Annotated in this window: 58 protein-coding genes (2 of these 58 only partly in view); 26 read left to right on the top strand and 32 right to left on the bottom strand. The window is 49.4% G+C overall.

Annotation, left to right across the window (positions count from 1 at the left end):
* Nucleotides 1-313, bottom strand: partial view of a tetratricopeptide repeat protein gene (locus B2X65_RS09420; RefSeq protein ID WP_290612210.1) — the 5' end (the start) only. 533 nt of this gene lie to the left of the window's left edge; 313 of the gene's 846 nt are visible here — the first part of the coding sequence; its start codon is at nt 311-313; its stop codon lies off the left edge, out of view.
* 302 nt (nt 314-615) lie between these two features.
* Here B2X65_RS09420 and B2X65_RS09415 point away from each other — a divergent pair, with 302 nt between their 5' ends.
* From B2X65_RS09415 to B2X65_RS09400, 4 genes are all read left to right on the top strand, one after another.
* Nucleotides 616-2,355, top strand: coding sequence for an acetolactate synthase 3 large subunit (locus tag B2X65_RS09415; protein WP_290612208.1), 1,740 nt, complete (start codon nt 616-618; stop codon nt 2,353-2,355).
* A gap of 1 nt (nt 2,356) precedes the next feature.
* Nucleotides 2,357-2,848, top strand: a complete 492-nt coding sequence (gene ilvN / locus B2X65_RS09410) for an acetolactate synthase small subunit (protein ID WP_290612207.1) — start codon at nt 2,357-2,359, stop codon at nt 2,846-2,848.
* A gap of 125 nt (nt 2,849-2,973) precedes the next feature.
* Entirely contained in the window at nt 2,974-4,413 is a 1,440-nt protein-coding gene (locus B2X65_RS09405) for a hypothetical protein (protein WP_290612206.1), read from the top strand.
* A 90-nt stretch (nt 4,414-4,503) separates the two neighbouring features.
* Nucleotides 4,504-5,280: a substrate-binding periplasmic protein gene (locus tag B2X65_RS09400; RefSeq protein ID WP_290612205.1), complete on the top strand. Its 777-nt coding sequence runs from the start codon at nt 4,504-4,506 to the stop codon at nt 5,278-5,280.
* Here the strand turns inward: B2X65_RS09400 and B2X65_RS09395 are convergent.
* A complete protein-coding gene (locus tag B2X65_RS09395) occupies nt 5,277-6,521 on the bottom strand; it encodes an NRAMP family divalent metal transporter (protein ID WP_290612204.1) in 1,245 nt (414 codons plus the stop codon). The two genes, B2X65_RS09400 and B2X65_RS09395, sit on opposite strands and share 4 nt — an antisense overlap.
* Nucleotides 6,522-6,578: 57 nt before the next feature.
* On the opposite strand from B2X65_RS09395, the gene B2X65_RS09390 reads away from it, so the two are divergent.
* The 3 genes from B2X65_RS09390 (at nt 6,579) to B2X65_RS09380 (ending at nt 9,154) form a co-directional block, all read left to right on the top strand.
* Entirely contained in the window at nt 6,579-6,887 is a 309-nt protein-coding gene (locus B2X65_RS09390; protein ID WP_290612203.1) for a hypothetical protein, read from the top strand.
* Between the two features lie 2 nt (nt 6,888-6,889).
* A complete protein-coding gene (locus B2X65_RS09385) occupies nt 6,890-7,138 on the top strand; it encodes a GNAT family N-acetyltransferase (RefSeq protein WP_290612201.1) in 249 nt (82 codons plus the stop codon).
* 87 nt (nt 7,139-7,225) lie between these two features.
* Nucleotides 7,226-9,154, top strand: a complete 1,929-nt coding sequence (locus tag B2X65_RS09380; RefSeq protein WP_290612199.1) for a S9 family peptidase — start codon at nt 7,226-7,228, stop codon at nt 9,152-9,154.
* Between the two features lie 76 nt (nt 9,155-9,230).
* On the opposite strand, the gene B2X65_RS09375 is transcribed toward B2X65_RS09380, so the two are convergent.
* Nucleotides 9,231-9,602, bottom strand: a complete 372-nt coding sequence (locus B2X65_RS09375; RefSeq protein WP_290612198.1) for a hypothetical protein — start codon at nt 9,600-9,602, stop codon at nt 9,231-9,233.
* 204 nt (nt 9,603-9,806) lie between these two features.
* Here B2X65_RS09375 and B2X65_RS09370 point away from each other — a divergent pair, with 204 nt between their 5' ends.
* From B2X65_RS09370 to B2X65_RS09350, 5 genes are all read left to right on the top strand, one after another.
* Complete coding sequence (locus tag B2X65_RS09370) at nt 9,807-11,120, top strand: APC family permease (protein WP_290612196.1); 1,314 nt, start codon at nt 9,807-9,809, stop codon at nt 11,118-11,120.
* Between the two features lie 75 nt (nt 11,121-11,195).
* Nucleotides 11,196-11,768 carry a diguanylate cyclase gene (locus B2X65_RS09365; protein ID WP_290612194.1) on the top strand — a complete coding sequence of 191 codons (573 nt, stop codon included), beginning with the start codon at nt 11,196-11,198 and terminating at the stop codon, nt 11,766-11,768.
* Nucleotides 11,765-12,871, top strand: a complete 1,107-nt coding sequence (locus B2X65_RS09360; RefSeq protein ID WP_290612192.1) for a beta-ketoacyl-ACP synthase III — start codon at nt 11,765-11,767, stop codon at nt 12,869-12,871. The genes B2X65_RS09365 and B2X65_RS09360 overlap by 4 nt, the downstream gene beginning before the upstream one ends.
* Complete coding sequence (locus B2X65_RS09355) at nt 12,872-13,558, top strand: iron-containing redox enzyme family protein (protein ID WP_290612190.1); 687 nt, start codon at nt 12,872-12,874, stop codon at nt 13,556-13,558.
* Complete coding sequence (locus B2X65_RS09350; RefSeq protein WP_290612188.1) at nt 13,548-14,429, top strand: DUF6999 family protein; 882 nt, start codon at nt 13,548-13,550, stop codon at nt 14,427-14,429. The genes B2X65_RS09355 and B2X65_RS09350 overlap by 11 nt, the downstream gene beginning before the upstream one ends.
* Here the strand turns inward: B2X65_RS09350 and yjjX are convergent.
* The 4 genes from yjjX to B2X65_RS09330 form a co-directional block, all read right to left on the bottom strand.
* Nucleotides 14,426-14,938 carry an inosine/xanthosine triphosphatase gene (gene yjjX / locus B2X65_RS09345; protein ID WP_290612186.1) on the bottom strand — a complete coding sequence of 171 codons (513 nt, stop codon included), beginning with the start codon at nt 14,936-14,938 and terminating at the stop codon, nt 14,426-14,428. The genes B2X65_RS09350 and yjjX overlap by 4 nt on opposite strands.
* Nucleotides 14,939-15,014: 76 nt before the next feature.
* On the bottom strand, nt 15,015-15,641 hold the full coding sequence (locus B2X65_RS09340) for a hypothetical protein (RefSeq protein WP_290612177.1): 627 nt from the start codon (nt 15,639-15,641) through the stop codon (nt 15,015-15,017).
* A 74-nt stretch (nt 15,642-15,715) separates the two neighbouring features.
* Nucleotides 15,716-16,321 carry a hypothetical protein gene (locus B2X65_RS09335; RefSeq protein WP_290612175.1) on the bottom strand — a complete coding sequence of 202 codons (606 nt, stop codon included), beginning with the start codon at nt 16,319-16,321 and terminating at the stop codon, nt 15,716-15,718.
* 33 nt (nt 16,322-16,354) lie between these two features.
* Nucleotides 16,355-16,948 carry a hypothetical protein gene (locus tag B2X65_RS09330; RefSeq protein ID WP_290612173.1) on the bottom strand — a complete coding sequence of 198 codons (594 nt, stop codon included), beginning with the start codon at nt 16,946-16,948 and terminating at the stop codon, nt 16,355-16,357.
* 104 nt (nt 16,949-17,052) lie between these two features.
* On the opposite strand from B2X65_RS09330, the gene B2X65_RS09325 reads away from it, so the two are divergent.
* Both B2X65_RS09325 and B2X65_RS09320 read left to right on the top strand, forming a co-directional pair.
* Nucleotides 17,053-17,478 carry a hypothetical protein gene (locus tag B2X65_RS09325; RefSeq protein ID WP_290612172.1) on the top strand — a complete coding sequence of 142 codons (426 nt, stop codon included), beginning with the start codon at nt 17,053-17,055 and terminating at the stop codon, nt 17,476-17,478.
* 2 nt (nt 17,479-17,480) lie between these two features.
* Nucleotides 17,481-17,654, top strand: coding sequence for a hypothetical protein (locus B2X65_RS09320; RefSeq protein ID WP_290612170.1), 174 nt, complete (start codon nt 17,481-17,483; stop codon nt 17,652-17,654).
* Here the strand turns inward: B2X65_RS09320 and B2X65_RS09315 are convergent.
* The 5 genes from B2X65_RS09315 to ilvG form a co-directional block, all read right to left on the bottom strand.
* Nucleotides 17,604-17,849 (bottom strand): ribosome alternative rescue factor ArfA, encoded by a 246-nt coding sequence (locus B2X65_RS09315; RefSeq protein ID WP_290612169.1) that lies wholly within the window; start codon nt 17,847-17,849, stop codon nt 17,604-17,606. The genes B2X65_RS09320 and B2X65_RS09315 overlap by 51 nt on opposite strands.
* A gap of 66 nt (nt 17,850-17,915) precedes the next feature.
* On the bottom strand, nt 17,916-19,484 hold the full coding sequence (gene ilvA, locus B2X65_RS09310) for a threonine ammonia-lyase, biosynthetic (protein WP_290612168.1): 1,569 nt from the start codon (nt 19,482-19,484) through the stop codon (nt 17,916-17,918).
* 336 nt (nt 19,485-19,820) lie between these two features.
* Nucleotides 19,821-21,671, bottom strand: a complete 1,851-nt coding sequence (gene ilvD / locus B2X65_RS09305) for a dihydroxy-acid dehydratase (RefSeq protein WP_290612166.1) — start codon at nt 21,669-21,671, stop codon at nt 19,821-19,823.
* 37 nt (nt 21,672-21,708) lie between these two features.
* On the bottom strand, nt 21,709-21,963 hold the full coding sequence (gene ilvM / locus B2X65_RS09300; protein WP_290612165.1) for an acetolactate synthase 2 small subunit: 255 nt from the start codon (nt 21,961-21,963) through the stop codon (nt 21,709-21,711).
* Nucleotides 21,963-23,612 (bottom strand): acetolactate synthase 2 catalytic subunit, encoded by a 1,650-nt coding sequence (ilvG, locus tag B2X65_RS09295; protein ID WP_290612164.1) that lies wholly within the window; start codon nt 23,610-23,612, stop codon nt 21,963-21,965. Before ilvG ends, ilvM begins: the two co-directional genes overlap by 1 nt.
* A gap of 535 nt (nt 23,613-24,147) precedes the next feature.
* Here ilvG and B2X65_RS09290 point away from each other — a divergent pair.
* A complete protein-coding gene (locus B2X65_RS09290) occupies nt 24,148-24,390 on the top strand; it encodes a DUF1289 domain-containing protein (protein ID WP_290612163.1) in 243 nt (80 codons plus the stop codon).
* A gap of 168 nt (nt 24,391-24,558) precedes the next feature.
* Here the strand turns inward: B2X65_RS09290 and B2X65_RS09285 are convergent, their stop codons facing one another.
* From B2X65_RS09285 to cysG, 10 genes are all read right to left on the bottom strand, one after another.
* On the bottom strand, nt 24,559-24,801 hold the full coding sequence (locus B2X65_RS09285; RefSeq protein WP_290612162.1) for a GlsB/YeaQ/YmgE family stress response membrane protein: 243 nt from the start codon (nt 24,799-24,801) through the stop codon (nt 24,559-24,561).
* A 156-nt stretch (nt 24,802-24,957) separates the two neighbouring features.
* Entirely contained in the window at nt 24,958-25,635 is a 678-nt protein-coding gene (locus tag B2X65_RS09280; RefSeq protein WP_290612160.1) for a GNA1162 family protein, read from the bottom strand.
* A gap of 1 nt (nt 25,636) precedes the next feature.
* Nucleotides 25,637-25,993, bottom strand: a complete 357-nt coding sequence (locus tag B2X65_RS09275) for a DUF4810 domain-containing protein (protein WP_290612159.1) — start codon at nt 25,991-25,993, stop codon at nt 25,637-25,639.
* Nucleotides 25,990-26,313 (bottom strand): hypothetical protein, encoded by a 324-nt coding sequence (locus tag B2X65_RS09270; protein ID WP_290612157.1) that lies wholly within the window; start codon nt 26,311-26,313, stop codon nt 25,990-25,992. Before B2X65_RS09270 ends, B2X65_RS09275 begins: the two co-directional genes overlap by 4 nt.
* Before the next feature lie 2 nt (nt 26,314-26,315).
* Complete coding sequence (locus B2X65_RS09265; RefSeq protein WP_290612155.1) at nt 26,316-27,263, bottom strand: CsgG/HfaB family protein; 948 nt, start codon at nt 27,261-27,263, stop codon at nt 26,316-26,318.
* Between the two features lie 267 nt (nt 27,264-27,530).
* Nucleotides 27,531-29,390, bottom strand: a complete 1,860-nt coding sequence (locus tag B2X65_RS09260) for a DUF4105 domain-containing protein (RefSeq protein ID WP_290612154.1) — start codon at nt 29,388-29,390, stop codon at nt 27,531-27,533.
* A gap of 51 nt (nt 29,391-29,441) precedes the next feature.
* Nucleotides 29,442-29,927: a DUF3015 family protein gene (locus B2X65_RS09255; RefSeq protein WP_290612152.1), complete on the bottom strand. Its 486-nt coding sequence runs from the start codon at nt 29,925-29,927 to the stop codon at nt 29,442-29,444.
* A 129-nt stretch (nt 29,928-30,056) separates the two neighbouring features.
* Entirely contained in the window at nt 30,057-30,752 is a 696-nt protein-coding gene (rsuA, locus tag B2X65_RS09250; protein WP_290612151.1) for a 16S rRNA pseudouridine(516) synthase RsuA, read from the bottom strand.
* A 50-nt stretch (nt 30,753-30,802) separates the two neighbouring features.
* Complete coding sequence (gene cysQ, locus B2X65_RS09245) at nt 30,803-31,576, bottom strand: 3'(2'),5'-bisphosphate nucleotidase CysQ (RefSeq protein WP_290612150.1); 774 nt, start codon at nt 31,574-31,576, stop codon at nt 30,803-30,805.
* Between the two features lie 68 nt (nt 31,577-31,644).
* On the bottom strand, nt 31,645-33,066 hold the full coding sequence (cysG, locus tag B2X65_RS09240) for a siroheme synthase CysG (RefSeq protein ID WP_290612148.1): 1,422 nt from the start codon (nt 33,064-33,066) through the stop codon (nt 31,645-31,647).
* Between the two features lie 269 nt (nt 33,067-33,335).
* Between cysG and B2X65_RS09235 the strand changes: the two genes are divergently transcribed.
* From B2X65_RS09235 to B2X65_RS09210, 6 genes are all read left to right on the top strand, one after another.
* Nucleotides 33,336-33,542 carry a hypothetical protein gene (locus B2X65_RS09235; protein WP_290612147.1) on the top strand — a complete coding sequence of 69 codons (207 nt, stop codon included), beginning with the start codon at nt 33,336-33,338 and terminating at the stop codon, nt 33,540-33,542.
* A 6-nt stretch (nt 33,543-33,548) separates the two neighbouring features.
* Nucleotides 33,549-35,288, top strand: a complete 1,740-nt coding sequence (locus B2X65_RS09230) for a tetratricopeptide repeat-containing diguanylate cyclase (RefSeq protein WP_290612145.1) — start codon at nt 33,549-33,551, stop codon at nt 35,286-35,288.
* Nucleotides 35,278-36,093, top strand: coding sequence for an SAM-dependent methyltransferase (locus B2X65_RS09225; RefSeq protein WP_290612144.1), 816 nt, complete (start codon nt 35,278-35,280; stop codon nt 36,091-36,093). The genes B2X65_RS09230 and B2X65_RS09225 overlap by 11 nt, the downstream gene beginning before the upstream one ends.
* Nucleotides 36,094-36,168: 75 nt before the next feature.
* Nucleotides 36,169-36,726 (top strand): RNA polymerase sigma factor, encoded by a 558-nt coding sequence (locus B2X65_RS09220; protein ID WP_290612142.1) that lies wholly within the window; start codon nt 36,169-36,171, stop codon nt 36,724-36,726.
* Nucleotides 36,723-37,103 carry a hypothetical protein gene (locus B2X65_RS09215; protein WP_290612141.1) on the top strand — a complete coding sequence of 127 codons (381 nt, stop codon included), beginning with the start codon at nt 36,723-36,725 and terminating at the stop codon, nt 37,101-37,103. Before B2X65_RS09220 ends, B2X65_RS09215 begins: the two co-directional genes overlap by 4 nt.
* Entirely contained in the window at nt 37,100-37,963 is an 864-nt protein-coding gene (locus tag B2X65_RS09210) for a PDZ domain-containing protein (RefSeq protein ID WP_290612139.1), read from the top strand. The genes B2X65_RS09215 and B2X65_RS09210 overlap by 4 nt, the downstream gene beginning before the upstream one ends.
* A gap of 99 nt (nt 37,964-38,062) precedes the next feature.
* On the opposite strand, the gene ahpF is transcribed toward B2X65_RS09210, so the two are convergent.
* The 6 genes from ahpF to B2X65_RS09180 all read right to left on the bottom strand — a co-directional run bounded on the left by ahpF (nt 38,063) and on the right by B2X65_RS09180 (nt 46,337).
* Entirely contained in the window at nt 38,063-39,607 is a 1,545-nt protein-coding gene (ahpF, locus tag B2X65_RS09205; protein ID WP_290612138.1) for an alkyl hydroperoxide reductase subunit F, read from the bottom strand.
* A 214-nt stretch (nt 39,608-39,821) separates the two neighbouring features.
* Nucleotides 39,822-40,388, bottom strand: coding sequence for an alkyl hydroperoxide reductase subunit C (gene ahpC / locus B2X65_RS09200; protein WP_290612137.1), 567 nt, complete (start codon nt 40,386-40,388; stop codon nt 39,822-39,824).
* Between the two features lie 273 nt (nt 40,389-40,661).
* Nucleotides 40,662-41,912: a mechanosensitive ion channel family protein gene (locus B2X65_RS09195; protein WP_290612135.1), complete on the bottom strand. Its 1,251-nt coding sequence runs from the start codon at nt 41,910-41,912 to the stop codon at nt 40,662-40,664.
* A gap of 81 nt (nt 41,913-41,993) precedes the next feature.
* Entirely contained in the window at nt 41,994-42,746 is a 753-nt protein-coding gene (locus B2X65_RS09190) for a phosphoadenylyl-sulfate reductase (protein ID WP_290612133.1), read from the bottom strand.
* Between the two features lie 64 nt (nt 42,747-42,810).
* Nucleotides 42,811-44,529 carry an assimilatory sulfite reductase (NADPH) hemoprotein subunit gene (cysI, locus tag B2X65_RS09185; RefSeq protein WP_290612131.1) on the bottom strand — a complete coding sequence of 573 codons (1,719 nt, stop codon included), beginning with the start codon at nt 44,527-44,529 and terminating at the stop codon, nt 42,811-42,813.
* The gene (locus tag B2X65_RS09180; protein WP_290612130.1) at nt 44,529-46,337 is read right to left on the bottom strand and encodes an assimilatory sulfite reductase (NADPH) flavoprotein subunit; all 1,809 of its coding nucleotides are present in this window, start codon (nt 46,335-46,337) and stop codon (nt 44,529-44,531) included. Before B2X65_RS09180 ends, cysI begins: the two co-directional genes overlap by 1 nt.
* 336 nt (nt 46,338-46,673) lie before the next feature.
* Between B2X65_RS09180 and B2X65_RS09175 the strand changes: the two genes are divergently transcribed.
* A complete protein-coding gene (locus B2X65_RS09175) occupies nt 46,674-47,501 on the top strand; it encodes a DUF2884 family protein (protein WP_290612129.1) in 828 nt (275 codons plus the stop codon).
* Nucleotides 47,502-47,602: 101 nt separating this feature from the next.
* Here B2X65_RS09175 and B2X65_RS09170 read toward each other — a convergent pair whose 3' ends face one another.
* Genes B2X65_RS09170 through B2X65_RS09155 form a run of 4 tightly spaced genes read right to left on the bottom strand, consistent with a single transcriptional unit; the run spans nt 47,603 to nt 53,143 of the window.
* Entirely contained in the window at nt 47,603-48,562 is a 960-nt protein-coding gene (locus tag B2X65_RS09170; protein ID WP_290612292.1) for an L-threonylcarbamoyladenylate synthase, read from the bottom strand.
* A gap of 5 nt (nt 48,563-48,567) precedes the next feature.
* Nucleotides 48,568-49,362, bottom strand: a complete 795-nt coding sequence (locus B2X65_RS09165; RefSeq protein WP_290612128.1) for a DUF6671 family protein — start codon at nt 49,360-49,362, stop codon at nt 48,568-48,570.
* Nucleotides 49,359-51,779 (bottom strand): DUF2309 domain-containing protein, encoded by a 2,421-nt coding sequence (locus B2X65_RS09160; protein WP_290612127.1) that lies wholly within the window; start codon nt 51,777-51,779, stop codon nt 49,359-49,361. Before B2X65_RS09160 ends, B2X65_RS09165 begins: the two co-directional genes overlap by 4 nt.
* The gene (locus B2X65_RS09155) at nt 51,776-53,143 is read right to left on the bottom strand and encodes an NADH-quinone oxidoreductase subunit L (protein ID WP_290612125.1); all 1,368 of its coding nucleotides are present in this window, start codon (nt 53,141-53,143) and stop codon (nt 51,776-51,778) included. Before B2X65_RS09155 ends, B2X65_RS09160 begins: the two co-directional genes overlap by 4 nt.
* Before the next feature lie 99 nt (nt 53,144-53,242).
* Here B2X65_RS09155 and B2X65_RS09150 point away from each other — a divergent pair, with 99 nt between their 5' ends.
* The 4 genes from B2X65_RS09150 to B2X65_RS09135 form a co-directional block, all read left to right on the top strand.
* Entirely contained in the window at nt 53,243-54,118 is an 876-nt protein-coding gene (locus B2X65_RS09150; protein WP_290612123.1) for a LysR family transcriptional regulator, read from the top strand.
* Nucleotides 54,119-54,203: 85 nt separating this feature from the next.
* Nucleotides 54,204-55,265, top strand: coding sequence for a M20/M25/M40 family metallo-hydrolase (locus B2X65_RS09145; RefSeq protein ID WP_290612122.1), 1,062 nt, complete (start codon nt 54,204-54,206; stop codon nt 55,263-55,265).
* Between the two features lie 208 nt (nt 55,266-55,473).
* A complete protein-coding gene (locus B2X65_RS09140; protein WP_290612120.1) occupies nt 55,474-56,298 on the top strand; it encodes an ABC transporter permease in 825 nt (274 codons plus the stop codon).
* Nucleotides 56,298-56,556, top strand: the 5' portion of a protein-coding gene (locus B2X65_RS09135; RefSeq protein ID WP_290612119.1) for an ABC transporter ATP-binding protein. The gene runs 683 nt beyond the window's last position; only the first 259 of its 942 coding nucleotides appear in the window; the start codon lies at nt 56,298-56,300; the stop codon falls past the right edge of the window. Before B2X65_RS09140 ends, B2X65_RS09135 begins: the two co-directional genes overlap by 1 nt.

Raw genomic sequence — 56,556 nt, 5'->3', positions numbered from 1 at the left:
AGCGGGTCATAATCGCTTGTTCGGTCTCAACACCGGCAAAGCCATCTACCGGCCGGCCATCTTTAATCAGCATTACGGTGGGTAAAGACTGTACGCCAAACTGCATGGCTAAGTCCTGCTGCTGATCGCAATCTACCCGGGCCAGCAATAATTGCTTGGGGTACTGTTGGACGATCTTCTTTAAAATAGGAGTTAATTGCTGACAGCCTTCACTGCGTGCTGAGTGAAACTGAAACAGTACCAGTTGCGTGTTCGATTGCTCCAGCACTTCACGGGCATTTTGGAGAGTGACTTCTACAATGGGGCTATGCATAACTGACAGGTCCTGTATTTCGCCATAATGGCCTAACTATGTGGCCGGATGCGCTATTTTACAAGCTCTGAGCACTATGGTGCAAATTCGAAAAAACCATCGACATTGCCACTAACATCCCGTAAATTGTAAGAGCGTTCAGATAATATGACTTCTTAAGAAGCGACAACAAGAACGCCATAGTTAACAACCCGTCCCCGTAGCAAACAGGCAGTACCCATGCGCGTACTGCAGATTATTAAGCCAATGCTGGTTTTCAGCGTTGGCCTTACGCTTTTGCTATAAAACTATGAGACAACACCATGACAAGCCAATCTAAACAAACCGAGATGTTATCGGGTGCCGCCATGGTTATCCGGGCGCTGGCCGATGAAGGAGTAGAGTACCTTTATGGCTATCCGGGTGGCGCTGTGCTGCATATCTACGATGCCTTATTTCAACAAACCAAAGTTAAACATGTATTGGTGCGCCACGAGCAGGCGGCTACCCATATGGCCGATGCCTATGCCAGGGCAAGTGGTAAAGCCGGTGCGGTCCTAGTCACCTCAGGCCCGGGAGCCACCAACGCGGTGACGGGTATTGCTACCGCCTATATGGATTCTATTCCGATGGTGGTGTTAACCGGCCAGGTGATGAGCCACTTAATTGGTGACGATGCGTTTCAGGAAACCGATATGCTGGGTATTTCCCGGCCTATTTGTAAGCACAATATGTCGGTACGCCGGCCAGAAGATATTCCGGCTATTATTAAAAAAGCCTTTTATATTGCCCAAAGTGGCCGGCCTGGTCCGGTGGTAATTGATATCCCAAAAGATATGACCATTCCCAGCCAGACGTTTCCTTATCACTACCCCAGCGAAGTAAAACTGCGCTCGTATCAGCCCAAATTAAAAGGCCACAGTGGCCAGATTAAAAAAGCAGTTACCGCACTGTTGGCGGCTAAAAAGCCGATACTGTATGCCGGTGGTGGGGTAATAATGGGCGGCGCCTCGAATGAACTGACCGAACTGGCACAGCTGCTTAACTTACCGGTAACCAATACATTGATGGGGCTGGGCTGTTACCCGGCCAGCGATATACAATTTATTGGTATGCTGGGCATGCACGGTAGCTATGAAGCTAATCAGACAATGCACCATGCCGATTTAATTCTGGCAGTAGGTGCCAGGTTTGATGATCGGGTAACCAATAACACCAAAAAATTCTGCCCCGATGCCACTATCATTCACATTGATATAGACCCGGCCAGTATCAGTAAAACCATTAATGCGCATATTCCGATCGTCGGTTTGGTGCAACCGGTGCTAAGCGAAATGCTGGCGTTGCTGCATCATAAAAAGAAAAAGCCCGATAGCGCTGCGATGAAAAAATGGTGGCAGCAAATTTATGAGTGGCGCACTGTGCACGGTGGCCGTTACGACAACGCCGCCCCGCAGTTAAAACCGCAGTATGTGATTGAGCAGGTCAGTAAAATTACCAAAGGCGATGCGTTTGTCTGCAGTGATGTAGGACAGCACCAGATGTTTGCCGCGCAATATTATGGCTTTAACAAACCCAACCGCTGGATTAACTCGGGCGGTCTTGGCACCATGGGCTTCGGCCTGCCGGCGGCCATGGGGGTTAAACTGAATTATCCCGATGCTGATGTAGTATGCGTCACCGGCGAGGGCTCTATTCAGATGAATATTCAAGAGCTATCGACCTGCAAACAATATGGCCTGGGGGTAAAAATCATCAACCTGAATAATGGCTATTTAGGCATGGTGAAGCAGTGGCAGGATATGAATTATGAGTCACGTTATGCCAGCTCGTACATGGATTCCCTACCCGACTTTGTCAAACTGGCCGAAGCCTATGGTCATGTTGGCATTCGGGTAACCGAACCTGAGCAGCTTATTCCAGCCCTGGAGCGGGCCTTTGCCCTGAAAGATCAGCTGGTGTTCCTCGATATTCATATCGACCCGAAAGAGCACGTGTATCCGATGCAAATACCCGGTGGCGCCATGAATGAAATGTTTTTAAGCAAAACAGAGAGGACTTAGCATGCGACATATAATTTCTGTGCTGCTGGAAAACGAGTCGGGCGCCTTAGCCCGTTTAGTCGGTTTATTTGCCCAGCGCGGCTACAACATTGATTCGCTTACGGTTGCACCCACTGAAGATGCGACGTTATCGCGTTTAACCCTGGTAACTCATGGTAATGATCAAGTGATTGAGCAAATTACCAAGCAGTTACACAAGCTGATTGAAGTGGTAAAACTGACCGATTTAAATGAGTCGGCGCATCTTGAGCGCGAGCTGATGCTGATCAAGGTAAAAGCCAGCGGCGCGGCGCGCGACGAAGTAAAACGTTGTGCTGATATTTTCCGCGGCCAGATCATTGATGTCACCGCCACAACTTACACCGTGCAGTTAGTGGGAACCAGCGACAAACTGGATGCCTTTATTCAGGCATTAGCCGGCACTACTATTTTAGAAGTGGTGCGCAGTGGCGTATCAGGCATTGCTCGCGGTGAAAAAACTCTGGCGTTGTAAAAACGCAATTAAGGACGAATATCACTGAGTGTTATTGAGGAAGGGCTGGAATACTATGCATTAAGAAACTTAGCCGCTGCGTTTACATCAAAGACCTGCAGTGTTACTTTCGGCTTAAATCCTTATTGGAAACGTTAGTACCAATGCACTCAGCCAGAGTACTTTTGTTTGTTGGCGTAGCCCTAAACATAACCATTAGCAGTGTTTGCCATGCAGATGCCGGCTTGCCGCCGGTATTAAACAGCTATCCTAAGTGCGATTATCAGGTAGTCCGGTACGCCGAGGCTACAGATAAAACGGTAGCGCGGGATGATGATATTGCGACGGCCAAACAAACCTTATTGCAAAATACTATCGCTAAAATTCGCCAACAAGCGGCCGAAGCTGGTGCAAATGCGGTCATTTTAACTGATGTGCAAGGCGTTATCAGTAACAGTGAATCACTGAAAACCATCAGACATTCAGGCCGTGAGGTTAAATACCGGATTGCGGCCGAGTTAATTACCTTATGTCAGCAAGATAACGACTTACCGACCGTGTACGCTCCCTACAACAGTGCAGGCCAAAAGCAAGCTGAAACCCGGCAGGCTTCCCTCACCACCAGCATGCAGTTTGCGGTGTCTTTGCCAGTTGTCACCCACACAGAGCAGGTTGAATCGGCGCCGCTTTCGGACACCATATCGCTGCAGCATGGTTTTTATGGCGCCCGTGTCGGTATGACGCCGCCGCAAGTACAGGCATTATTTGGTACGCCCGATGCAGAGCTGGCGCTGGAAAAAGAGCAGACCGCCTGGATTTATGGCCAGGAGCATCTGATTGTTTTTGCTGGTAATAATGCAGTTGCATTTCATCAAAGCAATAACCTTTTGTCAGCAGAAATAAAGAAAAGACTGCTTGAAAATCTGCGCTTTCAACAACATCAATGGCGGTTAGACGATACTTTCCGGCGTCGTGCGCCTCTAACAGAGATAAAAGCGTTCTATCAGGAGAAGTTGATCTCTGTAGATCAGTATCAATTTTCACTACAAGGCGACGATAGCCAGCTTATCCTCAATTTTGCGCCTTATCTGGATATAAAAAGTAATAGTAATCAGCTGTTACTGGTTGAAATCAGCCTGGTAGCAACACATTATGCTGTAGGCAAGTTGCAGCTTGCACTGCCAGCGGCCGACTCAATGCTACAAGTAAAAAACAGCCTGCAAACGCTTGCCAACCCCGACGAAAAAAGGCTTGCTACGCTGCCTCAAATCACCTCTCTCAATCGCAGCAAGTTACGTGACGGCAATCGTCTTTCAGTATTAAGCCCGGTCCTGGCGGTTAGCTACAATGAAAGCCATTTAGTTGGCCTGACGGTAACTAATATTTTAGACGACTACGCCATCAGTGATATTCAACAACAGTTGAAATTTTTAGGCTTACCGGCAAACCGGGCCGATTTTATGGCGCGTTTTGCCGATGCTTTTGATAGCCTTAACCAACTGACCCTGTATGGCGATAATGTAGAAATTAAAGCCACCTATAACCAAGATGAGCTTATCGACAGTCTTAACATCAGTTGGTACTGATAACGTAGTGTGGGTTGGCCAGTTTTTAACTGGTTTCACAGAGATTACTGGGCTAAGCTAACGCTATCCGCCGTCATTAACATTGAGATTATGCCAAATTATCGCTGTCTGTACGCTGTTTTAATGTGTTGTTTGCTGTGCAGTTTACCCTTACTGGCAGCGCCAAAGCAGGAAGTGTTGCTACTTACCTATCACTTTAAAGCGCCCTATATTGTTGATGCCAATCAGCAGCAAGGTTTGTATTTCGATTTGGCTAACTATCTTAATCGCTACAGTAAGCAGTTTTCTTTCAGAACCGAGTTTATGCCACGACGTCGCATTGACGCGATGTTGCAACAATCGTTTGCTCACGTTGTTGTCGGTGTACAGCCAGTATGGTTTAAACATTTGGGTACCAGGGTCAAGTTCACTCAGGGCGTATTACAGGAGAATGATATTTTTGTTTCATTAGCCGCCAGCCCCTTCGTTAGCAATAATCTGGATAATCTGGTGGGTAAAACCTTTATTGGCGTGCAGGGTTATCGCTATGTCGGGCTGGAGCAGGCAGAAAAAAATAGTATCCTGATCCGGGTCGATACCATGCATGAAGATAATGTGCTGGATATGTTGCGACTGGGACGCGGCGACTTTACTGTCATTAGCCAATCAACCTTGCAATACAAGGTTAGCCATGGCGAGAACCCAACTTTATATTACGTGGCTGAAAAACCGCATGAACACATTATCCGTCGCCTGATGTATAGCAGCGAAGACACACAACTTGGTACGGAGTTAAATCGCATCATTACCCAGATGAAAAACGACCCTGCCTGGCTTGGCGTATTAGAAAAATATAATTTGGATCCATCCTTTATTCCACCCGCTTAAAACAGGCCAGCAAACCAGAATAAATAGAGTAATGCAAAACCGCTAAGATAAGCCAAACCAAGCCAACTTAACCACTTTAATGGCCAACTTATCCCTGCGGCGGAGCTGCTTGCCATAAGGTTGTAATTGAGCCAGGCAAACACCGGTGTGGTTAAAAATGCCAGTGTCATGGCAAACGTCAGTAAAGGTCCCAGCGCAGCGCTGAAAAACAATAGCAGTGCCATGCCACTGGCTGCCTGCACCAGCAACCAAATATTCAGACTGTGCCGGTTAGCAGGCTGCTGCCAGCCAAGCAAAGTAAACGACTCATTTAAGGTGCGTGCATAGCCATCCAGCACGGTGATGGTGGTGCCAAACATACATAGAAAAGCAATTAACGCCACCATTGGCCGGGCCCAATCGCCGATGGTGCTGGCGTACATGCCAATTAATTGCTGGGCAAAGGCTGCTCCTGCCAGGGCAATATCCTGCTCTGAGCCATATTGCACCAATGCACCTAAACTGACAAACACCAGCGCCAGCGCCGCCGTAAGCCAATAACCCAGGTTAAAGTCAAACAAGCCTTGCGCGCGGCTAATCGATTGCTGGCGCAACTTCGCCTTAAGCCATAACGAGCTGATAGCAGAGATTTCAATCGGCGCCGGCATCCAGCCCATTAATGCTACCAGAAAGCCCAGCATCGCCAGTTGCCAGGGTGACGGACCAATAAAATCAGCGGGCGCGCTGGCCCCGTTGCTGGCAGCAATAATAGCCGCGGCGACGGTAGTGACGGTGAGCAGCAGCATAATCAGCTTGGCCACCTTATCCAGCGCCCGGTAATGGCCCAGCAATAAAATCGCCAGGCACAATGTCAGAATAAGCGCGCACAAAAGCGGCACACTCACCGGCCACGGCAGCGCATAGTGCAGCAGACTTGCCGTAAGTAACAGCACCCCGGCGGTATTGACCACTGCCGCAATAATATTTAAACCGATAAAACTATAAAAATACGCCTTACCCTTGCGCTGATAGCCCTGCAGCAAGCTTTCATTGTGTTCCAGAGTGTATTGCACACCAAAGCGGAAAAAGGGATATTTTACAATATTTACTATTAATATCAGCCAGATAAGTTGCCAGCCGAATAGCGCGCCGGCCTGGGTAGAGGCCACCAGATGAGAGCCACCAATCGCGGCCGTTGCCATTAAAATACCGGGCCCCAGAGCCTGCAGCCGGCTCTGCCAACCTTGTTGCTGCGCTTGCATAGTCTACACTGCTTATTGTTATTTATTTCTGGCTAGCTTAGCCTAAGCAAATACAGGATGCAGCAACAGTTTTACGGCGCTGATCAACAACAACAAGGGTGCACCATGCAGGAAGAACAAGTCGATCAGGCCATGCTGTTTGAAGTAGTTGAAAACCAACTGGCTGACAACTACCCCACTGAGGTAAAAGCGACCTTAATGCGGCTACGGATGACGGGTAACAGCTATGATGATGCTATTGGCCTGATAGCCTGTGCATTGGCACCCGAGATGGTGGAGGTAATAGAGCATCAGCAAAGTTTTAATCTGGCGCGCTATGTCAGTCATTTAAATTTATTACCGCAAACCCCGTGGCTGGAGGAGTAAGCATGACAAGTGACGAAATTATTCATCAGGCATGGCATCAGCGGTTTGTGCTGGCAGGTGACGGTGAGCAGGCGCAACTGGATTATCAATTAGCGGGTAACACCATCAATTTTACCAATACCTTTGTGCCACCCGAGCTGCGCGGCCAGGGTTTGGCCGAAAAACTGGTGCGCCACGGCCTGGCCTGGGCCAGAGCACAAAATTTCACCATTCATGCCAGCTGCTGGTATGTAAAAAAATTTCTGAAATAACCCCATGCTAGCTGGTTAAATTCTGGTTTAACCCATCACAGGTAAGGCAGTCGTGATGACTTATATCAACATTAAAAAGGAAAATGTATGTTATCTCGCCCCAGTATTACCTTATTTGCCCTGCTGGCCAGTACCCTGTTAGCCGGCTGTAATAATACCACTGACACTGCGTCAGCCAGCACACAGAACAGCGCTTCTCAAAACACGTCTTTTAACGTTCCACAGTATAGTGTAGAACAGTTTTTTGCGACCAAAACGTATTTTGGTAATGATATTAATCACGATAACAGCGCGATGCTGGTGGCCTCGGATGAAACAGGCGTTTTTAACCTGTACCGGGTCAGTATGGATGGCAAGAACTGGCAGCCATTGACGAAATCGACCACCGATCCGGCCTTTCCGGTTAGCTGGTTTCCAAACGATGACCGGCTGCTGTACACCTCTGATCAGGGTGGTAATGAGTTAAACCATGTTTATCTGCGCGAGGTAGATGGCACAGTGCGGGATCTGACCCCCGGCGATAAACTCAAAGCCTACTTTGCTGGCTGGCACAACGACGGCAGCTTTTACATTGCCACCAATGAACGTGACCCGCGTTTTTTCGATCTTTATCATTACAACAGCCAGGACTACGGCCGCAAGCTGATCTATCAGAATGACGATGGTTATAGCATCAGTAATGTCAGCAAAGATGGTCGCTATCTGGCGCTGAGCAAAGAGCGCAATAATGCCGATAACAACCTGTTTCTGGTTGACCTTGGTAGCGCCACTCCCAGGCCGGTATTAATTACTGAACATCAGGGCAATATTTCGCATCAGATTTATGGCTTCACCCCGGACAGTAAAGCATTACTGTTTGGGGCTGACGGTAAAAGTGAGTTTGTAGCGGCCTACAGCTACAACCTGCAAAGCGTTGCAACCTCTGCATACAGCAAAGCTGACTGGGATATCAGTTTTATTTATTTCAGTGAAGACGAACAGTACCGGGTACAGGGCGTTAATGCCGATGCCTCTACCGAAATTAATATTACCAACCTTAAAAATGGTAAAGCGCTTAAATTACCCACGCTACCGGCTGGTGACTTACGTGGGGTGTCGTTTTCTGATGACAGTAAATATATGAGCTTTTATTTAAATGCCGATAACAGCCCGTCTAATTTATATGTCTGGCAACTGGGTAGTCCTCAGGCAAAGCGCTTAACTCAGGCACTGGACAGCAGTATTAATGAGCAACATCTGGTGCAAAGTGAAGTGGTACGCTTTAACAGCTTTGACGATTTAACTATTCCGGCGCTACTTTACAAACCCCACCAGGCTAACCCCAACGCCAAAGTACCGGCCTTAATCTGGATCCACGGGGGCCCGGGTGGCCAGTCCCGCACCGGTTACAATCCGATGATCCAACATCTGGTTAACCATGGTTATGCGGTGTTGTCGGTCAATAACCGAGGCTCATCTGGCTATGGCAAAACCTTTTATCATCTGGATGACCTGCGCCATGGTGAAGATGACTTACAGGACATTGTGTACGGCAAAAAATACCTGCAGCAGCTCGATTGGGTGGCGGGTGAGCGTATTGGCGTAATTGGTGGCAGCTACGGCGGCTATCTGACTATGGCGGCAATGGCCTTTACCGATGAGTTTGAGGCTGGCATTAATATCTTCGGGGTAACCAACTGGGTACGCACGCTGGAGAGTATTCCACCGTGGTGGGAGTCATTTCGTGAATCCCTTTATGCCGAGCTTGGCGATCCGACAGTAGATGGCGAGCGGCTGCGCCGGATATCCCCGGTATTTCATGGTGACAAAGTGCAAAAGCCGGTGCTGGTAGTACAAGGCGCCAACGACCCGCGGGTACTGCAGGTAGAAAGCGATGAGATGGTCGAGGCCATTCGCGCCAACGGCGTACCGGTAGAATATGTGTTATTTGATGACGAAGGCCACGGCTTTTTGAAAAAGAGTAACCGGATTAAAGCGCAGCAAGCCTATCTGGCGTTTTTAAAACAGTATCTTTAATTAACCCTGTGGGGTAATGGTTATAAAACAGGCCGCTTTGGGGCGGCCTGTTTCACGACATTCAAAGCCATTATTACTACTCATCTGGGTACTGTTCCTGTTGTCGCTGCTGCCGACGACTTAACCACCAGCTTAAAAGTACACCGCCTGCGACGGCAATACCCACCGCCAGTAAGGGCCGGTTTCTTATTGTGCTGCGACTGCCCGCAACCAGCTGCTGTTGCAGATGATGCAGCTGCTCTCCTTTATGCGATAGAGCATCAGCAGCCACGTGAGCGCCATCTGCCATTCTGTCAACCGCATGGGATGCTCTGCCAGACATCCTTCTGAATGCCGGTGCGGCTTTGTCTGTCACGTTATCGATTGCATTGTGAAAACTGCCTCTGGCGGTTTTTAAGCGACGGCGAACGGCATCCTGATTTATATTTCCGTTAGTAAAATAGTCCATAATACCTCCGTTAGTAACTGGTAAAAAATTAGCCTTAGCAACATTGCCGGGATACTAAGTCTAGAATATTGAGTCCAGAATATTGAGTATAGTACAGCTGCCAGAGTCGGGCTTATCGGTGCGCTGGCGCGCACAGTAAACAAAACCGTGCAGCAAGGGTTTATTCATTTTATAGTAGGGGCTTACCCACATTGGATAACTGCTATGCCTGATCTGAAAACCGCTGTCACTGGCAATACCCTGCCCCGTCATCTGGGCTTATTCGGGCTATGGTTGCTGGTGGTGAATGGCTTAATTGGTGCCGGTATTTTCGGTTTGCCAGGTGGCGCCGCAAAACTGGCCGGCGAATACAGTCCGTTAATTTATTTGTTTTGTGCGCTGCTAATTCTGCCCATTTTGCTCTGCATGGCGGAGCTGGCCAGTTATTTTCGCGGTAGTGGCGGCCCGGTGCGATATGGCACGGCAGCATTTGGCCCTTTTATCGGCTTTCAAGCCGGTTGGTTATATTACATTGCCCGTTTAGTGTCGTTTGCTGCTAACAGTGTGTTGTTAGTCGACAGTATCGGTTACTTCTGGCCAGCGGCAATAGCGGGTTTTAACCGTGTGTTGTTACTGGCAGCAATTATTGTCAGCCTTACTCTGATTAATGTCGTAGGTTCGTTGCGGGCCATGCGCTCGCTGGCGCTGCTTACCGTTATCAAGTTTGCGGTACTGCTGCTGTTGGTTGTTGCCGGCGCCAGTTTATTGGGCACCAAGCTACTGCCCGATTTTAACCCATTAACGGTATTTAACAGCCCCTACGATATTGGGGCGGCGACCTTATTACTGATTTATGCTTTTGTTGGCTTTGAATCAGTAGTGGTACCCGCCGGAGAGGCAAAAAACCCGGCGCGGGATATGCCAAGGGCGCTGATCCTGGGCCTACTGCTGGTTACCCTGCTGTACATTGGCATTCAACTGGTGAGTGTTGCTGCCGTGACAGATATCGCCAATTCCAGCAGCCCGTTACTGGATGTCGCCGCCGCCCTGTTTGGCCCCGTCGGCGCCATAGTATTGATGCTAGGCGTAGTCGCCTCTGTGGCGGCTAATTTACTCGGTGCGATATTTTCCACGCCCCGCGCCAGCTTCGCGCTGGCCGAAGATGGCAGCCTGCCGCGCTGGTTTGGGGCGGTACAGCCGCATTTTTTAACCCCGGCTAACTCTATTTTGTTTTTTGGCGTACTGGCATTGATGCTTGCCCTGTATGGCTCATTTTTATGGCTGGCAGCCGCTACCGTGGTATCACGCCTGCTGTTATACAGCCTGACCTGTGCCGCGGTGCCGGTGCTGCGGCCAAAACTGGCTGTCAGCGACAGCTTTGTGTTGCCACTGGGCTATACCATTCCGCTGCTGGGCCTTGCCGCCTGTGGCTGGCTGGCGCTGCAGGTGAGTTTATCATCGGTTATCGCCACGGCGCTTTTTGTATTACTCGGCACGGCGCTATATTTTCTGGCGCGCCGGCAGGCCTCACGAAATTAAGGTATCGGAAAGTAATCTACAAACCATTAACCATAAGATATAGTAACTGGCAGTATTAACACCAACAGGAGTAGGGTGTTGCAAACCAGCCAGTTATTAATTCAGCTTATGCTGTATGTGTTTTTACCGCTGTGGGGTATTGCCGGTTTTGTGGACTGGTGCTGCCATCGCGCTACCCGTATTGAATACACCTCGGGCTTGCGTGAGTCGCTCATTCACTCACTAATGGGCATTCAGATGGCGGTGCCTATTCTGTTATGCCTGCTGTTTCAGGTTAATGTGCTGATTATGCTGATTTGCATTGTTGCCTGGCTGGCACATGAGGCCGTTGCGCATTACGACGTGCATTACGCGGCGCCCAAACGCCATATCAGCGTCTGGGAAATGCATGCGCATAATTATCTGGCTACTTTGCCCATGTATATGTTGTTGTTGATCATCGTCATTAATTACCCGGTCTTTATTAAACTGTTGAGTTTTAACTGGCAGGGCGAATTTTACCTGCAGCGAATGCCCTATGCCCATGGCGGCGATACTTACCTGCCTTACTATCTGGGTTTTATGGCCGTCGTTTGCGTGCTGCCTTATCTGGAAGAAAACCTGCGCTGTTTATTTACCGCGTTAAAGCATCCGCAGGTAAAACTATGAGCGTGTTTATTACCAGTAGCGGCCACTTTTTACCGGGGCCGCCGATAAGTAATGATCAGATGGAGCCATTGCTGGGTTTAGTGCACGGCAAACCCAGTCGCTTAAAGCGGCGTATTCTGCAATCTAATGGCATTAAAACCCGCCACTACGCCATGGACGCTAACCACCACACCACCATCAGCAATGCCGGCATGGCAGCGAAAGCCGCTGAGCATTGTTTAAGCAGCAGCTTTCTGGGTAAACGACAGATAAAAATGCTGAGCGCCGCCACCAGCCAGGGCGATGTTGTATTGCCCGGTTTTGGTTCGATGTTGCAGGCCGAGCTTGGTCTGAGTGATATTGAATTGCACAGCAGTCATGGCATTTGCTCAAGCAGCATGATGGCATTAAAAGCCGCCTATACCAATTTGCTGGCTGGCGAACAGACCAATGCCTTAGTGGTTGCGAGTGAGCTGACTTCACGTTTATTTAAAGCCAGCCGCTATGAAGCCGCCGGCAGTGAGCTGGATTTTAACGCCGAGTTCTTACGCTGGATGTTGTCTGACGGCGCTGGCGCCGTATTACTGGAAACCCAAGCCCGCGGCCGCTGTTTCCGGGTGGATTGGATCCGCAGTTTTTCCCATGCCGATGCTTACCCGGTGTGTATGAGTGTGGGTTATCGAGGCGATAGCAGTGAACAGCGCAGCTGGCAGGATTATCCTACCTACGCCGAAGCCGAAGCGGCTGGGGCACTGCTAATTCGGCAGGATGTGCGATTGCTGGAAAATATCGTTAAGCTGGGAGTGGATGGCTATTTGCGCTTAATCAGCGAAGGCCGGGTGCAACCAGACAAAGTCGACCATGTATTGTGCCATTACTCGTCACATTATTTTCGCGGTAAAATTTTCGATATGATGCAGCGCGCCGGGGTCGGTATTGCTGATCATAAGTGGTACAGCAATCTGTATGACCGGGGTAATACCGGCTGCGCCTCTATCTTTATTATGCTGGACGAGTTTCGTCGCACCCGGCAATATAAAACCGGCGATACCATTTTATGTATGGTGCCGGAGAGTGGCCGCTTTAATAATGCGTATATGCAACTGACTGTGGTGGAAGCCTGAATGACTGAGCAAGTATTAAGCCCGCAGGGCCAACAATGTTTACAGGCGTTAATGCGGGTATGGTTTGAGTTTGAACGCCAGCTCGGCCGGGTACCGTTGTTGCAGCGCTTAGATCGGGGCCAGTTCAGCAAAGCCGATTATTGTCAGCTGCTACTAAACTGGCGTCAGCAGGTTATTGAAGGCTCACGCTGGATCAGCCGCTGCGCCTCCAGCTTTGACCGCGACTACAGTGACGTGCGCTCGGTCATTATCGGTCACGCCCGCGAAGAGCACCGAGATTACGAAATGCTGGAGCAAGACTATGTTGCCGCGGGCGGAAAATTGGCGGATATTCAACACGCAGCGCGCAATATTGGTACCGAAGCGTTACATGGTTTTTTAATGTACCGGGCCAGCCAGAGCAACCCCATCGATTTAGTCGGCGCGATGTGGATTATTGAGGGCCTCGGCCAGAAAATGGCCAGCGACTGGGCAGCACAAATCGACAAAAGTACCGGCGGTGATAGCAGCTATACCCGCTTTATGCGTTACCACGGTGCCAATGATGATGACCATTTGCAGAAGCTGTATCAGTTGCTCGACCGGTTATGTCAAAGCCCGGCGCAACTTGCTGCAATAGTTCGCACCGCCCGTGTTACCGCCAGGCTGTATTGCCTGCAACTGGAAGAAGTTGATCATGAGTATTAATGACAGCAGTAAAAGTAACGCTGAGCCAAGTGCCTTTTTAAAAGCCATCGCTAATGATAACTCGCTACCCATTGAGCAAGCGGCGCTGGATCTCTGGTCAAAAGATTTACAAAATCCGTTACGCTGGGGTGTACGGCCATTGCTGCAGTTTATTTTTGCGATTTTGCTGCATATTGTCTGGTTTTTTAAACGACTGCCATTGCCACAATTTAGCGCCCACACCAGCTTACAAAAACTCATTTGCTGGTTCTGCACTCACTTTGTCAGTCGGGAAGCGAATTTGCTGATCCTGCGCCACTATGCCACTGAGTCCAATGTGTTGAATTTTCTGGCGGCGAACAGCCCGGCTGGCGACTTTACGCCGGTAAACCTGTATCCAAAAAGCATAAGCGAGATGCAGCAGGCCAGCTTTGTTGAGCATGATCAGGAGCTGTTCCGCTTATTTGCTGAGCTTGGCAGCTGGCACCATCCGGCAGAGCCGCTAAAAACGGAGGAACTTAACTGGCAGCACTGGCAACCGGTTGATATGGAACAGTTTCAGCTAACAGAAAAACGCACCCAATGGCTCGATTTTGAAAGTGCCCATGCCCTGTTTATGTGTTTATTCTGTTTACTGCTAACCCGCGAGCAATACCGCGATGCCATTAATGGTTTTAATCTGGACCAGTCTATCGCTATCCGGATTGGCGACTTAGTGGGCGAGCCAAAACTGGCCGAAATGGCCTACAACAAATACCCGCATTATTTGGTTGGTCCCTGGAATTTAGGCCAGCGCTTTTTAATGCACGGTTTTTTTACCGAGCAGCTGTATGCCTATCTGGAAAAACGCCGCTTGGCAGAACACAGCCAAGCTGAACCGGTGGCAGTTTAAAAGCGCTCTGGGTTTAAAAACGGGATCAGCGCCAGGGTCAGTGCCTGTTGATACACGCTGGCCCGGCTTAACTGGTTATGGGTCAGCAAGCCGATAGCACCGCCGGCTTGTTTAATGTTAGTAGTGCCAAATAACTGGTCCATGGCATCACCCAGTTGCATACCCTCTGCCAGCAAATGCAGCGCCTCCGGTGGCAACATCAGACTGGCTGAACGTGCTTTGCCAAGTTTGCCGTTATGCTCAATCAGCATCCAGGCGAAAGTCATATCAATATCCAGGCCTGCTTCTATCGCCACATAATAATCGGCAGCAGTTTGCAGTTTCAACGATTGTAAGCGGTTCTGCGCACCGAGCAGAGTTTCGGCACTGGTGAGCGGTTGTTCGGCAACACCCGAAGACACCGCATAGCCGCTAACTTTAAAAGTTTGCTCAGGAAAGTTGCTTTGAAAACACTGTTTCACGGCATTAATTTTGGCCGGGTTGGCCGAGGCAACTGCAATGGTCCACATAATAAAAGCACGCTTTGATTAAGATAGCCGTTATGTAACATGCCAGTGTGGCTAACTCAACGTTGCTGCTTAAAAATTAGTTATCATTAGCTGTATTTTGGGTTTGCCGCGCCCGGCGCAACGCTTCTTCTTGCTCCAGAAAACGTAGTTTGGCGGCTTGCTGTTTCAGTCTTTGCTCAAGGTGCCGCTCAACCTGAATTGTTTCAGCAACGGTACCGCGACTGACAATCCTGCGTACATCGCTGTCGTAACACAATGCTTCGTTTTGCACCCAGGCGGTGTAAGTTACCCGGTTTGAAAGAAGTGTAAACATCGGACAGGGCTGATACCCAGCATGTTCTGCCTTGTTATCCAGCCAGTAACCCAATGCAAAACTACCGGCAAACGTTGCCACCAAAGACGCAACCATCGCTTTGCCGGTAAAGCTGTTTACTTTATTTACCAGTGATAACGCTACCTTACCCCGAATCCGCACAGTTAGCTGAAAAATCACAAACGCCAGCATTACCAATAAACCGAGTATGGCCCCCGGCATCAGATTGCCGGAATAACTGATTACAATAAGCGGACGTGCTGAACCAAATTGCGCTAGTAGCTCAAGCCATGAGGGCACCAACAGTGTAATAATTGCAATTATTAAAAGTGTGATAAAAAACAACATCGCAAAACCAGCTGCGATGGCTTTGGAATTACTAATACTCATCGTAATACCGGAAACTGACAAGAAGCGAACAAAGGTGCTGATTAAGCATAATATTTACGGCAGTCACGCTTCTATTAACCCCTGTTTTTACTTGGTGTCTCTTGCTTTAAAAACTTTTGCCTGGCTTGTTGTTGCTTTTCCTTCACACTAAGATACTGCGCCACTTGTGTTGTTTCATCTTTTGTACCTCTTCTTAAAATTCTCCGCACATCGCCGTCGTAGCACAACGCTTCATCTCTCACCCATACTTCCATTGTCACTCTATTAGATAGCAATGTCATCGCAGGGCAGGGAACAAAACCTGCTGTATCGGCTTTGCTCTGCCAGTGAGAGGTAATTAAATGGCTTCCAACAAAAATAACTACTAATCCGATTGAAGCTAAAGAAGCCAGGATCTTCTCACTTCTTTTGAAAAATAGTGTTTCAGTTTGAAAAACACAGCGATACATAAAGTACAGCAGAAACAATAATGCACCCGAGAAAGCCCCAACTATGATCCCAGGCCCATAAGTATGCATGCTACTGATAATTATTAACGGGGATCCACTTGCTATTGCGTTGGCATGATGGCGCAATTCAGCTGTCAACATAACAACCGCTGACACACTTAACGTCAGCATCAACAAAAAGGCTAATAATGATGTGACGGCAAGTTTTACTTTCTGATTCTGATGTTTCATTAACTAGATCTGGCTTGCCTCAATACTGAGCTGCTATTGGCTAAGTTGGTTTCGCCGTTTACTCTCTGTTTCCTGTTGCAAAAACTGTATTTTAGCGGCTTGCTGTTTTTCCCTTGCACTTAGATGTTGCGCCACTTGTGTTGTCTCATCTGCAGTGCCGCGAACGATAATCCGCCTTACATCGTTATCGAAACATAAGGCTTCGTTTTTAGTCCAGGCCTGCATCGTGACCCGATTGGTTAACACCGTAAGTGGCGGACAGGGCTGGTAACCGGCATATTCTGCTCTCCCATCCCAGTACGAGTTAATAACGAAACTACCAATAATTACAAGAGCCAAGCCAGCAAGTACGCCTATTGCAGTAACTTTGCCGTTGTCAGTAGCCATTGGTTGCCGTCTCAACCCACTCCATAGTCTGTTAGCGGCATAACCCAACATAAAGACCATAGCTATCAAAGCACCGGGTAAATAACCATGAAAGCTACTCAATACAATAAGGGGCTTAGCGCTACTCACCTCGGCTAATTGGATTTGCACCGAGTAAAGTAGCGTCCAAATGCCCGCGATAAGTAAAACCCCGAAGAACAGCAGAGCAATAACGTCTTTAAAAATGGAATGGTTGTTCATCGAATTCCTGATGCAGATTAAATTTACACTTAGATGACATATTTAACAAATTGGCATTATGAAGTATAGTGACTCACTAGCGAACTTTACGTTAAGGAAAGATTATGCACACCCCTGTTCAGTTTTATATGGCGGTACCGGAAGATTTGTTTCGTCTAGGCCGCAAAACCACACCTAAACTTGATTACATTCGCCCTACGCCCCCCAGGGATGAGAAAGAAGACACCTGGGATGTTAAAGTTTATGACAAAGATGGTGTAAGTTTTGTCGATAGCAAATCCGGTGGTTTATCCTTGTTTAACTACCGCAACCCAAAATTCGGTAACCTGTGGTGGAAAATTCCTGCAAGCACAAAACTACCGAGCGGCCTGCATATATCCTTAGACAAAGGCGGCAAAGAAGGTAAGTTTCACTTCACTATTCGACCTTTGCAAGATCTGCCGTACTATCTGTATATTGAAAAGCTGAAACAACTGGAATCTGCTGCAATTCCAAGTTTTTTAAGCCCCCCTAAATCCGAGGTAAGTTAGCTATGTTCTCAAAAGTAGAATTACGTCATATCCGCTTATGCCTGGTCAGACAAATAGCTGTTGGGCGCGCTGAACTGGTAAAATTGGATGAAGATAGCGACGAATATATGGAAAAGGCGAATGATTTAATGGTGCTGGATAGCATTATCGCCAAGATTGACCGCGAGCAGGGTTGAGCAGAAACTCGGTTTGCAGTTCACCAAAACACTAAGGGCGTAATCTTTTGAATTACGCCCTTTCCGATTGTAGGAACCTTTGCCTTTTTTCGCCTTAACCACTCTGGTTTGAAACACCTTGCTGGTGACTAAGGCCTTAATCGCATTATCGCGGATTTCGCCGCGGCCATGCTCGGTTGCCGCTAGTTTACTCATCTTTTTTCTCCTGTTTAGAAAACGCGCAAAGTTTAACTGCGCCCCTGGAGCTGATCAAGAAATTTGTTAGCCTGCCGTTAAAAACGTCTGATAACTGCGATTATTGCTGACTTGCTGGTACTGATAGCCCAGCTTATCTAAATGGCCGGCAATATCGCTGTGCTGCGCCACCTCAAAACCGGCCAGTACATCGCCGGTGGCGGCACCGTGGTTGCGGTAGTGAAACAGAGTAATGTTCCAGTGCTCCCCAAGGGTATTAAGAAAATTCATTAAGGCGCCCGGGTATTCCGGGAAATTAAACTGATACACCTGCTCGGTTAACTGGCGCGGTGGCATGCCGCCGACCATATGCCGCACATGCAATTTGGCCAATTCGTCGTCGGATAAGTCCTGATATTCATAACCGGCATCACGAAGTGCTTTCGTCACGGTATCTAATTCCTGCTGGCCATGACGCAGCTTAATGCCAACAAAAATATGGGCTTTATTATCACTGGCATAGCGGTAGTTAAATTCAGTGATGGCACGGCCACCAAGCGCCTGACAAAAACGGCGGAAACTGCCTTTTTCTTCCGGAATAGTCACCGCAAATACCGCTTCTTTTTTCTCGCCGAGCTCACAACGCTCTGACACATAGCGCAGGGTATCAAAGTTTAAGTTGGCGCCACTTAGTACCGCCGCAAACTGTTGCGGCTTACTCAGGGTACTGTTATTAAGCTGCTGGCTGTATTTTTTAAGACCGGCCAGCGCCAATGCACCAGCGGGCTCGGCCACCGCGCGTAAGTCATCAAAAATATCTTTAATGGCGGCGCATATTTCATCACTGGATACAGTTACCACTTCATCACAAAAGCGTTTGGCCAGGTTGAAATTTTCTGTGCCTATACGCTTTACCGCTACACCGTCGGCAAACAGGCCAACCCGCTCCAACGTTACCGGCTCACCGGCGGCCATTGCGGCTTTTAAACTGGCGGCATCTTCCGGCTCAACCCCTATTACCCGCACATTGGGCTGAATGGCTTTAATATACACTGCCATGCCCGCCAGAATGCCGCCGCCACCTACCGGTATAAATACCGCATTGAGCTGGTTATGCTGGCTTAGCAACTCTTTGGCCACCGTACCCTGACCAGCAATCACGTCGCAGTCGTCAAAAGGGGGGATATACAGTGCGCCTTCTGTGTTCGCCAGGTTAATGGCGTAGCTGTTAGCTTCGTCAAAGGCAGTGCCATGCAAGACTACATTGCCACCGAGCGCCCTTACTGCTGCCACTTTAATCTCTGGTGTGGTAATGGGCATTACGATGGTAGCCTTAAGCTCCAGTTTGCTGGCAGACAATGCCACACCCTGCGCATGGTTGCCCGCCGAAGCACACACCACACTGGCATTCGGGCTTTGTTGTTTTACTTTATGCAGTTTATGAAAAGCGCCACGCAGTTTAAATGAGTACACAGGCTGTTTGTCTTCGCGCTTTAGCAGCACATTGTGGCCCAGCCGTTTGCTGAGTTTAGTCATGCCATCCAGTGGCGTTTCCACCGCAGCCTGATAAACCGGCGACAGCAAAATGTCCCGCAAATACTGCTGCATTAACTCAGTATCTGTCTGCCCTGCTTGGACTATTGCCAGGTTGTTCATTGTTGCTCCACTGCTATTAGTATCATTTTACCTGTTGTGGCTTGCAGATCTGTGTATAGCTCAAGACAAGGAAATGCTCTTTTCGCCGGCTTCAAGGATCACATCCCTGTGCCCTTTCAGCCTCCGCGGCATCCATGCCGCTGCTGCAAGAGCACACCTTGCCCATCGCTCTATGCTTTTGCTCGTACCATCCAGATCACTTAAATCGCTGGCGTAGACTATAAACTGCTAAACAAGGCGTCTCCAGCAAGGATGCTGGAGAGGAGCCTACAAGGATGTATTTACGGCGTCCTTGTGTGCAGTTTGTGGTCGAAGCCCACTCAAAAAACCCGGCCGCTACTCTTCTAACTTCGAAATATCCCGCACAGCACCTTTATCAGCACTGCTGGCCAGCAAGGCATAGGCTTTTAAAGCGTTACTCACTACCCGCTGCCGATTCTCCGGCTTCCAGCCTTGCTTACCTTTCGCATCCATCTGGGCATGGCGCTTTGCCAGCTCTTCGTCGCTAATAGCGATACCGATTTTGCGCTGCGGAATATCAATTTCTATTTTGTCGCCTTCCTGCACCAGGGCGATAGCGCCGCCACTGGCCGCTTCCGGTGACACATGGCCTATCGACAAGCCCGAGGTGCCGCCGGAAAAGCGGCCATCAGTGATCAAAGCACAGGCTTTACCTAACCCCATCGATTTTAAGTAACTGGTCGGGTAAAGCATTTCCTGCATACCCGGGCCGCCTTTCGGGCCCTCGTAGCGAATAATTACTGCATCGCCGGCGACCACCTTGCCTTTTAAAATGGCCTCTACCGCCTCATCCTGGCTTTCAAACACGCGGGCACGACCGGTAAATACCAGGTTCTCCGGCTCTACCCCGGCTGTTTTGACAATACAGCCCTGTGGTGCCAGATTACCAAACAGCACCGCCAGGCCGCCGTCTTGTGAATAAGCATGTTCTTTACTGCGGATACAGCCTGCCACTCTGTCATCATCGACCGATGGGTAGCGACAGTTTTGCGAAAACGCCTGGGTAGTACGGATACCGGCGGGGCCTGCCGCATAAAAATCCTGCACCTGTTTTGACGGGCTGGCTTTTAAATCCCACTGCTCCAGCACTGCGCCAAGCGAACTGCCAGCAACATGCGGCGTATTGGGGTTTAACAAGCCCGCCCGGTTCAGCTCGGCCAAAATACCAATAACCCCACCGGCACGATGGACATCTTCCATATGGTATTTCTGGGTAGAGGGTGCCACTTTGCACAAATGCGGCACAATGCGCGATAAACGATCGATATCGGCCATGGTAAAATCGACTTCAGCTTCAATAGCGGCGGCCAGTAAATGCAGCACGGTGTTGGTCGAGCCGCCCATGGCGATATCCAGCATCATGGCGTTTTCAAAAGCGGTTTTATTGCCGATGCTGCGCGGCAAGGCACTGGCATCATCATTTTTATACCAGCGGTTACACAGATCCATAATCCGAAAGCCGGCCTGGACAAACAACTCTTTGCGATCAGCATGGGTAGCCAGCAGCGAGCCATTGCCCGGTTGGCCTAAACCCAGGGCTTCTACTAAACAGTTCATCGAGTTGGCGGTAAACATGCCTGAGCAACTACCACAAGTCGGGCAAGCGCTACGCTCAATTTGTTCGCTATCGGCATCGCTTACTTTCGGATCGGCCGCCGACACCATGGCATCGACTAAATCCAGCTTGATAATTTGATCGGATAACTTGGTTTTGCCGGCTTCCATTGGTCCGCCGGAAATAAAGATGGCCGGCACGTTTAAACGCATGGCGGCCATTAGCATGCCCGGGGTAATTTTGTCGCAGTTAGAAATACAGACCATGGCGTCAGCACAATGGGCATTGACCATATACTCGACTGAATCGGCAATCAGTTCGCGTGAAGGCAGGCTATACAACATACCGCCATGACCCATAGCGATGCCATCATCTACGGCAATGGTATTAAACTCTTTGGCGATACCGCCGGCCTCTTCGATGCTTTTGGCCACCAGTTTGCCTAAATCTCTAAGGTGCACATGACCAGGCACAAACTCACAAAATGAGTTCACCACCGCAATAATGGGCTTGCCAAAATCGGTGTCTTTAACCCCAGTGGCTCGCCACAGCGCGCGGGCTCCTGCCATATTGCGGCCTTCGGTAACAGTGGCGGATCTTAACTTTGGCATCAGGTACTCCGTTAGTAATAATTAATATGGTATTAGCTTAGGCGCGCAGCGCAGCGATGTCGGCGCTGACCAGTTTTAAGTCGCGCACGTCGTATAATTTATGCAGCTGACTGGTCAGTAAATGAATAGGCTTGTCACTGCATACGGTTAACGTAACGCTCAGGCCGGCGCAGTCAGTTAACGGTTCCAGCTGCAAGCCGGCTAACTGGTAACCACGATAGCGGGTAACTTGCAGTAAACGTTCAACCACGCTGGCTTCATTATTGGTGGTGATGGTCAGGGTGTGGTTCATTAGTTGCTCTCCATGATCATATCTTCATTTGCGGCACCCGGCGGTACTAATGGCCAGACGTTGTCTTTTTCATCAATTCTTACATGCAGTAAATAGGGCCCCGGCCAGGTAAACATGGCTTCCAGCGCACCCTCAACTTCATCCTTACGGGTAATGCAGTGGCCGGGTATGGCAAAGGCAGCAGCCAGCGCAACAAAATCCGGGTTGTCTGATAAGTCTGTTTCGCTGTAGCGCTCATCAAAAAACAGCTGTTGCCATTGCTTTACCATGCCCAGACGCTGGTTATCGACAATGACGATTTTTACCGGCAAGCGGAACCGCTTAATGGTACCCAGCTCCTGCACGTTCATCATAAAAGAGCCATCGCCCGATACGGCGATAACGGTATCTTGTGGTCGGGCTAACTTGGCACCGATTGCTGCCGGCAGGCCAAAGCCCATGGTGCCTAAGCCACCGCTGGATAAATGATTACGCGGGTGACTAAAGCGCATATGCTGTGCCACCCACATCTGATGCTGCCCCACATCGCAGCACACCACGCTGTTATCCGGCATCCGCTCACTTAACTGCTTTAACATTAACGGCGCATATATCCGCTCGCCCGGGTGGTCGTAACGCCAGCCATGTTGCTGCTTTAAACTGCTGCAATGCGCTAACCACTCCTGGCAATTGGTCTTACTGGCTATGGCCGGCAGAATTTGCCGCATATCGCCCAAAAACGATACCTGAGCAAAGCGCACTTTATTGATTTCCGCCGGGTCGATATCGACATGGATCACTTTGGCGTTAGGTGCGAATTTTTGCAGGTTGCCTGTTACCCGGTCATCAAAACGGGCGCCTAAACAAATTAATAAATCGCACTGCTGCACCGCTAAATTAGCAGCCTGGGTACCATGCATGCCCAGCATACCCAAATAATGTGGGTTGTCTTTCGCCACCGAACCCATGCCCTTTAAGGTAGTAACAGAAGGCATTGGACACGTTGCTAAAAAATCCTGCAGCTGAGGCATGGCACCCGCCATATGCACGCCGCCACCGATATAGGCCATTGGCTTTTTGGCGTTAGCTATCAGCTGACGGGCCTGCGCGCTTTGCGCCAACGAGGTATTGATTGCCTGCTGCGCGGGTTTAGCGGCAAATTCATGAACGCTAACCTCTGCCAGCTGCACATCTTTGGGTATGTCTACCAATACCGGACCAGGCCGGCCGCTGCGGGCAATAGCAAAAGCATCGGTTAAGGTCGACGCCAGTTCATCAACGCTGCGTACCATAAAGCTGTGCTTGGTGACGCTTAAACTTAAGCCCAGCACATCAATTTCCTGAAAAGCATCAGTTCCCATAACCGCCTGGGATACCTGACCGGTAATCGCCACCAGCGGCACCGAATCGAGCATGGCGTCGGCCAGCGAGGTAATCAAGTTAGTCGCACCAGGGCCGGAGGTCGCTAAACACACCCCAACCTTGCCAGAGCTGCGGGCATAACCGATGGCCGAGAACGCCCCCCCTTGCTCGTGCCGGCACAAGTAGTGTTTCACCGGACTGGAATAGATTGCATCGTAAATTGGCATAATAGCGCCGCCGGGATAACCAAAAATGGTATCTACCCCATGCTGCTGCAACACCTGTAATACCAACTCTGCGCCTTTCATCTGTAACCTCTGTTGCTAATATTTTTTAAAAGCCCTGAAACGACAAAACCCCCGGTCCTTGCGGAGCGGGGGTTTTGTTGGATTTCGCCTTAAGCTACTTTATTTTTCCAAAACACCGCCCCCGCGGAGATTAATAATCACCACGACCACGAGGACAATAATGTTCAGAACAGCAGCTAAACGCATAATATGATTCTTACTTATTTACTTGGTTGAATTCGTTTTTATTTTGAGCGCCACATTGCAGCGCTATTACCTACTACAAATAGCCGTCTATCAGTCTGAAGTCAACCGATTTTTCTGATCTTCTTAAAAAAATCTAATATGCCGCATGCTTAAAACCGGTTTGCCCACGACAACACGCCGTAAATACATCCCTGTAGGCTCGATTCGGCCATCCCGGCCTGCAACGGTTGTCTTAGGGTAAACCGGTTTACGTTGACGATTTAAAAGTTAATCTAAGAGGTTACGTATTTGCACCTTTGGCCTGCCACAACGTACACTTAAGATATTCATCAGTCAGGGCGGTCGCTTTGTGGATCAGCTGGAGCTATTCGACATCCCAAACCCGTGCATCGGGGTGTGCCAGAGCAATAATCGAGGTTATTGCCTGGGGTGCCTGCGCTCGCGTGACGAACGCTTTAACTGGCACCAGAAGCCCGCTGCCGAACGGGCGCATATTCTGAAACTGCTAAGCCAACGCCGGGCCAGGCTGAATGCCAAAACAAGAAAAGATCAGGACTTGCCAGAGCAAGGTGAATCACTGGATTTGTTCTGAATCTTAATCAGCGCGCATTAGAACCCCGAACTGGGCGCCACAGAGTGTCTGAGCCCTGCCGAAGGCGTTAGGGCGAGTTGCTGTGGCGAGCCAGCGCGGGCGTTGTAACGATCAGCGCTGATGGACTCGCTGCGCTAAAATAGTTCTGCTGGCAGTTAAAAGCTGTGGCTAACTTTTTTTAATTAAACTCACTACATAAATCAGCACTATCGCACCGACGGTCGCGGTAACCAGCGAGCCAATAAAACCAAATGACGCCAGGCCAATTAAGCGAAACAAAAAACCGCCGACAAAAGCACCAACAATACCCACCAGCATATTGCCTAACAAGCCAAAGCCTTTACCTTTCATAATATTGCCGGCAATCCAGCCCGCCAGGGCACCGATAATTAAAAAAGCGATAAAATTCATAGTAATCCCTTAATCGTTATATGCTGAACTAGCATGGAATGAGCATAGACCAGCTTTTTCAGATAAAAAAGCCGGCTGCTGTAGCCGGCTTTAACTGTGCGGTTTATGACATGCTAAAATAACCCAGGAGCCACATCGGGTTAGCGTTAGCGTATGTTAACCTTTGGTTTGCGTACTCAAATTTTTATTCACTGCTTTTTCCAGGCCATCCTTGCCATGTTTGGCATTGTATCTTCCGGCTGGCAGGGTATTCACCACTGTCGCATTAACGATACGTGCTACCGGCACGTAGTCGGTTAACGCCGTCGTGATCGCCGTAGCGATGATGTCAGCAATAAGATTTCCGCTATTGCCTGACGTGTTGTGAACGATAATGTTGTTATAATTCCACAACACTTCATTAGTAGTTGTTGACACTAAATTGAACTCTGCTCCAACCGTAACATTACCACCGGTAACATAGTAGTTAGTGTCCCACTGATTAATGGTAACAAATAAAACGGCATCGGCATCGAATAATTGTTTAAACTTTATGGCGTTAACGTCCTGCAATTGAGCGCCGTCGGTAATACCTTCACTATTTAATATAAAATTAGTGAGTGGCAGCGGCATTACATAATAGCCTGCTTCTGCAATGGGTTGCGCTATGGTAGTAGAATATAAATCCGGGGCATCAGCGGCAGTAGAATTATTAATAGCCGGAACCACCAGTATTGATAATGGGTTTTCCTGATACACCTTCGGAAAAGCTTCCTGCTTTGTGATCATAGGTGATGCGCAACCTGCCAAAATCAGGGTTACTGCGCTCAGAAGTACAACACGTCCTAAATTCATGTTACACATCCTTATTCATCGAGCTGATCATCATATCAACTATTTTAGTGGATTCAGGAAACAACTCTTTTTCTTTGCCAAAGTACTGCAGTGCCAGGTCAACATTGCGCGCTTCCGCTTCCAGCATGGCAAGTTCAGCATAAATACCCGGCGGGATCTTTTTATTTTTCTGTTGCGCGTTAGTGACAATATTCAACAAACTCGCTTTATGCTTAGCGAGTGTTTCATCTGTTGGCGTATTTTTTAATTTATAGGCTGAATCAGAATAATCACCCCAATAATATATTGAGTTTGTGGCCTGGCATGCCGTCAGACCTAATGCCACGACGATAATGGCTGCTTTTTTTATCAGGTTCATGGAATTCTCACTTCAAAAGTATTGCCATTAGAAACATAGATTTTACGCTTGACCACAGTGGTGTTATTGCGCAGTACTTCTACAGTATGGGAGCCGGTAGGCAGATCAAACTTCGCTACCTTTTCACCATTAAGTTTAAAGGTATTCACCTCACCACTATCAAGCATGATGGGTTGCTGGTCGTTAATAATTAATACAGTGTTAGAAAAGTCACCGGCCAGCTGCAAATACGCTTTATCATCTACCTGAGTTGACGAGCTGTAGCCAGCACTACAAGCAGATAGCATAAATACAAATGTAATCAATAAGATATTTTTCATTTTTACGCTTTTCCTTTTTCACGAACTACCAGCTTCTGTAACTCAAGCTCAGCAATATTGCCGGTAACCAGCTGGCAAATCGACAGCTCATTCTCGCCCTCACCAACGAAACCGATAACTTTCACCGTAGCAACGGTACTGCCTGGCAGAGTAATAAGAAAACCGGTTTGCGGATTTTTAATTTGCTCTCCAGCCGTTTGTACTTCAAACGTATCGTTTAGACTAATGCCCTGAGATTTACCACCGGTCATCAGGTAATTAGAACCTTGCTGACTAATTAAATAAGCTTGCCAGGGGGCATCCAGCAAGTTCTCTGCAATGTTACTTACCAGCTTAGAAATTGCGGCAGACAATGCTTTATCGTTTATCGCGGTGTCATAGGCGGCTCTTTCTCCAATGCCGACCACAGTGTTCGCTTCTACCCGGGCTTCGCCGGTGGCTTCTTCGGAATACAACACCTGGCCTGTTTTAGTATTAACTAACCTGACATTGACGGTCGCCGTTGCACTCTGAATCCGGTTGCGGCTAAATACGCCAACTTCACTGGTGCTGGAGCGGCCAAACTCAGATACTGAGCCAACAATAAGGTAATCTGAACCTACTGCCTGCACCGCATTGCCCGCAAAATTTTGCTCGGCAATAACCTTGTCTAAGTCAGCACGCTCTAACATAATAAATTTGTTGGTTTCAGTTAAGCGCGCAGCAAGAATGTCAGACGCTTGCTTCCCTAAACGATCTGCATTCTGGTCAACCAGAAAGGCGTTTCCACGCTTGGTTTCATCCGAAAAACGAGCAATGGCTACCACCCGCTTTAACGACATGGCCTCTGGTTGAGCCAGAGTTTTGCTGATGACAGGTTTAGTATCTGGGACTTTATTGACCGTTTCGCGAGTAGCAGATGTGCATGCAGTAAGTGCAATCAGCAGTACAGGTATTATTATTTTTTTCATGAGGTCCTCATTATGACCAGCACATACAAAGCTGCCAACAAGCGGGGCTAGCGTTCCATGCCGACCATCATATTCAACTACACACAATAGTTATTGTGCAACACGCAAAAAATTTCAGGTTGATGTAAAAACAACCTGAAATTTTGTTAGCGCAACTTTACCGGAATAAATAATCTTTTAGAAGAAGGGAGCAAAATAAATTTTGTAGGGTTTACAGGCTACTTGAATAAGCTAGTTGAGTTTGGTCAGTTATCGTAATCCTCAAGCTTACCAATAGCGACTATAAGCCAAAGTAAACTCTGTTGCTTGCTGGCGCTGAATACCAAAACGAATATCCCAGTTAGGCTGAGCGCCCAACCTATGCTGCCATGTATACCAATTGAAGTGGCGGCCATCTGCGTCAAAATGGTACCTCCTGCCAACCTCAACTTGCATACGCCACCAAGGAGCAATGTCCGCCAACATGCCCAGCCTTGGCTGAATAGATACCATACCACTATTTGCAGTATTGGAATGTATGCTGCCATCTAGCAATGCATAGGTAAGAACGCCCGGCCGCCACAATCGGGCTTTACCGATACCGGCATTTAACTGCGATGCCTGGCAATTGTCGCAGGCCAAATGCTGTGGCGCATATGCCAGGTTCAATTTCCATGCATAACCACCATCGCCAGGCAGTCCAGTTGCACTCAGGTTCATATTTTCAATATTTAGTAGTTCAAATCGCTGTACACGCAACCCGTCATCATAGCGCAACGTCAGGTCGAACATTGACAGAGCGCTATATGCTGCACGCCCGGTGTCTGAAGTCAGTAAATCATAATAGGTTGCCCGGAACCGTATCTGCGCTACATTGTTATCGGCCTTAACGCCACTAAGCTGAAACATAGAAGGCAGTGTACCGCGATGCGGCGGCGCAAAGTCAGAGGGTTTTGTGTCACGGGTCGTTGACGCCGGCAGTCTTAATCTCGCCTGCAACAACCGTTGCTTAGCCGACTCAGAGAATAGGGGCTGTTTATTGATGCGCAGAAACTCCAGATAATCAAATAGCATTTCAAGCGATGCACTTTGCTGCGCGGCAGTAAGTTGGTTATATCCAGCAACGTCAACTGAAAAATCAGCATCAATAATCGTCTTAATAATCTGACGCTGAGCATCGTTAAGTTCGGTGTAACGTCGATGAAAGCGCTGCTGTCGCGATGGATGATGAATGATGTCGCCGACAATGGCTCGGTTATCCTGTTTCGCCTGAGCCAAACGATGGAATACGGTAATGGGCATTGCCCAGGGTTGGTGTTTACTAATCAACTCAGTATCAATAACCAACTCTAACAACTCCGCCATACGATAAGCGCAATTTTGCTGTAGAAAAAAATACTGATAGTCTCGCCCTATTAACTCCCAGGCATGGAAAACCAACTTTTGGACCTGTTCTGGTGTTAACTCTAGTTTATATTCCCACAGATCTCTTAGTTCAGCCTCACCATATGTCAGTACATTTTTGTAAAATAAACCATGCGAAAAAACCGCATCATACCCACCAAATAAACCTTTAACGATGTAAACAAGCGGATTCTCTGCATCGGGCACCGCCGCACCAAAGTTAAGGCTTTGTTGTTGAAGAATGCTTTTGTTTGTGTTGCTACTATTCAGTTTTAACAGGATATGGCCATAAAAAGAAGCCGGATTACCAAGGTATCCACTGGCGAAAACTGCACTGACCGAGTTTATCTGTTGTTGATCAGTCCACTTATCAAACAGGGGACAGCTTATAGGCGGTGCTCCAACCAGCAACTCCGGGACTTGCTGTTTTAACCAATGATACCGGGCTATAAAGCGGCATTGCGCATGACTGTTTACGTCGTCTTCAGATGGCTTGATAAGTTGATCCAATGTTGCCAGCAACTCTGCCATGGGATCGGTAGCACCATTTGTAGCCAGAAAAAATCCAGTATCAATAATTTCGCTTTCAGATTTATCAACCGGAAAGTGCAACAGGGCTCGCCAATAAGCCGAGTTGGCTACTTTATGTAACGTGTCAGCAGGCTCAGCTATAACAGCATTACTGGTAAACAGTAAAAGTAAGAGTATAAATTTACGGGTTAAAAACCACATAACTGCAGCCATATTAAAGAAAACCCGCTTTTAGGCGGGTTTGCAAATACTAACTAAAGCAAATTAGATAACCTGGCACTGAGCAAAGAACTGGCCTGAAGTTTTACCTTCTAGTTGTAGATAATATGCTTCAGCTTTAGCGTTGTTATCTGCCGCAGAAAGATCTAACTCTGAACGCACAGCACTAATAATGGCTTGATGCGCAGACACTTCACAACCCATAATATTTAACATAGCTGTCAGATTTTCACCCTGACCGATTACTGTTTCTTCTTCAATATTAATGATGCTGTCATTAATAAATTGAGCAGCAGCAACGTTAACACCTTCACAAGAATCTTGTGAACTTATGTTAGAAGATACAGCAGTAGTACCTAAATCCCAGATAATATTAGAGATAGCAGCTGCAGCACCGTTATCATCAAAAATCATTGCACCAATACCACATTGTTTCCATGGGTTTACTTTTTGCTGAGCTTGCGCAGCTGGTATTACCGCAACTAACGACACCACAACAGCTGAAACCGCAGCAACTAACGATAACTTCATACAATCTCCATATTTTTTATTATTTAATGCAACTCAAGTTGCTATCAGAAATTAGTTTAGAAAATGGAAAAACTCAACAAATTTTTACCTACTTTGAAAAATCATTTCAGCAAAGCGAACCGGCAATTATTACTTTGTTAATTTTAACATCTCAGCTTCAGTAAGCGCCCGATACTCACCCTCTGCCAAATCTGCCGGTAACTGCAAACCACCGATTTTTTCCCTGTGTAGTTGCTCTACTTTATTGCCAATAGCCGCGAACATCCGTTTTACCTGGTGGTAACGGCCTTCATGAATAGTCAGCAGCGCTTCGCGCTCGGCCACTAATTCCAGTTCCGCCGGCAAGGTCGGGTCTTTTTCGCCGCGTAGCATTACGCCCTCGGCAAACAGGCTGGCGGCATCATCACTTATCGGGTCGGCAGTCCATACCCGGTAGGTTTTGGCAATATGATGCTTGGGGGAGCTAATGCGATGCGACCACTTGCCATCATCGGTTAGCAGTAATAAACCGGTAGTGTCTAAATCAAGGCGGCCAACGGTATGCAGGCGTTCAACTAAGGGCTCATCCAGTAAGTTAAACACAATGGGGTGTTCGGGGTCGTCATTGGCGCAGAGAAACCCGGCCGGTTTGTGCAGCATGATGTAACGTAAACCAATAATGGCCAGCGGCTGGCCGTCCATCACCACTGAATCGCTGTCGCTTACCTGCACTGCCGCCTGTTTCACCACTTCGCCATTAATACTGACCAGCTTTTGGCGGATCACTTTGCCGGCCTGGCTGCGGGTCAGGCCGGTACAATCACAAATATATTTATCTAAACGCATAGCACTAGTCACCTGTAAATTAGGTGGCTAGTGTACCGCACTGACGCGGATTAGTCGCGTAGCGCTGATACCATAAAATTCGGATTCAGTAGTTGCTCGCGCTGATATACCTTGCTGCTGATACCATCAAAGCTGACGGTGGCGCCGGCTTCAGTGGCAACAATATGGCCGGCACCGGTATCCCAGGCCATAGTGGGGCCAAAACGCGGGTACACATCGGCGCTACCATCGGCGACTAAACAAAACTTTAATGAGCTGCCAACCGGCACCATTTCATGCGCCTTAAACCGGGCCAGGTAGCCTGCTAAATCGGGGCTGGGATGACTGCGGCTGCCCACCACTTTTACCAGCTGTTTACTGCTGGCTTTATTCGCCTGAATTGAGCTAATGCTGGCTTGCTGCTTTAAAAAAGCCCCTTCACCTTTGGCAGCATAATAGGTTTTCTCCAGTACCGGTGCATGTACTACGCCCAATACCGGTTCGCCGTTGTCTATCAGCGCAATATTTACGGTGAACTCGCCATTACGTTTTATAAATTCTTTGGTGCCATCCAGCGGGTCCACCAGCCAGTAGCGCTGCCAGTTTTTACGGATTTCCCAGCTAATGTCGGCCGCTTCTTCCGATAAAATAGGTATGTCTGGGGTAAGTCTGGCAAGCTCAGCGACAATCAGCCGATGCGCCGCTAAATCAGCTGCCGTCAGCGGTGAGTCGTCGCTTTTAGCGCTAATATTAAAATCGGCCTGGCCGCGGCCATAAATAACCAGAATGGCCTCGCCCGCCTGTTCGGCAATCTTAATAATGGCTGGTAATAAGGTTGCGGTCATGGTGTCGTCCTTGAAAGGTTTGAGAGAGTAGTTGCTGCAATATATTTTGTGCTGCGAGTGTATCAGAATTAACGCAGCCGGGTTAACGGCTGGGCAAATACTGCAGGCTGTGGCCGCTTACCAAACCAATGCAACTGCTGCTGTAAACTAACGACTTCGCCAATGATCAACAGCGCCGGTGATTGTACCTGCTCGCTGCTAACCTTCGCCGACAGCTGACTTAGTTGTGTGGTGATAATACGCTGCTCCAGCCGGCTGCCATTTTCAATGATCGCTACCGGGGTAGCAGCCGAGCGCCCTGCGCTGATCAGCTGCTGCTGAATATGGTCGGCTTTCATCAAGCCCATGTAAATGACTACCGTCTGATTAGCCTTACTCATGCTGCGCCAGTCAGGCTCGCTGCCATCGGGCCGGCAATGACCAGTAACAAACTGGACGCTTTGCGCATGGTCACGATGGGTTAACGGAATGCCCGCATAAGCAGCACAGCCAGCTGCGGCAGTGACTCCCGGCACTACCTGAAAGGCAATATTGTGCGGCAGCAATGCCTGAATCTCTTCGCCGCCGCGGCCAAAAATAAAGGGGTCGCCGCCTTTTAAGCGGCACACTTTTTTGCCGGAAAGGGCTAAATCAATCAATATCTGGTTGGTATCCTGCTGCGCCACCGAATGCGAACCGGCTTTTTTACCCACACAGATCAGCTCGGCATCGCGGCGCACCAACTGCATAATTTCGGGCGAAACCAGATAGTCATATACCACCACATCGGCTTGCTGCATTAACTGTAATGCTTTTAAGGTTAACAGCTCCGGATCGCCGGGGCCGGCGCCTACTACATACACTTCACCGTCCAGCTGCTGCGGCTCGGCCAGCAACTCAGTAAGCCGCCGTTCTGCCTGCGGCAGCTGATTAGCCTGCACCTCGCGCACCACATCAGAATTAAATACTTTTTCCCAGAACTGGCGCCGGGCGGCAAAGCCTTTAATTTTCGCTTTTACCTGATCCCGAAAACGACCAACAAGTTGCGCCAGTGGCCCTAAATGTTGGGGTAACAAGGTTTCCAGCTTTTCGCGTAAACGCCTGGCCAGCACCGGAGCGGTGCCAAAACTGGATATAGCAATAATAATTGGGTTACGGTCAATAATAGACGGGAAAATAAAACCGCATTTGGGCTGATCATCCACGGTGTTTACCAGCATATTGCGTTCAGTCGCGGCATCAAATACTGCAGCGTTAACGTTATCGTTGTCGGTCGCAGCAATGACCAGTAATTTACCGTCGAGCAACTCCTCGCTGAAATAACCGTGAACAAGCTCGGCTTTGCCCTGCCGCTGCCACTCGATAAATTCCGGAGCAAACTCAGGCGATACCACATATAACCTGGCGCCGGCACTTAGCAGGGTGCCGGCTTTACGCAGCGCCACCGAACCACCACCGACAATCAGCACTGGTTTATCGGTTAATTTCACAAATAAGGGAAGATATTGCACGGCCGCTCCGCAAGCTGAAATCGTCAGCTGATATTAGTGCTTAGCATAGCGCTGCAAGCCTATTTCGCAAAATAGCTTATAACGCTCAGATATAACCAAACGGAATTAATGGCAAGCCACTTATGCAAAAGTTTCAATAATGGGTTGTTGTTAGCAAGTGTTATTTGACTTACATTAGAGTGCAAAATAGCAGCAGTAGCGGCCGTTACCAGTAACAACGGGCTGACAATGCTCAATAATAACCAGCGCAGCAATTAACAGGATGTACTATGTCGACGTTAAGCCAGTTTATTAGTGATTTAGCCACCAACCCAAAACTGCAACAGGAATATCAGCAAGACCCTGCCACCGCCATGCAAAAATATGGCCTTCAGAGCCATGAAATTGACGCGGTAGTGGCGGGCGATAAAGCCAAAGTTGAGCAGTTAACAGGACATCCGGTGCAGCCTGTTACTTTTATCTTCCCGGCAAAGTGATACGCGATGCAACGGACAGGATGGGTGTATATACCGCTGATATTGGTGTTAGCGGCGTTTTCTGCTCTCAGTGCAGCTGACACTTTTCAACCACAGCTGGACAAGGCAGAAGCATTACGCACTCAGTCACCAACCCAAACCGCTGACATCGTTGCTCAGCTGGAGTTGGATTACCAGGCTCTGACTCCTTATCAGAAAGAGCAATTTACCTTTCTCAAAGCCTATATCTATGCATTTAAGGGCGAACAGGAAAATGCGATTAGCTGGGCTGCTAAGATAGCAGATAGTGAATACCCGGAAATCACCCTTAAAGCCAACTTGTTGCTGGCAACAGTTTATGAGCACAGAAAGGATTTCAGTAAGGCATACTCGTTCTTGTTTGATGCGCTAAAAGCAGGCAACTATCTGAACAGCGAGCCTCTACAGGTTAGTTTGTATACTGTTGCGACCCAATTACATATCAGTGCCAATGTTTACGACAAAGCCCTGGAATATGCGTCTAATATCGTCGATGTTGCCAGATCTCCGCGCAGCTATTGTGTTGGCTATGCATTACAATTGCATGCAACAATAAAGTTAAAGCAAACGTACACAAATGAAGCATTTAAAACAGCGCAACAAGCCTGCATCACAGCAAACGAGCCATTATTACTGCACACCCTTAGCCTGTACATCGCTGAAATTGATTTAGATAAAATGCCGGCTCAGGTTAAAACTGACATGCTGTCAGTAATGCCTGAACTTAAAAAAACCGGCTATTTGTATTCAGTTATTCAGGCCGAATTTTTCCTGGGGTCGGCTGAGTTACATCTGCAGAACTATGCAGCAGCAGAGGCATTACTGGAAAAGGTTTATCAGCAAACAATAGCGTTAAATGATACGAAAACCGCCAATAAAGCGATGCTGCTACTAGCACAAACACATGAAAAAGCAGGAAATACCGCAGCTGCTGTTAAAGCATATAGCCAACATTCTGTAGCGCTGATTCGTTATATTGATGAGTTTAAAAAACGCAGCGTCGCCTACCATCTGGCACAGGCTGACTTTATGGAAAGCGAAAATAAACTCGCGCTATTAGAGAGTACGAATGAGTTGCTGCAACTCGAAAGTAAGTTACAACAGGAACAAAAACTAAAAGCTCTGATGTTTGCTGTCGCTTTGTTGGCATTGTTACTGCTGGTAATTTATGTTCTCAATAGCAAAAGAGTGGCCCTGAACCGGCTGGCCACCACCGATTTTTTAACCCGCTTATTTAACCGCCGCTATTTTAACGAAACGGTTAGCAGACATCTCGCCAACCGTCGTCAGCAGGGCGAGTACAGCCTGATCATGTTTGATATCGATTTATTTAAACAAATTAATGATCAATACGGCCATGCCGCCGGTGATAAAGTATTAAGTACCATTGCCCAGTGTTGCCAGGTATTGATTCGGCAGCAGGATATTTTAGCGCGGGTGGGCGGTGAAGAGTTTGCCTTGTTTTTACCGGGTTGTGCCCTCGCCGACGCAAAAGAAATTGCCGAGCAATGCCGGCAGAGCCTGGAGCAACTTGATATTGAGGTTGATGACCGGATCATTCAAATCACTGCCAGTTTCGGGGTGGCCACCAGCAGTAGCGCAGATTTTGACAATTTATTAAAGCAAGCTGACGATGCGTTATATCAGGCCAAAACCGGTGGCCGCAACCGGATTGTGGTTTATCAGCCGACCGATAGCAGCGGCAACCAGGGCAACGATGTTAGTTGAGCAACCCCGTGGCAGCTTGATGTGTCTGGGGTTAGGCATTACCCTCGGCAGCCAGTTGACCATTCTGGCCCGCGAGCAGCTGGCGGTAGCCGACGTGGTGTTTTTTCACAGCAATAGTCATTATCTTGCCGGTTTTTTACAGCAAATAAACCCCAACTTAGTTGATTTACAACCATTTTATCAGGCCGGTCAGTCACGGCTTGAAAGCTATCAGGCCATGATGGATGCCGTAATTGCAGCGGTAACTACCGGCAACAATGTTGTCTGGGCCTGTTACGGCCACCCCGGCATCGCCAGCTGGCCACCGCATGAAGCCATACGTCAGCTAAAAGCCCTGGGCTACCAGGCGCAAATGGCAGCCGGCATTGGCGCCGACGCCTGCCTATATGCCGACCTGGGCATAGACCCAATGGCAGAAGGCTGTCAGCAATTTGAAGCCAGCCAGTTTATGTTTTATCAACATACCGTTGATGTCAGTGGGTATTTACTGCTGTGGCAGGTGGCTATAGCAGGGGATTTCAGCTTAGCCAGACTGGAGAGCGACAGCCGTTATATTCAAATTCTGGTGCAGCACCTGCAGCAATGGTACCCGCCGGATCATCAGATTATTTTATATGAAGCCGCCGACTTACCTATTTGGCAACACCGGGCCGATACCATAGCTTTAACTTCACTACCTCAGGCCACACTAAACCAAATCACCACCCTGGTGATCCCGCCTCTGCACGCCAAAAAAATTAACCACAACATGCTGGACCAACTCGGCGTACCGGCCGATCATCCGTTACGGCAAAAAGCCGGTTAACCTAAAAATGTCAGTTCCCATGTCACACTTTTTGGCGCTATTACGTCTTATTATTAAACAACACAAGGATACCCGGTGTCAGCAAACGGATTTGGTAGACCAATAGCGCCTGAGATTATTAGAGCAGCCCAGCGCGGCCAGCCAGACGCTTTAAAGCGGTTTTATAGTCACTTTGCTGATCCGGTGCTCCGTCTATGTATTGGCATGCTGGGTTCTGCCGAAGATGGTCGCGACCTGACTCAGGATATTTTTATCAAAGCATTCGACTGTCTGGCAGATATTAAACAGCCATTGGCGGTAGGCGGCTGGCTAAAACAACTTAGCGTCAGGTTAGCGCTGGATACGTTGCGTCGACGCAACCGGCAACAGCTGCTGAGCGATGACGGAAGCGACAATATTAGTGATCAAAGCTGGAACAGCGCCATAGACTCGCTAACCCGGCTGGATGATGTTGAACGCATTATGGCGGTACTGCCTGAACAGCAGCGGGTATTGGTGTGGTTGTATGCCGTAGAGGGTTACAGCCACCAGCAACTGGCCGAATTGCTGCAACTATCTGAGCAAAATGTCCGCCAGCAATACCGGCGGGCCTTACTGAAATTAGCAACTCAACTTAAGCAGGACGAATCATGAGTAAGCAACAGCAATTCAGTGAGCTGCTGGGTCAGCGCTTAACAGCGGCTCATCAGGAAACTGCTGACGACTTAATGTGGCAGCAGCTGCAGCAACGTCTAAGTAATAAACGCGGGAAATCTGCGTTCTGGCTAAGCAGCGCCGCTAGTCTGGCGATGATAGGCGTAATAGGTGGCATGCTGTATAGCAACCAGCCCGAACCCGCGCAAGTTGCGATAGACCAACCACAAACAAGCCCTGTCAGTAACTTCCGGTTAGAGCAGCTGGATGCGGCAATTCAGCAATCTATTCTGCTTAACGATTACGAGCAGGTAGAACGTTTAATTGTGCAGCGTCAACACTTTAATGAACCTCAACCACGGACTTATACTCTATGAACCTTACAAAAGTTTCGCGGCTTGGCATCACTGTAGCAGCACTTTGGACAATCGGCGTAGCTGCGCAGCAACACACACCTTCGCAGGATATTATTGATGCCGTGCAAGCAGCAATAGTAACATCAGGTAAATCAGCGGAAGATGGCCCACTGATCATTGAACAGCCCGCCCGTAACTATTATCACTTTGGCGCGGTGATGAACCGGCAACATATAGTACTGGCGGTAACCCCGGATTCTGATGCTGACAAAGCAGGGGTTGTGGTAGGCGACAAACTATTACAGATTAATAATGCTGCCGTTAATTCAACCAGCCTTGAAGATGTACTGGCCTTGCTAAACGATTTTGAAGAAGGTAAACCTTTTAGTGTCTGGGTAAACCGCGCAGGCAAAGCAATTAAGTTACACAGCACGGTGACCCGGCGTACCATCCCAGGCTGGCGCTTAGAGATAAACCCAGCACCACAAAACACAACAACCAATATTAACCAGACCACGGGCTGTAGTTTTATTTCCGTATTCTTTTCACCGCCCCCCAGCATGGAAATTTTTCCGGCTACCATCAGAATGGTTGGCGAAACTGACTTCCGGGATCAGCCTTTTCGCAATACTGATGTGATCAAAATCGCTGCAGGGAAGCAAAAAATAGAGTTACTGGAGCACATACCTTTAGGTCGGTTCAGAAGAAACCCGGCCGATATTCGTAGCAGACACTTTACCCAACCACTGGAACTAAATCTGGAACCCAATAAGGTCTATCATCTGGCCAGTCGCTATATTACAGATATTGAAGAACGTACGGACCCTGCACAATATTGGGAGCCGCTGGTGTGGAAAGTAGAAGACCGTCAGTGCGAGTAAAAAAAAGCGGCAACCAAAGTTGCCGCCAAAGAGGGATGAGAGAGGTATCCCGTTTTGCGAAAGTGTCGCCGATACCGGCTATTGAGGCCGGCTCAGATATTAATGGCGGATCAGATAGTCAAACGCACCCAGCGAGGCATTAGCGCCGGCACCCATGGCAATAATAATTTGCTTAAAGGGTACGGTAGTGGCGTCACCGGCGGCAAACACGCCAGGTACTGAAGTCTGGCCACGCTCGTCGACAATAATTTCACCGCGTGGCGATAATTCCAGCGCGCCGCGCAACCATTCAGTATTCGGTACCAGGCCAATCTGGACAAAAATACCCGCCAGTTCAACATGATGCGACTCACCAGTTTTCCGGTCGGTATAATTAATGCCGTTGACCCGCTTACCATCACCGGTCACTTCAGTACTTTGCGCTTCGGTAATAATGGTAATGTTGCCCATTGAATTGGCTTTTTTCACCAGTACCGCATCGGCGCGCAGCGTGGCGGCAAATTCCAATACGGTAACATGCTCAACAATACCGGCCAGGTCGATAGCCGCTTCAATGCCCGAGTTACCGCCACCAATCACCGCTACTTTTTTGCCTTTAAATAACGGACCGTCGCAGTGCGGGCAATAGGCCACGCCTTTACCACGATATTCCTGCTCACCCGGTACATTCATTTCTCTCCAGCGCGCACCCGGCGCCAGAATTAACGTTTTGCTTTTTAATACTGCGCCATTAGCCAGTTCCAGCTCAACCTTATCGGCCTTGCTTAGTTTGACCGCGCGTTGGTTATTCATAATATCCACCTCATATTCCCGCACATGGGCTTCTAAGGCATTCACCAGCTTCGGGCCTTCGGTGTATTTTACCGAGATAAAGTTTTCAATACCGACGGTGTCAGCCACCTGGCCACCGAACCGCTCGGCTAAAATACCGGTATTCAGGCCTTTACGGGCGGCATACACGGCAGCTGAGGCTCCGGCCGGACCACCGCCTACTACTAACACGTCGAAATCCGCTTTATTTTTCAGCGCTTGCGCCTGGCGTTTTTCGGCGTTAACGTCGATTTTCTGGATAATTTTCTCCAGAGTAATGGCACCCTGAGAAAATAACTCGCCGTTTAAGAACACGGATGGCACGGCCATCACGTTGCGTGTTGCAACTTCGTCCTGGAACATTGCACCGTCAATCATTACGTTAGTAATGTTCGGGTTGACGGCTGACATAATATTCAGCGCCTGCACCACTTCCGGACAGGTCTGGCAGCTTAACGAAATATAGGTTTCAAAGGCAAAACTGCCAGGTAACTGGCGAATTTGCTCAATGGTATCTGCCTCAACCTTAATTGGGTGGCCACCTGAGTGCAGCAGAGCCAGCACTAAGGAAGTAAATTCATGGCCCAGTGGCACACCGGCAAAGGTAATATGGGTGTCTTTGGCTACCGAGCGCACCAGCATGGCAGGCTTGCGCTCCATAGCGGTGTCGTCGCGGCGCAACGACACTAAATCTGACAGTTCGGCAATTTCGGTTGCCAGTTGTTTTACTTCGTTGGCTTTGGCGCTATCGTCTAAAGATACCACCAGCTCAACTTCCGTTTTCAGGTTCTGCAGGTAAGTTTTAAGTGTTTGCTTCAGGTTAGTATCTAACATAAAAACTCCAGAAAAAAATAAGACGATAAAAAATCAGCGTAACAAAGCCTCAGCCTGAATTTGCAGGCCGTCAGCATAATATTCGGGATAAACCGGGCAGACACTGCCTGCCCGGTTACCAAACCGTAGTCTGGCAGAGGGAAGCTGAGCTACAGCTTCTTAAGAGGGGCTGTGATCAGTTCCCGCTGCAGTAAACTGCAGGGTGTTGCACTGCTTAGATTTTACCAACCAGGTCCAGTGAAGGCGCTAATGTCGCTTCGCCCGGAGTCCATTTAGCCGGACATACTTCGCCGTCATGGTTAGCCACATACTGGGCAGCCTGTACTTTACGGAACAGTTCAGCAGCAGAGCGGCCGATACCTAAGTCGTGAATTTCAGCGACTTTGATTTCGCCTTCAGGGTTAATTACGAAGGTACCACGTAGTGCTAAGCCGTCTTCTTCAATCATTACGCCAAAGTTGCGGGTAATGGCACCGGTTGGGTCGCCGATCATTGGGTAATTGATTTTTTTGATGGTCTCAGACGCATCGTGCCACGCTTTGTGAGTGAAGTGGGTGTCAGTTGATACTGAATACACTTCAACACCAATTTCCTGAAACTTTGCGTAGAAATCGGCTAAATCACCTAATTCAGTTGGGCATACGAACGTGAAGTCAGCAGGGTAAAAACATACTACTGCCCACTTTCCCGCTAAATCCTGCTCTGTTACCGGAACAAATTTGCCCTGATGAAATGCAGTGGCTTTGAATGGCTTAATCTTAGTATTGATAATTGAAGACATAGTCTTGCTCCTTTTCGTTAGTAATGTAAGTTATTACTATGTGTTAGTAGTAACAGTTCGTAAATTTCTGCGTTCTCAATAGGGGCTATATTACCCAGCCAGCTTAAACTTTTAAAACGAATTAAATTAATAGTATTAATCGCTTTTATGAATTAGAGGCGAGTGACGCTGCTATTATCGCGGTTTTTTATATCAGTTGCGTGACAAACCAGTGCTAGAGATGAGGACAGGGCGCTGATTTCTCAAGCGCCCGGTAACTGTTTTTGCTTAAGGCTAGTCGTTAGCCTGGCTTAACTTAATGGCCCGGATATCCATACCACTGGGGTGCTGATACACCCTTAAGCCAAATTCCGGTAAAATCGCCAGCAAATGATCAAAAATATCGGATTGAATACCCTCATACGCCTGCCAGGCGGTGGTATTGGTAAAGCAGTACACTTCAAGGGGCAGGCCATTTGAGCCCGGCTCAAGTTGACGGGCCATTAATGTCATCTTTTGATGCACGCCGGGATGGCTGGCTAAATAACGTTGCACGTAAGCCCGGAAGGTACCAATGTTGGTGATGCGTCGGGTATTTACCGGCTCTTTACCTTGCTCGGCAAGCTCACTGTTCCAGCTTTCAATTTCCTGCTGTTTTTCGGCCAGATAATCCTGCAACAGGCTAAAACGATTTAACCGTTTGCGCTCGTCGCTATCTAAAAAGTGGACGCTTTGCTGGTCGAGCATCAGGCTGCGTTTAATGCGGCGCCCACCCGATTGCTGCATGCCGCGCCAGTTTTTAAAAGCATCGGTCATAAAACGGCGGGTTGGGATGGTGGTAATGGTTTTATCAAAGTTTTGTATTTTGACCGTATGCAGCGCGATATCAATCACGTCACCGTCAGCATTGAGCTGCGGCATTTCAACCCAGTCGCCTACCCGGATCACGTCGTTCGAGGAAATCTGTACGCTGGCCACTAAAGATAAAATGGTGTCCTGAAATATCAACATCAGCACGGCTGCCATGGCACCAAGGCCCGATAGCAAAATTAGTGGTGAGCGATCTATCAGCGCAGCAATCATCAGAATGATGGCAACGGTGTAGACCAGAATTTTTATGACTTGCACATAGCCTTTTATCGGCTTAGTTTTGGCCTCTGGTCGCTCTTCATACACCCGGTTAACCAACGTCAGGATATTAGCAATGGCCAGAGCGATTGTCAGGATGACAAAGGCGTTGCAAACATTAACCACAATGGTGGCTACGGTTTCTGACACGCCCTCAATCAGGGTGATACCCTTTGAAATTATCAACGCCGGAACAATATTGGCAAGCCGGGCGACAAAAGCGGAATGCTGGATAACCTGATGCTGGCCATAGGCACTGGCGCGCAAGGCTCTGAAAATGCCGCGGATCAATACTTTTTTGACGACATAGTTACTGAGCCATGCCACCAGCAGCAACAGGCCAATACTCAGCCAAAAACTGGCATCGGGGTGTTGCTCCAGCCAGCCCTGGATAACGCTGAAATCGTAATCCAACATATAGTTAACCATTCCCGGTTAATAACGATTTAAAGATAGCCGCTATTATGCCCCGTTAAGTCACTTTTGCAACCCGTCAGACTAGATGCCATCGCCATCCATATGCAGGCCGCACTCGCGGCCAAAGCCATTAAAACGGGTATCTTCTTCGCTCATGCCCGGCTCAAATTTAACCGTGGAATGGGTGTCACCTACCGACAAGTAACCCTGCTCCCATAACGGGTGATACGGCAGGTTATGTTGCTTTAAGTAGTAAAATACGTCTTTGTTACTCCAGTCGATAATGGGCTGAATTTTCACCACGCCCCGATTTATTTCAACTATCGCTTTGTCTGCCCGGGTACTGCTCTGGCTGCGGCGTAAGCCGGTAAACCAGCTGCCAGCGTTTAATTCACGCAGGGCCCGCTGCATCGGCTCGACTTTATTTAACTGATTGTATTGCTTAGTGCCCTCGGCGGTTAACCACTGCTCGCCATAGCGCGCCAGTTGCCAGTTGGCCGACAGTGAAGCCCGGTACACTTGTAAATTCAAGCGAAGCAGCTCGGTAAGCTGATCAATAAACTGGTAGGTTTCCGGAAATAAATAGCCGGTATCGGTTAATACTACTGGTATATCTGGCTGCTGCACCGTAATTAAATGCAGCATGACCGCGGCCTGAATACCAAAGCTTGAGCTTAGGATCGGCTGTGCCGGTAAGTTAGCCAGCGCCCAGTGTACCCGCTCACTGGCACTCATCGGGCTCAGCAGATTATTAATGTGTGTCAGCCAGGCTTGCTGGGTAGCGCTATCCTGCTGCAAAATCTGCCGATAGTCAGTTTCGACACTTTTGTACATGCTATTTCCTGCCATCGTATTCTCCGTTGGCGTGCCAGCCTGGCTAAAATGACGGTTCACGGTATCAGGCATGAAAGTCTGTCTTGGATACTTTCACTTCAGCCACCACGCCTTTGCGAATAACAAAATCACCGAAACATTCTTTACCATCGCGTTCAGCCGCCCACTGGCCAATTAAGTTATCCAGCTCACCCAGAATTTGCGCTTCGCCGACATTATCCAGGTACAACTTGGGAATGCGGGTACCCACCAGATTGCCGCCCAGATAAACATTGTATTTACCCGGCGCCCGGCCCACTAAGCCCACTTCGGCCAGCATGGCGCGGCCACAGCCATTCGGGCAGCCGGTTACCCGCAGTACAATGTGATCATCAGCCACCTGGTGCTTCGCCAGTAAGGCTTCTACCTTGCTGACCAGCTCAGGTAAATAACGCTCTGCTTCTGCCATGGCCAGTGGGCAGGTAGGGAACGAGACACAGGCCATCGAGTTTTTGCGCTGCTCACTGTGGCTGTCGTCTATTAAGCCGTGTTCACGCGCCAGCTGCTCAATTAAGGCTTTTTGCTCTGATGGCACGCCGGCGATAATCAGGTTCTGGTTCGCGGTCATCCGAAAGTCGCCCTGGTGCACTTTGGCAATGGCCGCTAAACCGGTTTTAAGCGGTTTACCCGGAAAATCCAGCACACGGCCATTTTCGATAAATAAGGTTAAGTGCTGCTTGCCATCTATGCCGTCTACCCAACCAAAGCGATCGCCACGCGTGGTAAACTCAAAAGGTTTAGCCGGTGCAAAAGCCACACCCACCCGCTGCTCCACTTCGGCTTTAAAAGTATCAACCCCAATCCGGTCAATGGTGTACTTGGTTTTGGCATTTTTGCGGTTAACTCTGTCGCCATAATCACGTTGCACGGTGACCACATGCTCGGCCACCTTTAGGGTATGCTCCAGGCCAATAAAGCCCAGTACTTCAGCCTTACGCGGGTAGGTAGAATTATCGCCAAAGGTCATCGCCAGGCCACCGCCGACCAGCACATTAAAGCCAATAAGCTTGCCGTGCTCGGCAATCGCCACAAAGTTTAAGTCATTGGCATGCACATCAATATCGTTATGCGGCGGGATAACCACCGTGGTTTTAAACTTACGCGGTAAGTAGTTTTCACCCAGTACCGGTTCGGTTTCAGTGGTTTCAACTTTTTCTTCGTCCAGCCATAACTCGGCGTAGGCGCGGGTCTTCGGCAATAAGTGCTCGCTTATCTGCACAGCCCACTGATACGCTTGCTGGTGCAGCTCAGACTCAACCGGGTTTGAGGTACACAACACGTTGCGGTTAACGTCACCGGCGGTAGCAATCGAATCGATACCAATGCTGTTTAAAAACTGGTGCATCGGTTTAATGTTCGGCTTTAACACACCATGAAACTGAAATGTCTGACGGGTAGTTAAACGAATGCTGCCATACATGGTTTTTTCAGCAGCAAACTGGTCAATAGCCAGCCATTGCTGTGGCGTAATAATACCGCCAGGCATCCGCGCCCGCAGCATGACGTTGTGCAACGGCTCCAGCTTTTGCGCAGCGCGCTCGGCCCGGATATCACGGTCATCCTGCTGGTACATGCCATGAAAACGCACCAGCATAAAGTTATCACCGTTAAAGCCACCGGTAATTTCGTCGCCCAGGTCCTGCTTAATGGTGCCGCGTAAATGCTCGCTTTCAGCTTTTAAACGCTCGTTGTCAGACAACTTGCCGCTAACCTGCAGCTCGGGTTTAATTGGGTATTGGCTCATTAGTACACATCCTTCTGGTAACGCTTGGCTACCCGTAATTCATCTAAATACTGCTGGGCTTGTTCGGCACTTTTATTGCCATGTTGCTGCACAATGTCCAGCAGGGCCTGATGCACATCTTTCGCCATACGGTTGGCATCACCACAAATATAGACATGAGCCCCCTGCTCCAGCCACTGATAGACTTCACTGGCATGCTTACGCAGCTTATCCTGCACATACACTTTTTCTGCGGTATCACGGCTGAACGCCACGTCCAACTTGCTTAGCAGGCCTTGCTTTAAATAGCCCTGCAGCTCGGTCTGGTATAAAAAGTCCTGGGTAAAATGGGGGTTACCAAACACCAGCCAGTTTTTACCGCTGGCACCGCGGGCATCCCGCTCCTGCAGAAAGGCTCGAAATGGTGCTATACCGGTACCAGGACCAATCATCAGCACCGGCGTATCGTCATTGGCCGGCAAACGGAAGTTGTTATTTTGCTCGACAAAGACCCGTACTTTATCGCCCTCGGCTAAGCGCTCGGCCAAAAAGCCAGAAGCCCCACCCAGATGCGGCTGACCAAAGGCATCGTAACGCACCACCGCCACGGTTAAATTCACCTCGTCTTCAACTTCCGCCTGTGATGAGGCAATAGAATAAAGCCGCGGTTGCTGTTTACGCAGTGCGTCAACCAATTGCTGAGCGGTAATGGTGCCGCCGGTTGCCGGATGTTCACGCACAATATCAATAATTTGCCGGTCGACCAGATAAGCGCGCAGTGCGGCTTTGTCTGCCGCTAATTGTGCCAGGGCTTCATTGGCGGTTGCTGCGGCATATTTATCGACAAATGCCGGATACGACTGGGTTAGCTCCAGTTGTTCAGTCAACGCCACTGCCAGGCTTAAGCTCTGGTTCGCCAGGCTAACTTCAGCTGCAGCTTCAAGATTGGTCAGGCTGAGTAATTCGCTGACCAGCGCCGGGTCGTTATTAAAATATAAACCCAGGGCATCGCCTGGCTGATAAGTTAAACCCGAGCCTTCCAGCGAAATTTCAATATGCCGGACATCTTTAGTAGAATCGCGGCCGGTTATTTTCTGGTTAGTATAAAGCTCAGCAGCAAAAGGCTGCTGCTTATTAAACTGGCTTGCTGCTGCGCTGGTCTGCCCCGGCCAGTTAATCACTTCAGCCGACGGCGCGCTGGCAAATTCCGGTTCTACCACGCTAATCAGGGCATTATTCCAGCTGGTGGCGGCGGCATCGTAGTCTACGTCCAGGTCAGCGCGGGCCTGCAGTCGCTGGCCACCTAATTCGGCCAGCCGCTCGTCAAAATCAGCAGCCGTTTTACAGAAAAATTCATAGCTGGTATCACCCAGACCCAGCACGGCAAATTTCAGTTGCGGCACTTTCGGTGCTTTTTTACTGAATAAAAAGTTATAGAAACTCACGGCATTTTCTGGCGGCTCACCTTCACCATACGTAGAGGTGACTATCACCAGGTACTGCTCATTCTTCAGCTGGCTGCTTTTATAATCGGCTAAATCAACTATTTTAGCGGCTATGTTTTTCGCTTTGGCCAATGCCGCCAACCCATCAGCAACATGGCGGGCATTACCCGTCTGCGAGCCATACACTATGGTCAGGGTTGCGCTGTTCGCTGCAGATACGGCAGGTGCAGTTACCTGGCCACCAGCCAGTTGGGCACTGGCAGCCAGATAACCACTGACCCAGGCCTGCTGAATAGGGTTCAGCTGGCTAACCAGCCCCTGCAGTTGCTGTACCTGCTGCTCTGATAACGGGCTGGCCTGCGCCACTAATGATGATAAAAGCATAAAAACACCTGTATAAACTTTATAGCGTTATTTTAGCCGTCCAAACGTATGCCGGTAAAAGAATGGATCTCTCTGCGTTATTCCAAATAGTAATTAAAAACAGCATAACCAAAGCCGGCGAGCCAATACGGGCTGTGCAGGTAACACGGATGCCAACGACGCAAGCCGCCTGATAATTTCGCTAATAAATGGCGTAAAACGCTAACACCAGCGCTGAATACAATTTCATCTCATTGAATATGACATTAAAAACAATAACTTATACTTTGGCATTGTCTTTGCCTTAGTTAGCTGTCATTTGAAAACTTATTTCACAACCCAGCAAGGATTAACAAAATGAAAATGTCTCTTATCGCCAGCGCAGTGGTTTGCAGCACCCTTAGCCTGAGTGCCCTTGTATATAGCAACAGCGCCGCGGCACATAGCAATCAAAGTTGTAATATCGAATTTGATAAAGATTTAGTCATTAATAGTAACAGTGTGCAGTTGCAGGACAGCGGCAACACGCTGTGGCTAATTAATGACGAGGGTCAGCTAACCCTTAATGGCAAAACTGTGAAAGTGAATACCGAAACCCGCGAATTACTGCGTGACTATCAGGCCGGCATTCGTCATCAGACGGTTGCGACCGTTGCACTGGTAGAAGATGCCCTGCTGATGGCCAGCGAGGCGCTAACCACGGTACTTAACGAGCTAACCGGTAAATCGCTGGATGACTATCCGGCAATGCAACAGGCACTCGCCAAAATTAGCGATGCCGCCAATCAGGTGGTGGTACAGGATGGTGACAATACCTACCTGTATGGCAGCCGGCTGGACACTATCGACCAGGCCTTTGGCCCTGAATTTGAACAGGCTATTGAAGAAGCCGTTACCCAATCAATGGGCAGCATTATGATGCTGGTGGGCAAGGCGATGACCAGCGGTGAAGGTAATTTTGAACAGCGGATGGAAGCCTTTGGTGCAAAAATGGAGAAGTTTGGTGAAAACCTGGAAGCTAAAATGGACATTAAAGCCGCTGCACTGGAGCAGCGTGGCGATGCACTCTGCGCCCAGGTAACCCAGCTGGACGCCCTGGAAACCCGGATCCAGCAGCAGATCCCGGCCATGCAACAATATGATTTATTTCAAAAGGGCGATGGCGCATTAAGCGTTCGCCGTTAACCGGTAACTCCCAACCACGACCTTTAGCGCAGGGGCTTTGCCTGCGCTTTTTTTATGTCTTATCGCGTACCTATATTAAATTAAAATGGGTCAGAGTGATTTTAAGTGTAACTGGCTCTGGTTAACCGATCATGTATCGCTCTCCAACCATCCTCGACTGGAGGCAGTTCACACCAGATAGCAGCCACTGCTGACTGATCTGCCCTAAATAACGTTCGATACAGCTGCTGCCCATACATTGCCGCGTTTGTTGGCATTGGATAGGAAATAACCATCGGATGAGCAGGGAAATGGCTGTAATGAAGTAATGCAACTGGCCGCTTTAATCCGTCCAGCTTTATCGTTAACTCCGCCAGGTGGGCACAATACAACGTTTTATCAGGTTGATAGTGGGCATCGATATTACCTGGCACCGCGACACTATGTTGCTTGGGTTGTGCAACAGCTTCGCCGAGCACTGCGGCAATGTCGGCAGCCGATACTGGCCCGGACCGGACAATAACCGGCTTGTCACCGGTCAGGTCAACAATCGTTGATTCCAGGCCGTACTGACAATCGCCGCCATCCAGCACTGCGGGTATTTTGCCTTGCATCCCTGCCAGTACCTGACGGGCTGAGGTGGGGCTAAGCTTTTTGTAAAGATTGGCAGAAGGCGCTGCAACCGTCAGTTCATATTGCTGCAGCAGCGACAGCAGCACCGGGTGTGATGGCATTCGTAAACCGATGGTATTTAATCCGCCAGTAACGACTGAACTGACGTGATCCGCTTTATGCAGTAATAAAGTAAGCGGGCCAGGCCAAAAGGCATCAGCCAGCGCAAAAGCGGTATTACTGACATTTTTTGCCCACTGACCGATAGCTGCGATATCCGATACATGGACGATTAATGGATGGTTTGCCGGCCGACCTTTGGCGGCAAAAATAGCGTTAACTGCCTCAGGGTTGGTCGCATCTGCTGCCAGGCCATAAACGGTCTCTGTTGGCACAGCGACCAACTGACCATTGTGCAGAAAATCAGCACATAATTTAATATCAGAATCGGATTCTGTGCTTAGGAGCATGGTATTCAAGGGTTACATTCCTGACAATATTGTTGGCTGGCATGACGGGCTGCCACGGGGGTAATGGTGGTATGGCCACAATGTTGACAACACGCCCGACGGTGCCGGGTCAGATTGGTGGCGACGCCACAGGCCTCGCAGGGTAAGCCCGGTAAGGCTTTATCTGGCCAAAACCCAGGGGTAGAACACTCTGGGCAATAGCTTTGCAAACGCCGGGCTAAATCATCAGCTGCCTGTTGAATATGCAAGCGACGCTGCGGGCTTAAATGAGCGCGCAAGTCATAACTCAGCGTAACATCGCCGTTTGCAAGCCTTAGTAGCGCCAGATTGTGCGCCTGAGCTACTGTAAGGGCTTTTTTTAAATAATGGCCTTGCTGCAGCAACAAATGTTGCCCGGGTTCAACGTCCGCTAATGCCTGTTCTAACGCCGCTGCGTCCTTAAGCTGCCATTGCCTGGCCAGCGAAGGACCGTAAAACCGGCCCGTTACTGCCCAACCTTCTGCCACATTGACACAACAGATCAGCTCCAGGTTGTAAGTGCCTATTCCAAACGGCCCGACAGAAAAGCTCCCCTCACTACCCAAGCCAATATCCCGCCCGGACAATTCAGCAGCCAAGGCGGCTTTACGAAACGCGCATTCCTGCGCCGTCATAAAACGCGGATACTCACCGGCAAAACTGCCAAGGGTATCCGTGTCGAAACTATCCAGCTCAGTTAGCTGCCAGCCAAGCTGGCTAAGCGCAGGCGCAATTAAGCGCGCTTTATCGTGCCGGGTTAACATAGCAACAGACGATGTCACATTACCACCTTATGCCAGCCCGCCTGCTGCCACTGATGCAAGGTGCCATCCTGGTCCAGCTGATACAGCCACAACCATTGGTTTTTTACCAGCGCCGCAACGTCATCTGAGCGGCGAATTATATTAGCAATAGCCTGTTTGGGGGCCGCAATAACAACCGTTAAACGCACAGGCTGATGCCGCAACTGGCTGCCATCATGCACCGACTGCCAGGCTAAACCGTTGCGTAAATCACCACCATTTCCTTCGAAAACCCCAATATGGCCGGCAACCACATTGTGCAGCAACTTATTACCACTGCCGTATTTTTCAGGCGCTACCACCGAGGCGTAATATTGCATATTGATCCAGTTAGTTACCACCATTGGCGCGGTCATAATGGTGTGCAACAGGCTGAACTCCGGGTCTTTTTCCGGATTATAGTCGTGTAAAAAACAGCGCCCCTGTAAATCCAGATCTTTGGTCAGGGAGCGCGGCGCCACAATAAACGCTGCATTGTTAGCAAGCCCCCATTCCGGTCGAAGTTGCGCCCAATCGCGGCTTCGCAACGTAAAAAAACGACTCAAGGCCGACGCGCTCACCGGCGGCCCAGCAAATTGACTGGCCCGTTGCTGCCTGGCTGACTCACTGGCCTGGCTTAGCCAACCAAGCCAGTTTGCCTCAGCAGGAGCCTGAAACACCTCCAGGGTGTCGGTCGTCGTGTGATGCATCGCTCCGTAGAACCGGGTGTCACTGGGGATATGCACGGTGTTTTGGCTATTAAGCTCAGCCCTTACCTCACTGCTGTTGAGCAGCTGTGCCAGCACTTTTACATTAACCTCACCAGTCTGGCCACCACAGGCACCACAATCCAGCGCTGCGGCATGCGGGTTATTACAGCTTGTGCTGCCATGCCCCACCAGTAATATGGTCGTTGCCAGGTTTTCAGTAAGACCCATCGCAAACAAGATACCACCTGCAAGCTCGGCTTGTTCCGCAACAGTAAGCGGCTGCTGCTCCTTGCAAAGATACCATTGGCCGTCATCCAGATACCTGTTCATGGCGTGTGGTGCGGCGCTGCGAAAAAAAGTGCGCTTGATCAGACTGAGCAGTTTAGTGGGGCCGGCGGCCTCTACCATGCCCAGGCTGGATGATGCCAAATCAAAGCTTTGCTTCCAACCCAGTGCAGGCTGGCGTAATAGCGTGACGTTTTCAGGGCGCACCTGACGAACTTCAAAGGCCGGTGCCAGTAAGCCGGGGAGTTGGGGTCGGCTTAACTTACTGTCTGCGGCTTTGTACGCAATAGGCAGGCCAAAAAAGCCAGCAAAACCCAGAGTCTGGATCCCAGCATCCTGCTGCTCTAATACCCGGCGCATTGGCTCTGAGCGAACATCGATACAAAACGCGGCCTGCAACGTCGGTCTGCTGGTGGTTGCACTAACATCCTTTGCAGACTGCCGCAGTTGGCGCAATAAAGGCTGCTGCACACTTAGCTCCAGCGCTCGCTGCCACACCTGACGAATACTATGCTGAGCCTGCGTGTTAAGCATCATGGCAGTATACTGTGTGCTCTGCCGTGTTAAGGCGGTGCTTAAGCGCTCATGACAACCCGCATCGCGCATACTGTGTTGCCATAATACCCAGTCCCAGCCCAGTAGCATGTAAAGTAACTGGCATACGGCCTCATGCCCCTGCCGCCCAGCCAGTTGCTGCTGCCAGTCAAGCCATGCCTGCCAACCCGCCCAGCCAGACAAGCTTTGCAGCAGGTTTTCCAAATAAGCCAGTTTTGCCTGCTCATCCGGGCACCAGATTTGCAGCCAGGGGCTAAGCTGTTGCAGTAACAATGAGGGCTGTGCAGGCACAGTGGCAAATAATGAGGTTAAATTAATTCCGGTAAGTACCTGCAGGCCTTTATCATGGCAGACCACCGATAACCAGCTTTGGTAGGCGTGATCTGGGCTGTCAGCTTTTACACTAAAGCGCTCAGGATACTGATAATACAACCCCATAAACTGGCTTAACTGCTGCTGTATCAGTTGCGGCCAGGGTAAGGTTCGCTGCGCTGGGGTCTGTTCTGACATCAGCTGTGCCAGTGATTGCCAGCGGCGCAACTCCTGAGGCTGGGCCAGCGCGGTGACGGCCTGATCAAGGGTCATGGTTAATTCTGCTTGCTGCAATGCCTGCTGCAGGTGCATGGGTGTTATTTGATGCTGCCACTGTGCTAAATACCACTGGGCACTCATCAGACAACTGGTTCCGGCAAGCAGCTGCTGCTCAGCACAGACCGAGGCAAAATGCTGCTGACGCTTGGGCCACCACGGATTTACTGCGATCATCTGATCCAGTGGCCATGCCGGAGCAATTTGACTGGCTGCCTTGGCAACCAGTGTTTGTAAGGCACAATCGCTGCGCTGCATTGTCGTCGATACTGCACTCATTTTACGCTCTCCACCTGAGTCAGGGCGCTAATGTCCGCTGTCTTTTTGCTATGATAAGGCCAAATTTTCAGGGTAACTTTAGTCGCCCACTCATCAAGGTATCCACCGGCGTTCAACCAGATAAATACCCGGTTTACCGCCCGGTGCCGGCTGTGGTAGCGCAGCAACACCGCCATCACAAACAGACCGGAAAATACCAGGCTGGTAACAACATCAGCCAACGGCGCTAACACGCTGCCGGTTGGCATTATCTGCTGCAACATATATTTACCGCTGAGATAAAGTGCCAGTAATCCGACGCCATACGCCAACGCCAGCATGACCCGCCATGGCCTGCGACTATCGGCCCGCGCCATTGATGGCATCAGTAGCACCGTAATAGCCAACACCAGCAGTACCGCGCTGCTCAGGCTGGAAAGAGGCAGTAGCTGATGAGCCAGCGCCACCAGCAGCGCGGCAGCCAACAGCGCCAGAACCCAGTGGCGGGTTTGCGGTTCAATTTGATCGGCCAGTTGAGCCGCCAGGTAATGGTTAACCGCATTGCCGCTGTACAAAAAGGCGTAAGCTTTGTAGCAGGAGTGTGCCAGCAAGTGCAGTAATGCCAGGGTGTATAAACCCAGCGCAATTTCTACCAGCATCAGACCCATTTGCGCCACCGTTGACCATGCCAGGCGCACCTTAATACTTATCCGGGTAGTCATGATCAGGGCCGCCAGCACAGTACTTGTCAGCGCAGCTACCAGCAGTAGCGTTGCGGCCGGCGCGCTGAGACTAAGCAAGGGCGAGAAGATTAGCAGTAAAATACCACCGAGATTAATAATACCGGCGTGCAACAAGGCGGAGACTGGCGTGGGTGCCTCCACCACCTGGATCAGCCAACCGTGCAGCGGTAGCTGGGCGCATTTAATCAGTGCCACGATGACCAGCAACCCGACGGCAAGATGGCCGCTAACGCTAAGGCTACTCTGAATACTCGCCTGATTAATAAGGTTGCCGATATCTGCAGTATTAAACTCGACATATAACAAAATAAACGCCAGAGCCAGCAACAGTTCACCAGTGCGGGCACTGAGCGCTTTCTTATGGGCGGCCAGCTGGGCACGGGGGCGTTCAGGATAAAACAACAATAACTGTTGCAAGCTAAGACTGATCCAGCACCAGCCTAACCAGAATAACATCAGATGGTTGCTGAGCAGGGTAAACACCGTCGCCGTCAGGGTCAGCGCTAAAGCCCGCATAAAACGCAGTTTGTTCGGCTCACCGGCCAAGGCTGTGGCGCTGTAACGCCAGATAACCACAGCCAGCAAGGCTACCAGTGCCAGCAGCACCAGTTTTAATGGAGTGACAGTTAATAACGAATTCATCGCACACCTTTAATTTTAATTAACTGGCGCTATTGTGTGCAGCAAACTACTATAAGTAAAATACATAATAAAACACAAATCATTCACTAAAAGAGAACCATGAGCCGGTTAAACTACCATCATCTATATTATTTCTGGCAGGTAGCCCGTGGCACAAACCTGACGGAAACCGCCCAGCGCCTGCATATTTCACAATCTGCGTTGTCTTCTCAGATAAAGCAGTTAGAGCAAAGTATGCAGGTGCAGTTATTCCGTCGCGAAAACCGCAAACTGGTGCTTACAGACAGTGGCTACCAGACTCTTAAATACGCCGAAGATATTTTCAGTCGCGGTGCTGAGCTTGAACAATTGCTGGCGCAGGGCATGCAGCCTCAGCACAGTCCCATCCGGATTGGCACCTTAGCGACCATGTCACGAAACTTTATTGAAAGCTTTATTACCCCGTTACTGAGTAAAAGTGAGGCGCGCTACAGTTTGTTGTCAATGAACCAGACCACGCTGTTAAATGCGCTGGCCCAACATCAGCTCGATTTGGCATTAACGAATATTGCCGTGCAGGGCAACGATAACCAGTTATGGCAATGCCGCTTACTGGCCAGACAACCTGTCGCCGTGATTGGCCCGCCCGGCAAGCATGCCGGTGATAAGCTCAACGACTACACAAGACAACGCTGGGTGTTACCGCCGGTGCAAAGCCCGGTGCGCACCGCCTTTGATGCCCTGGCAGCACAATACCAGTTGCAACCTGACATAATCGCCGAGGCCGACGATATGGCGATGCTGCGCTTGCTGGCCCGCGACAGCGGCGCGCTGGCCGTGATTCCGGAGGTGGTGGTAAAAGACGAATTGCAAAGCGGCCGCTTGTATAAGTACCTGGCGCTGCCACAGATTTACGAAAACTTTTACATTATTACTACCCAACGTGAGCTGTTACACCCACAACTGAACCTGCTACTACAGGCATTCGCACATTAAAATGGGTCAGAGTGATTTTTTTGCATCGGCAGCAGGCTGTTATTTGTTAAGCTGGCTGCAATTTAAAAAGCAGTAAGGAATGTTAATGTCTGTTGTGAAAAGACTATACCTGGCGGGCGCGGCGGCGTTAGTTATTGCCGCTATTTTGTTATACACCCTGGCCTGGCCGGCGTGGCAGCAACAACTTACCCAACAGGAAAGCGAGCGGCTGGCCCAGTTAGTTGCCAATGCCAGACCCGCTGCACCGCAAAACCGCTTAAACCCGCAACGGATGCTGGCAGATCTGAACTGGCTGGCTCACCCCGACCGGCAAGGGCGTAAGCCTGGCACCGACGGCGGTATTGCTGCCCGCAACTGGCTGGCCCAACAATTTGCCGATATTGGCTTGCAGAGCGCAGGCACTGATGGCTATTTACAACCTTTTAGCGTGGCAGAGCATTTTGTATTCAGCCGCTGGATAGCGGGCAAAAGCGCCACCGTGCCAGCAGCGGAAAACGCCGCAAATGTGCTGGGTTTATTACCCGGTACTAATCCGGCTTTAAAACCCATAGTACTAACGGCGCATTATGATCATCTGGGTAGCCATGATGGTGAGCTGTTTGCCGGTGCCGATGACAATGCCTCTGGTGTTGCTACCTTGCTGGAGCTGGCGCGGTATTTTCGGCAACAGCCGATTGCTCACCCGTTGTTATTTGTGGCGCTGGATGCCGAGGAAGGAGGCTTACAGGGAGCGGTCGCGTTGTTTGAGCATCAGTTGTTGCAACCAGAGCAGCTGGCGTTTAACGTCAATATGGATATGCTCAGCCGCGACACGAATCAATTACTATTTGCCGTAGGCAGTTATCAGCAACCCTGGCTAACGCCACTGTTACAGACGCTGCAACAGCAAAGTTCGGTAAAAATTATCGCCGGCCACGACCGGCCCTGGTACCAGGCTGGCAACACGCAGGACTGGACCTTGAGCTCAGACCATGGCGTATTTTTTCAACAGCAGGTTCCCTTTATTTATTTCGGGGTGGCTGATCATGAAGATTATCATTCGGTGCGGGATACAGCCGATAAAGTCGACACTGACTTTTACCTGCAGGTAAGTGAAACCATTCTGAGTTTTATTCAGGCGTTGGATCAGCACCTTAACCAGGGTTAAACCGTTAACTGTTTGATAGCTGACAACGGGTTAACAACATGATGAAAAGTGGTGAAAAAAACCACTTTTTTGGCCATTATTACACGAAGCCGCGCGTTCACGCACACTTTTATTATTCAACCCCATGATATATAACAATTTAAAACATGGCACTCTTTGTGCAAAATCACGGATAGAAAAACAAAGAAAACAATAAAAGGAAGTATTTATGCCAATGATAATGTTACTGCGTCAGATCCGGCTGTTTAGCCAGGTCGAACTGTCCCGGTTGTGGCTGACCCGCCGCGGCCTGATGACCCTGGCGGCCACTGCCGTGGTCTGGTTTTTCCTGTTGCGTTACGCCATTGCCCCGGCCAGCGAAATACTGCAGGAACCGAATTTTCAGAAGTCCTTAACGGCGGCCTTTGGCATGCTTGGTCTGCATCAACTGCTGAACTGGCCGGCACCAGAGCTGACGCTGTACTGGATGCTGAGTCTAATCTTACTGCCCTTTCTAAGCCTGGTGTTTACCGCGAATCAACTGTCCAGCGATGCCGCTCGCGGTACCTTGCGCTTTATCAGCCTGCGCAGCAGCCGCACCGCCATTGTACTGGGCCGTTTCTGTGGCCAGTTAATCGTACAGCTGTGTTTAATTCTGTTATCACTGACGGCAACCCTGGCTATCAGCGCAGTTCGACAAGGTGGCATCAGCTGGCAGGCTATTGAGGCCGCTTTGCTGATAAGCTGCCACCTGCTGATCGTATTAATGCCTTTTACTGCTTTAATGACGGTTTTCTCAGCCTGGGCCCGCTCCTCAAGACTGGCTCTAAGCCTGGCAATTGTAAGCCTGGGGGTAGCATTTGGATTGCTCAGCTGGCTTATTTATCATCAGCCCGACACGGCGTTTTTACTGGAATATATGCCAGGCGCGCAAATATGGCAGCTTATTCCGGCTCAGGGCTGGCAAAGCCTGCAACTGGCAGCACTACCGCTGGCACAAACGGCCGTATTTCTGTTAATTGCCCAGCAAATTTTAAGCCGGAGGGCGCTGTAATGAACAATCCAATAATTAAAGTAAGTCAGTTAACAAAAAGCTATGGCCGGCATAAAGTACTGAACAATATCAGCTTTGAAATTAATACAGGCGAAACCGTGGCATTAATTGGCCAGAACGGCGCGGGTAAAACGACCTTGTTCAGCTTGCTATGTGGTTATATTAAAGCCGACAGCGGCAGCATGCAGCTGCTTGGACAGCAACCTGGCAGTCAGGCCTTATTTGGCAACGTATCAGCTTTGCCGCAGGATGCTCAGC

This window comes from Arsukibacterium sp. UBA3155 (assembly GCA_002364615.1).
GTDB lineage: Bacteria > Pseudomonadota > Gammaproteobacteria > Enterobacterales > Alteromonadaceae > Alishewanella.
This window is presented reverse-complemented; position numbering and strand designations above follow the sequence as displayed.

What these genes read in the sequence shown, in the direction of transcription:
- B2X65_RS09195 (WP_290612135.1), bottom strand. Translation starts at nt 41,912, where the DNA reads ATGTTGGATTACGATTTCAGCGTTATCCAGGGCTGGCTGGAGCAACAC.
- B2X65_RS09155 (WP_290612125.1), bottom strand. Translation starts at nt 53,143, where the DNA reads ATGAATTCGTTATTAACTGTCACTCCATTAAAACTGGTGCTGCTGGCA.
- B2X65_RS09330 (WP_290612173.1), bottom strand. Translation starts at nt 16,948, where the DNA reads ATGAACAACCATTCCATTTTTAAAGACGTTATTGCTCTGCTGTTCTTC.
- B2X65_RS09175 (WP_290612129.1), top strand. Translation starts at nt 46,674, where the DNA reads ATGAAAATGTCTCTTATCGCCAGCGCAGTGGTTTGCAGCACCCTTAGC.
- B2X65_RS09375 (WP_290612198.1), bottom strand. Translation starts at nt 9,602, where the DNA reads ATGGACTATTTTACTAACGGAAATATAAATCAGGATGCCGTTCGCCGT.
- B2X65_RS09320 (WP_290612170.1), top strand. Translation starts at nt 17,481, where the DNA reads ATGTTCTCAAAAGTAGAATTACGTCATATCCGCTTATGCCTGGTCAGA.
- B2X65_RS09325 (WP_290612172.1), top strand. Translation starts at nt 17,053, where the DNA reads ATGCACACCCCTGTTCAGTTTTATATGGCGGTACCGGAAGATTTGTTT.
- B2X65_RS09380 (WP_290612199.1), top strand. Translation starts at nt 7,226, where the DNA reads ATGTTATCTCGCCCCAGTATTACCTTATTTGCCCTGCTGGCCAGTACC.
- B2X65_RS09150 (WP_290612123.1), top strand. Translation starts at nt 53,243, where the DNA reads ATGAGCCGGTTAAACTACCATCATCTATATTATTTCTGGCAGGTAGCC.
- B2X65_RS09390 (WP_290612203.1), top strand. Translation starts at nt 6,579, where the DNA reads ATGCAGCAACAGTTTTACGGCGCTGATCAACAACAACAAGGGTGCACC.
- B2X65_RS09385 (WP_290612201.1), top strand. Translation starts at nt 6,890, where the DNA reads ATGACAAGTGACGAAATTATTCATCAGGCATGGCATCAGCGGTTTGTG.
- cysQ (WP_290612150.1), bottom strand. Translation starts at nt 31,576, where the DNA reads ATGACCGCAACCTTATTACCAGCCATTATTAAGATTGCCGAACAGGCG.
- B2X65_RS09235 (WP_290612147.1), top strand. Translation starts at nt 33,336, where the DNA reads ATGTCGACGTTAAGCCAGTTTATTAGTGATTTAGCCACCAACCCAAAA.
- ilvA (WP_290612168.1), bottom strand. Translation starts at nt 19,484, where the DNA reads ATGAACAACCTGGCAATAGTCCAAGCAGGGCAGACAGATACTGAGTTA.
- B2X65_RS09350 (WP_290612188.1), top strand. Translation starts at nt 13,548, where the DNA reads ATGAGTATTAATGACAGCAGTAAAAGTAACGCTGAGCCAAGTGCCTTT.
- B2X65_RS09230 (WP_290612145.1), top strand. Translation starts at nt 33,549, where the DNA reads ATGCAACGGACAGGATGGGTGTATATACCGCTGATATTGGTGTTAGCG.
- B2X65_RS09415 (WP_290612208.1), top strand. Translation starts at nt 616, where the DNA reads ATGACAAGCCAATCTAAACAAACCGAGATGTTATCGGGTGCCGCCATG.
- B2X65_RS09265 (WP_290612155.1), bottom strand. Translation starts at nt 27,263, where the DNA reads ATGAAAAAAATAATAATACCTGTACTGCTGATTGCACTTACTGCATGC.
- rsuA (WP_290612151.1), bottom strand. Translation starts at nt 30,752, where the DNA reads ATGCGTTTAGATAAATATATTTGTGATTGTACCGGCCTGACCCGCAGC.
- yjjX (WP_290612186.1), bottom strand. Translation starts at nt 14,938, where the DNA reads ATGTGGACCATTGCAGTTGCCTCGGCCAACCCGGCCAAAATTAATGCC.
- B2X65_RS09190 (WP_290612133.1), bottom strand. Translation starts at nt 42,746, where the DNA reads ATGTACAAAAGTGTCGAAACTGACTATCGGCAGATTTTGCAGCAGGAT.
- B2X65_RS09160 (WP_290612127.1), bottom strand. Translation starts at nt 51,779, where the DNA reads ATGAGTGCAGTATCGACGACAATGCAGCGCAGCGATTGTGCCTTACAA.
- ilvM (WP_290612165.1), bottom strand. Translation starts at nt 21,963, where the DNA reads ATGAACCACACCCTGACCATCACCACCAATAATGAAGCCAGCGTGGTT.
- B2X65_RS09270 (WP_290612157.1), bottom strand. Translation starts at nt 26,313, where the DNA reads ATGAAAAATATCTTATTGATTACATTTGTATTTATGCTATCTGCTTGT.
- B2X65_RS09355 (WP_290612190.1), top strand. Translation starts at nt 12,872, where the DNA reads ATGACTGAGCAAGTATTAAGCCCGCAGGGCCAACAATGTTTACAGGCG.
- B2X65_RS09335 (WP_290612175.1), bottom strand. Translation starts at nt 16,321, where the DNA reads ATGAAACATCAGAATCAGAAAGTAAAACTTGCCGTCACATCATTATTA.
- ilvN (WP_290612207.1), top strand. Translation starts at nt 2,357, where the DNA reads ATGCGACATATAATTTCTGTGCTGCTGGAAAACGAGTCGGGCGCCTTA.
- B2X65_RS09140 (WP_290612120.1), top strand. Translation starts at nt 55,474, where the DNA reads ATGCCAATGATAATGTTACTGCGTCAGATCCGGCTGTTTAGCCAGGTC.
- ilvD (WP_290612166.1), bottom strand. Translation starts at nt 21,671, where the DNA reads ATGCCAAAGTTAAGATCCGCCACTGTTACCGAAGGCCGCAATATGGCA.
- B2X65_RS09145 (WP_290612122.1), top strand. Translation starts at nt 54,204, where the DNA reads ATGTCTGTTGTGAAAAGACTATACCTGGCGGGCGCGGCGGCGTTAGTT.
- B2X65_RS09285 (WP_290612162.1), bottom strand. Translation starts at nt 24,801, where the DNA reads ATGAATTTTATCGCTTTTTTAATTATCGGTGCCCTGGCGGGCTGGATT.
- cysI (WP_290612131.1), bottom strand. Translation starts at nt 44,529, where the DNA reads ATGAGCCAATACCCAATTAAACCCGAGCTGCAGGTTAGCGGCAAGTTG.
- B2X65_RS09225 (WP_290612144.1), top strand. Translation starts at nt 35,278, where the DNA reads ATGTTAGTTGAGCAACCCCGTGGCAGCTTGATGTGTCTGGGGTTAGGC.
- B2X65_RS09400 (WP_290612205.1), top strand. Translation starts at nt 4,504, where the DNA reads ATGCCAAATTATCGCTGTCTGTACGCTGTTTTAATGTGTTGTTTGCTG.
- B2X65_RS09275 (WP_290612159.1), bottom strand. Translation starts at nt 25,993, where the DNA reads ATGAACCTGATAAAAAAAGCAGCCATTATCGTCGTGGCATTAGGTCTG.
- B2X65_RS09215 (WP_290612141.1), top strand. Translation starts at nt 36,723, where the DNA reads ATGAGTAAGCAACAGCAATTCAGTGAGCTGCTGGGTCAGCGCTTAACA.
- ilvG (WP_290612164.1), bottom strand. Translation starts at nt 23,612, where the DNA reads ATGAAAGGCGCAGAGTTGGTATTACAGGTGTTGCAGCAGCATGGGGTA.
- B2X65_RS09210 (WP_290612139.1), top strand. Translation starts at nt 37,100, where the DNA reads ATGAACCTTACAAAAGTTTCGCGGCTTGGCATCACTGTAGCAGCACTT.
- B2X65_RS09170 (WP_290612292.1), bottom strand. Translation starts at nt 48,562, where the DNA reads ATGCTCCTAAGCACAGAATCCGATTCTGATATTAAATTATGTGCTGAT.
- B2X65_RS09280 (WP_290612160.1), bottom strand. Translation starts at nt 25,635, where the DNA reads ATGAATTTAGGACGTGTTGTACTTCTGAGCGCAGTAACCCTGATTTTG.
- ahpF (WP_290612138.1), bottom strand. Translation starts at nt 39,607, where the DNA reads ATGTTAGATACTAACCTGAAGCAAACACTTAAAACTTACCTGCAGAAC.
- B2X65_RS09370 (WP_290612196.1), top strand. Translation starts at nt 9,807, where the DNA reads ATGCCTGATCTGAAAACCGCTGTCACTGGCAATACCCTGCCCCGTCAT.
- B2X65_RS09340 (WP_290612177.1), bottom strand. Translation starts at nt 15,641, where the DNA reads ATGAGTATTAGTAATTCCAAAGCCATCGCAGCTGGTTTTGCGATGTTG.
- B2X65_RS09395 (WP_290612204.1), bottom strand. Translation starts at nt 6,521, where the DNA reads ATGCAAGCGCAGCAACAAGGTTGGCAGAGCCGGCTGCAGGCTCTGGGG.
- B2X65_RS09180 (WP_290612130.1), bottom strand. Translation starts at nt 46,337, where the DNA reads ATGCTTTTATCATCATTAGTGGCGCAGGCCAGCCCGTTATCAGAGCAG.
- B2X65_RS09260 (WP_290612154.1), bottom strand. Translation starts at nt 29,390, where the DNA reads ATGGCTGCAGTTATGTGGTTTTTAACCCGTAAATTTATACTCTTACTT.
- B2X65_RS09360 (WP_290612192.1), top strand. Translation starts at nt 11,765, where the DNA reads ATGAGCGTGTTTATTACCAGTAGCGGCCACTTTTTACCGGGGCCGCCG.
- B2X65_RS09315 (WP_290612169.1), bottom strand. Translation starts at nt 17,849, where the DNA reads ATGAGTAAACTAGCGGCAACCGAGCATGGCCGCGGCGAAATCCGCGAT.
- B2X65_RS09255 (WP_290612152.1), bottom strand. Translation starts at nt 29,927, where the DNA reads ATGAAGTTATCGTTAGTTGCTGCGGTTTCAGCTGTTGTGGTGTCGTTA.
- ahpC (WP_290612137.1), bottom strand. Translation starts at nt 40,388, where the DNA reads ATGTCTTCAATTATCAATACTAAGATTAAGCCATTCAAAGCCACTGCA.